Origin of the sequence: Brachybacterium tyrofermentans (genome assembly GCF_014897585.1) — a bacterium.
In the GTDB taxonomy this organism is placed as follows: Bacteria; Actinomycetota; Actinomycetes; order Actinomycetales; family Dermabacteraceae; genus Brachybacterium; species Brachybacterium tyrofermentans.
Genome location: NZ_JABUXW010000031.1, coordinates 1 through 40,568, shown reverse-complemented (window position 1 = coordinate 40,568; position 40,568 = coordinate 1). Strand labels below are relative to the sequence as shown.

The window sequence follows — 40,568 nt, the reverse complement described above, 5'->3', positions numbered from 1 at the left end:
TCGGCCGGGACTACCCCATCCTCGCGGGATCGGGTAGATAGAGACTGACAGTCATAGGAATCGCCGCGTGAGCCGACCGAGGCGACCGCTTCTTGCTCGGCCAGGACCTGCCCGTAGCGGATCGCCCGATACTGGACTCCTCGGTCGGAGTGATGCACGAGCCCACTGAGGTCTGCCCCCTCGCGTCTGCGCAGGTAGATCGCCATGTTCAAGGCATCTAGAGCGAGCTCGGTATGTAGCGAGCGAGACGCTCGCCAGCCCACGATCTCCCGGTTGAACACGTCGATCACGAACGCGACGTAGACCCATCCGGAGAACGTGTGGACGTAGGTGATGTCCGCGACCCACAGCTGGTTCGGCGCGAACGCGCTGAAATGGCGGTCCACCAGATCTGCCGGGCAATCCTCCCTCGGCGCGGATCTCGTCGTGTTCGGTGCCTTCTTCCGGCGGATCCCGTGGAGACCGAGGTCGCGCATCAGGCGCTCGGTCGTGCAGCGCGCGACGTGCCCGCGCCCGAGGCGATCTTCTTCACGGTTGAACACGATGTGCATCTTCCTCGCGCCGAACACGCGGAGGTTGTCGTGGTGAACCTGCGCGATCTCCTCCTTGAGGACCTCGTCCCGGCGTGCCCGGGCAGACGGCTCGCGCTGCTGGCGAGCGTAGTAGGTGCTCGGAGCGATCTGGACGCCTGCTTCTCGCAGGGTCGTGCAGATCGGCTCGACTCCGAACTCTTCCTTGTGCTCGTCGATGAACGAGCAGGTCACCTGGAGGGGCGGTCGAGCTCCGCCGCGAAGAAAGCCGACGCAGACCTCAAGATCGCGTTCGCGCGCCGAAGCTCGCGCACTTCCTTCTCGAGCTCGACGAGCTTCTGCGCATCGTCGGTGGTGGTGCCCGGGCGGGAGCCGGCATCGATCTGGGACTGACGGACCCAGCCGCGCAGGGTCTCGGGGTTCACGCCGAGCTGGTCACCGACCCGGCGAAACACTCCCCGCTGGGAGCCGGGATCCTCCTCGAGGAGGTCCAAGACCATCCGGATCGCTCGCTCTCGGAGCTCGTCGGGATACTTACGTGGTGCGGCCATGAGGGTGAAGTCCTTTCCGTGGCTTCAGTCCCTCCATCATCCCCGGGGTGAATCAATCATGCTGCCCAACCACGCCCCGCTGGTGATCGCCGAGCAGTTCGGCACCCTCGAGACGCTCCACCCGGGGCGGATCGACCTGGGGCTGGGCCGGGCGCCGGGCACCGACCAGAACACGATGCGCGCACTGCGCCGCAGCGGTGCCAAGGCCGACACCTTCCCCGAGGACGTAATGGAGCTGCAGGCCTACCTGCAAGGACAGTCCCGGATCCCGGGCGTGAACGCCTATCCCGGCAAGGGCACCGACGTCCCGCTGTACATCCTCGGCTCCTCGCTGTTCGGCGCCGGCCTGGCCGCCACCCTCGGCCTGCCCTACGCTTTCGCCTCGCACTTCTCCCCCGGCGCCCTGCACGAGGCGATCGCGCTGTACCGCCGCGAGTTCCAGCCGTCTGAGCAGCTGGAGGCGCCTCATGTGATCGCCGGTTTCAACGTCATCGCCGCTGACGACCAGGCCGATGCCGAACGCCAGCAGCACGAGATGATGCGCAGCCGGGTGGCGCTGCTGCTGCAACCGGGCACCGAATACACCGACGAGCAGGCCGATGAGCTGCTCGCCGCACCCCAGGCCTCGCACCTGCACCAGATGGCGACCTACAGCGCCGTCGGCACCCCCGGCGTGGTCCGGGACAAGGTCACCGAGTTCGCCGAGCAGACCGGCGCCGACGAACTCATCATCGCCCACCAGGGACCGCGCGTGGAGCAGCGGCTGCGGTCCGCCGAGCTGCTCGCCGAGGCGTACCTGAGCTGAGATTCGCTGCCTGCCGCAGTGCCCCTGCCCGCAACGGTCACTCCTCCGTGAACGGCACCAGACCCTGGTGCCGCCTGCTCGACAGGCAAGCCTCCGGTCGATTCCGACCTCATCATCCTGACCGCTCGGGCCACGAATAAGGGCCTCTGAGACAGAGCCTGTTTACAGGCGTCGACTCCCGTCATCCTGATGTCGTCGCGTCTCGCCGGAAGCCATTTCTCTCGTGTGATGCGCCAACGCTGCATCTGTTCTGGTTGCCCCCGGCGGGTGGCCCAGGTCGTGCCGTTGCGTTCATACCCGAGGGCCTGCGAGACGCAGTTCGACCCGACGTTGTCCAGGAAGGCTTCACTGCTCGCCTCGGCGGCTTCGAACCCCTCGAAGCAGAGGTGGAGCGCGGTATCTCGCATCTCCCTCCCCAAGCCCCGGCCACGGAGCTCTGCTGAACCGGCCCAGGTTTGATGCCGCTGCTGTTTAAGTCCAAGAGGAGGCCCAGCCGGGAGGAACCGACCCAATGGAGCAGTCCAATTCAGGACGCAGCTTCCCCCACAGCTCGTGCGTCAGGTGCGTCGACGATAAGGCCCCTGACGGTGTCCGCGATCGCGGCTGCAAGTTCAACTGGCACGGCATTGCCAACCTGTCGGCCCTGGATTGTCTTGGGCCCGCAAAAGAACCATGAGTCCGGAAAGGTCTGCAGCCGCGCGGCTTCACGGACGGTCAGCTGGCGCGGAAGGGTCGGATGAATTGGGGGATGGAAGCCACCCAAATGGTTGCCCTTCGGGCCATAGCCCCCGCCAGCACGAATTGTGACTGACGGCCTGTTGCCATCGAGCCTCCCTCGCCGATAATTGGGGTCCGTCTGGCCCGGCTCGAGTAGGGACCACCTCTTTACAACATGGTCAGCGTGCATATTGGCTACATGATTGAATGAAGGGGTGTCAGGCATTGAGGCGAGGTCGAGAATTGCATCATTAACATTCCTGAGTCGCTGGGCAGGCTTTGGGGTTGGAAGTTTTGCGAGCCCATCTCTAACGCCGACAACAATCAACCTCCGACGACTTTGGGGGACGCCGAATTCAGCAGCATTAAGGACACCCAGAGAGAAGTTGAATCCCTGCTCCTCAAGCGCTCTCATAATACCAGTTAGATGGTCACCATTGTGCTTGTGACTCAGTGCCGAGACATTTTCGAGAACGACGGCCTGCGGCTGCACCTCGTTAACGACGCGAAAGTACTCTTTCCAGAGGAAATTTCGAGGGTCATCAGGATTACCTTTACCGGCAGTAGAAAATCCCTGACATGGTGGCCCACCTACCACGAGCTCTGCCCCCGCGTACTTCGTCGCGTCAAATTCTCGGATGTCGGCGCACACTACGTTCCATCCGGGACGGTTGTGCCGCAGCGTTTCGCACGCGACAGGGTCGTTGTCGAGGCAGACTGCCGGCTCGAACCCCGCGCGTTCGAAGCCCAGGTCTAGGCCGCCACCGCCACTGAAGAGGCTCACGTATCGCATGCGCCCCATCGTACTGCGGCAGGCCGACAGTTCACGCGAGGACCGATGTGATGGCGCGCTCGTAGGATCCGGCTGGCGGTAGATTTCCCACCCCCGTAAAGTTGTGAGCCACCTGCGAAACAGTAGTGGTCAGTTCGTGCGTCAGCCGCAAGGGAGCGGGCTCGCCGACTGTCGCTCGCTCCCAGTCCGGATCGAACGAGGCGAATGAGATTGTATTACCGCCCGGCGGGTAGGGGGGTAGCGGCATCCCCTCCCCAATAAGCCGATCCATGATCCGCTCATACACCGGCTTCGGCGTGATGAAAAATAGTCCCGCCCGACACTTCGCCTCCTGCTCAAGCACGTTCCCCTTATAGATCAACTGGGGAAGGATTCTCTTGCTTACGTTTTCCCAATTAAATCCGGCAGATACTTTCGATCCAGTTTGCGGCTCGCCCCTGAGCTCTCGTACGCGGTTCTGATAATTGCCGGTAGTGTCAATACTCTGAACTTCGACTGCTACAAAACTTTCCAAATCTCCGCGCGGGGATATTCTGGCGAGAATGTAATCGACAAAATATGAGCCCTTTCCGCCGCGCTGGGGCAAGTGCAGCTCTCCTCCCCAGGACTTGCCGAAAACCCCTACGACCGAGTCCCCAATTTCTGCAGCCCGCAAGCGTGCCTGCCGGCCCGGTACGAGATCGTAATCATCATCGAACGCTTTGCTTGAAACGTAACGAAGGATCTCCCAGTCATCCCCGTAGAGTCGGTTGGGGCAGCAAACAACCGGGGACCGAGTGCTCTGCTTTAGTGTGCATACACCGCTTTTTCCGCCATCGACGAAGTCCTTCACACAAGGCGCATTTATGAAGGGACACCACTCGTCGCGCCTGGCCTGCGTGGCGGCTTCTGAAGTGTCACTAGCGAGGTATCCGAACCAGTCAACGATGGTAGTCATGATGTAATCAGTGTCGCACGGAATCGCCGGCGCCAAGCGCCTTGGCCGCAATCGGTGATACAGCCGGAGATCGGTGGCCTTCAAGTTGCTCTAGGGGCCACCCGCACCCCTCTCAACACCCACATCCCCAACACCGGCAGCAGTGGCCACCACCTGGTCACGCCACTCTTCCCCACCCCGCCGGCGTTCGCCATAACCCCAAGCCCGGCGATCACGGTAACGGCAGCAAGGATCGCGGTGGCACCCTTCGTTCGTCGCCCCGCAACCCCTCGTACCGCCATATAACCAGCACCCTCACCCCTGTGAGCGCGAGGAGCACCAGCGCCCACAGCGGCCTGGTCGCCCACCACGCCCCGCTCAGCGGCTCGGGAAACAGCGCCCGAGCGTCGGGCGCGAGCAGCAGGTGAGCGAGCCACCTTCACGGTGAGGTGCCACAGGAAACAGGTCATGATCCGCTGATAGACCAGCATGGTAACGAACCACGCACCGGGCTTGCGCAGCAGCGCCATGAGCGGCTTCTCGAGCAATAGCACCAGCCCGGACTGCAGTTTGCCGAGGAACGCCATTGTGATGCGGGGGGTCTTGATTCTGAGAGCTCGTCGGCAGCAGCGGTGACCATCGAGACCGGGCACGGACCCACCAACACGAGCAATAGCAGGCCCACTATTCCGATCGCAGCAAGCAGCAGGCGCCGCCAGGGCCCTGCGAGCCGGCCATCGAGCCAGGCGTCCCCGACTTGGTGGAACATCGCCCACACCAGCAGATAGTTCGGTTAGCCGAGCAGCGGCTGGTCGGTGACGATGCTGAGGGCGTCCACGACGTCGTCGAGAACGCCGTGGGGCAGGATGCCGCCATCGGAGCCGACCGCGATGATCGTCCAGTTCCCGAGCACCACTACGGTGATCAGGGCGGCGCGCAGGTGAGTGACGACCCTGTTGGAGGACTCTGGAGCCGCGGTGTCACCTTCTCAGGGCAGGTCAGAGGTGTGTTCCGCATCGCGGGTGTCCCTTCGGGGCGCCCAAAGCGGCGTCCCCGGCAAGATCGTCCGGCTCACGCGTGCGCAGTCGGCAAGAGCATCTCCGCTGCACCGCGGCATCTGCCAGGCTCGCCCCATGACAGCACCCCACCACCACGGCACGACTCACCATCACGACGACGCCCCCGCAGACCCCAACGCCCACCTCTCCCCCACCGAGTACTGGGAGAAGCGATATGGCGACACCGAGCGGGTCTGGTCCGGCCAGGTCAACGCCACGATGGCCGCAGTGGTCCGTGAGCTCACGCCCGGCTCCGTGATCGATCTGGGCTGCGGCGAGGGCGGGGACGTGCTATGGCTGGCAGGCGCACGGCCTGGACATCTCCTCCACTGCGGTGGGCCGCGCCCGCGCCGAGGCCGACGCGCGCGGGCTCGACGGTGCCACCTTCACCGCGACGGACCTCAGCACCTGGCTGCCCGAGCCGGAGTCGGTGGACCTGGTGACCGCGTCGTTCTTCCAGTCGAACGTCGCGCTCGACCGCGCAGCGATCCTCCGCGCAGCGGCGTCGGCCGTGCAGCCCGGAGGGCGCCTGGTGGTCATCTCCCATGCTCAGGGCCCGGCCGGGTCCTCCCACCGGCGACCGAACATTGTGACCGCCCGCGAGGATGCCGCCGAGCTCGACCTGGCTTCGGACCAGTGGACGGTCGTGACGGCGGACGAGCGCAGCCGCCCCGCGACCGGTCATGACGGGCAGTCTTCCGAGCTGGTCGACGCCGTGCTGGTGATGCTCCGGCGGTGAGGCCGACGGGACTGTCCGCCCCGGAAGGCGGTGGCCCGGTAGACCAGCGCAGCGCTCGCCTCCCCCGTTGGTACCAGGCGCGCATCCTCCAGGGAGAAGGTGCTCCCGCGCGAGCAGGTCATCGATCGTCAAGAGGCGGTCCGACCTGGTGTCTCCTCGCTCGCCATGTCGTGGCAGTCCATACATGGTGCCCTGGTTCCTCCCTCCGGAGGAAGTGCGGGGACCTGGGCGATCGGTAGGATCGTCAGCGTTTCTGCGGTGCTGGATCGGTCGCACCGCGGCGAGCCGCCCCACCAGAGCTCGTCACGATCGGAAGGTGACCGCTCCCGTGGAACAGATCCACGAGTCCAGCGCCCCGCGGCCCCGGGTGCTGGCCTCGGCCGCGTGGCGGATCACCCTCGCGCTGCTCCCCCTCGGCGCGGGACTGGCCGCCCTACCCGCACTGCTGCCCGAGGCACGCGACCTCTCGGACCCGACGACGCTCACGCTCCGGATCGCCGCCGGATTCGCTCTGAGCGCCCTGACGATCGCCGTGATCCTGTGCCTGGTCCGCGGCGCGGAGGGTCGGCGGATGCGTGATGCCGGGCTGACGAGTCCGCGCACCGGATGGCGGCTCGCCGTGTGGGGTGCGCTGCTGTGGACCGTCCCGGCTGCGGCGACGTTCAGCGTGCTCGGGCTGCTCGGCGCCCCGCTCACCGCCACCGGGCCGGGGCCCGATCTGGCTCGGACCGTGCTCCTGCTCCTCCTCGCGGTGCTGGTCGCCGAGGCCGTCCCTGAGGAAGCGGTGTTCCGCGGCTATGTCATGCACGCCCTCGGAACGGTCGCCCGTGGATGGTGTGTCATCATCGCCCAGGCGGTGCTGTTCACGCTGTTCGGGGCGATCCAGCGGCAGAGCTGGAACCCGGTCGATCTCTCCCTGTTCCTCGTGATGGGGATCTGGTTCGGCTGGCTCCGCCTGATCACGGGCTCGATCTGGATGTCCGTCGGCTTCCACGCCGCGTTCCAGACCGGAGCCCAGCTGGTCCTCACCCACGATGTGCTCTCATTTGACGGCGGGACCGGCACGGCCATGCTCGCGCTGGGCATGATCCCCTTCACCGTCGCGGCGGCCGTCACCTCCGCGCTGGGGATCCCGCGCGCGGTGCACGCGGGGCCGCGCGCACCGCAGGAGCAGACCGGCCTACGGGCCTGACCGAACCGGCTGAGCGGGCCTGCGGGTTTCCGTCGGCCGCGCCGTGCCGGGTTCTCAGGGCAGGATCGCGTCCGTGTACCCGCCGTCCACACGCAGCGCCCCGCCGGTGGTGGCCGACGCCAGCGGCGAGGACAGGTAGACCACCATGTTCGCGATCTCCTCGGGGCGTATCAGGCGCTGGATCAGGGACTGCGGGCGGTGCAGCCGCATGAACTCGGCCTCCGCCTCCTCCCACGGCAGCGCGGGATCCACCAGCTGATAGACGAAGTCCTGCACGCCCTCGGTGTAGGTGGGGCCAGCGATCACGGAGTTCACCGTCACCCCGGTTCCGGCGGCATCCTTCGCGAAGCCACGGGAGACGGCCAGCAGCGCCGTCTTGGAGACGCCGTAGTGGATCATCTCCGCCGGGGTGACGATCGCGGAGTCGCTGGCGATGTTCAGGATCCGGCCCCAGCCGGTCTCCTTCATGCGCGGCAGCACGGCGCGGATCAGCCGTACCGAGGCCATGACGTTCACGTCCCAGTAGCGCTGCCATTCTTCGTCGGTGATCTCCAGCGCCGAGGCGGCGCCGAAGATGCCGAGGTTGTTGACCAGGACGTCCACGTCGCCGGTCGCGTCGAGCGCGACGGCGAGGCCTTCATCGGTGGTGACGTCCCCGGGGGCGTCGATCAATCGGTCGCGCGGTATCCCGGCGCCGATGAGCGAGTCGATCCCCTCGGCGACGCGGTCGGCCGTGCGGCCGTTGACGGCCACGCGGGCACCCGCCTCCGCGAGCCGCTGGGCGATGGCGAGGCCGATGCCCTGCGTGGAGCCGCTGACGAATGCTGTTCGGCCGGTCAGATCGATACCGATCATGTGTGGGTTCCTCCCCTGGACGTGGCGTCGTGGGTAAAACGCGGGAGGGGGGCGAATCCTTCCCGGGGCCTCGTCATCGTGGGACAGCGCCGGTCAGGACAGTGCTCTACTCGCAGCCCACGCCATCCCCATCACGGTCCAGCTTCGAGCTGTAGCCGGGGTCCCCGGCGTGGATCGGGGCGGCGCCGGCGGCCCGGACCGCATCGCAGTTCTTGTAGTAGGTGGAGCCTCCGCCGGAGCTCGACCCCGAGTCCTTGCTGGAGGACGAGTCCCCGCTGGAGCTGGAGCCGCCAGTCGAGGGCTTCGTCGGAACCGGCTCGGGGGCCGGCTCAGGTGCGGGCTCGGGCTCGGGCTCGGGTTCCGGGGCGGGTGCCGGCTCCTCCTGGGTGGCGATCACGTCGCCCTCCCCGGCAGCCGGCACGGTCCCGTCGTCCTCGATCGCGGCGAAGCCGTCGCAGTTCGCCAGCACACCGCGCATGGCGTCGGCCTCGGCGGGCTTGACCCACAGCTCGTACTTGTCCTTCACCGCGATCTGGCGGGAGACGTACTCGCAGCGGTAGTCCTTCTTCGGCGGCAGCCAGGTGGCGGCGTCTCCGTCGCCCTTCTGACGGTTCAGGCCCGACTCAACGGCGAGCAGGTTCAGCGGGTCGTTGGCGAAGGCGACGCGAGTGTCCTCATCCCACTGGGCGGCGCCGGTCTGCCAGGCATCCGAGAGGGCCACGACGTGGTCGATGTCGATCATGCTGCTCGCGCGGTCGAAGTCCACGGTGTCGCCGCTGTACGGGGAGTCGAGAGTTCCCAGCTGCACGACGCAGCCCTGGGTGCCGCCCTTGAGGCTGATCTGATGCAGGTCGCGCCGCAGGATGTCGTTGCGGGTGTCGCAGCCGTTGCGATCCACGTCGTTACGCCAGCCGAAGGAGTCGCGGTCGTAGTCGGTCTTCGGGGCGCGGCCCTTCTCGTCGAGGCCGGCGAGCATCGCCAGCGCGGTGCCGTCAGCCGCCTCGACGGTCTCGGGCGTCGGGGACGGCTCCGGCGTGGTGGGCTCCGGGGCGGGGGTCGTCGTCGGAGCGGCCTCGGTGGTCGGCTCCTCGGAGGGTTCGGCCGACGCGGCGTCGTCGGCCTGCGTCGGCGTCTCCGTCGGCGCGTCCGGGGATGCCTGTTGTTCCTCCTCCGCGGCCGCCTCGGCGGCCACAGCCTCCGGAGCCGGCGGGGCGGGAGCATCGATCGAGCCGGCAATGCCCACCAGGGCCACGAAGCTCACCGCGACCACGCCGGAGATGACCCGGGAGGGCCACTTGACGGTGTCGTACTGCTGGAGAGGGCGCCCCTTGGCGTCCTTCACCGTGCCGGTCAGCAGGAGCACGAGGTCGATGAGGTACCAGAGGAACAGGCCGCCCATCGTGAGGAACTTCAGCAGCCCCGTCTTCCAGTACCCGAGGTAGAAGCGGTCCACGCCCCACACCCCGAGGAAGAGGGACAGCGCCCATGCGACCGCGTAGTTCTTGCCTGGTTCGGGGCGGGGGCGCTGCGGCTCACGGAATCCGTGCGGCCCGGGGATGCTGTTCGCGCCCGGGAGGACCGGCGGGGTTCCGGGCTCCTGGGGCTGCCCGAACTGCGGAGCGGAAGGCCAGCCCTGGCTGCCGGGCGGCGACTGCGGGGCACGGGGATCGAGAGGCATGAGCATCCTTCAGGGGAGATCGCCGACATGCACGAACTGCGGACCGCGGCGTCGGCACTGGCCACGGGTCTCTTCACCCTCAAGGGTTCACCCGTAGATTATCTTTCAATCACGCGGGTCGGCCCGAGTTCCCGTCGGACGTCGGCGACATCACACCACTGTCCAGAAACTGCGGGCAGGCCCGCCCGCAGGCCCTCCAGAGGCCGACGCCCGCCACCCCGTCCCCGCTCCAGCGCGGGGCATCGCCGACCGGTCGGATCTTCTCTGCACCCATCCAGGTCACAGTCGTCGCCGACGCGGGTAGGTTGAGCTGCAGGTGCGCGTCCGCCGTGCCCGCGGGCCCCTCCGGCCCTGCCGCGGAGCCGACAGTCGGCGTGGACGCCAGGAAGGACAACGGGTGACCTCATGGACTTTCTCGGTCTCGGCCTCTACGAGGCGATCATTCTGGCGGGGATGGGGATCGGCGCCCTCGCCCTCGCGGCCGTGGGTGCAGCCCTGGTGAAGCTCGCCTTCTGGGGCCCTGCCACGCGCCGGCGCGACGACGCGGGCTGACCCCGTCGTCACGACGGAGACCCGCTCCGACCGAAGCACACGTCGAAAGGATCAAGATGTCCGTCCTGAGCCCACAGATGGTCACCTCGCTGGAGGAGAACACGTCACGGTCCGAGGAGCTGTTCCTCGACTTCCACCGCCGCCCCGAGCTGTCGATGCTCGAGGAGCGCACCCGGGCGATCGTCGCCGAGCAGCTCACCGAGTACGGCTACGAGGTGCAGGAGATCGGCGGCGGCGTGGTGGGCGTCCTGAGCAACGGCGACGGTCGCACCGTGCTGTTCCGGGCCGACATGGACGGACTCCCGGTCCAGGAGGCCTCGGGCCTGGACTACGCCTCGACCGCCACGCAGACCGACGCCGACGGCGCCGAGCAGCCCACGATGCACGCTTGCGGCCACGACTTCCACATCACCGCAGGCCTCGGCGCCGCGAAGCTCCTCGCTGAGCATCGCGACGGCTGGTCGGGCACGTACGTCGCGCTGTTCCAGCCCGGCGAGGAGAAGGCCGCCGGTGCCCGGTCGATGGTGGCCGATGGTCTCGTCGACAAGGTGCCCACACCGGACGTGTGCCTGGGTCAGCATGTGCTGACCGCACCAGTGGCCGGGAAGGTCGCGGTCGCCTCCGGGCCCGTGCTCAGCACGGCCGCGTCGGCCCGGATCGTGGTCCACGGCGCCGGCTCCCACGGCTCGATGCCGCACCTCGGGGTGGATCCCGTGGTGCTGGCCTCGGCGATCGTCACCCGGCTGCAGACCCTCGTGTCCCGGGAGATCTCCCCGTCGGACTTCGGTGTGGTCACCGTCGGCTCCCTGCAGGCCGGCTCGAGCGCGAACATCATCCCGGACACCGCCACGATGCTGCTGAACTTCCGCGCGTACAGCGAGGAGATCCTGGATCAGCTGATCGACGGCGCCGAACGCATCGTGCGCGCCGAGTGCGAGGCTGCCCGCTCGCCGAAGGACCCGGAGATCGAGCTGTACGACCGCTACCCGCTGACGGACAACGACGCCGACGCCGCCGAGGTGGTGCGCCGCGGGTTCCTGGAGCAGTTCGGGGAGGACCGGGTGGAGGAGATGAGCCCGGCCACCGCCTCGGAGGACTTCTCGATCGTGCCCGACGCCTTCGGCTCCCCGTACTGCTACTGGGGTTGCGGTGCCTACGCCGAGGGCCGGGAGACGTACCCGAACCACAGCCCCCTGTGGTCCCCCGACCTGCAGCCCACCCTGCGCACGGGGACCGAGGCCGCCGCCACCGCGGTCCTCGCGCATCTCGCCCAGGAGGGCTGAGCCGGACGGCCAGTAGGCGGGATGACTGCCAGAACGCGGAATGGCGGCCAGAGCGCGAGATGACGGCCAGAAGGCGGGATCACGGCGCCTCACACCGGATCCCGCCTTCGCCGGGTGCGGGGCCCGGCGACCGCCGCCCCTCACGGCCGGTCGCCTGCCCTCCCCTTCCCCTGATGGAGGGCGGGCACGAGACCGGTGATGCTGCGCTCTGCGCCGACCCGACGGCCCCCACCGTCGGCCGACTCACGCGGCAAGTCGATCCCGTGCCCTGGCCTCGTATCCCTTGCGGGACCCGCACCCAGTACCTGAAATCTAGGTGGACCCCGGCGGGAGCGCGATGGGGCGGACTGCCCCGATCAGAGGTCCCCGGGGAGAACTCCCCATCATCCCGACGTCTCTTGCAACTTTTTTGTTGCGGGAGGATAGTGGTGCCATGAGCACCATCGACCATCCCGTACAGCCCGACCGCGAGCTGTTCACGCTCAAGGTCCGCTCCACCTCCCGGGCCCTCGGCAGCCAGGCGAAGCTCGCGGCATGGGCCGGCGTGAGCCGCTCCCAGACCACTCGATGGGTGGACGGAGAGACCCAGCCGTCCTCTGACGCCGCCCGCGCCGTCACCGACCTCGAGTTCATCGTCTCCCGTGCCCGCATGGTCTGGGACGAGGCCGTGATCCCCGACTGGCTGAGCGGCCACAACGCCTTCCTCGACGGCGCCACCCCACTGGAGATGGTCCGCCAGGGACGCACCTCCGAGGTCCTCGACGCCATCACCGGCGACGAGACGGGTGTCTACGCCTGATGCTGCTGTACCGCGTGCACCCCTGGGTCGACGGCGTCGACCCCGCTGCACCGTACGGCCCGCTCTACGTTCCGCCGGGACAGGGTGCCGGCCGGTGGGACAACCCCGACCTCTACTCCATGCGCTATTTCTCGACGACTCCAGACGGCGCAATAGCAGAGACCTTCGGGCACCTGTCGGCCTGGTCGTCGGAGATGCTGCTCGTGCCGAGCAACGACGAGGCCGTCCGTGCGCTGAGCTGCTACGAGATCCCAGACTCCGCGCGCCTCGCTGATCTCGCGGATCCAGAAACGCTTCGCACGCTGGGTGTCCGCCGGATCACGGACGTGATCGAGCGTCACAAGCGACGCACCCAACGGCTCGCGGCAACTCTCTTCGACGAGGGCTCTTTCGACGGAATCTCGTGGTGGTCCTCTTACCACCCCACGATCACCCTGGTCGCGACGTGGGGATCAGACGGCATCACGTGCAACCGCACCGATCCCCTGAGCATCGACGCCCCTGAGCTCCAGGACGCTGCGCGCCTCATCGTGCGCGAGGTGCGCTGACCGCGCCGCCCCCGCCGTCATTCGACCGTGGTCGCCGCGGCCGCGGTCCCCGCGTCGTTCTCGAAGGACGCCACCAGGTGCAGGGACGCCCCCTCCGCGGGCCCACCCGTCAGCGGCACGTCCGTGGTCGTCATGCCCTTGTCGACCTCCTGGGCATCGACCGTTCCGAGGATCGTCGAGCCGTCCCACAGGTACAGGCGCAGCGTTCCCGTCTCTCCGGTGCGAACCCGCGCGGAGACGCCGCCCGTCGTGCGGGTGACCTTCTCCAGGCGCAGGGTCCGTGACCGCAGGGCGGGCACGCCGCCGAGGCCGGTGCCGTCCCCGGCGGCCTGCAGGATCGAACCGGGGGACTCCACGGAGCGGGCCGCGGTGTCCGGGATCTGTGGCTCCACCGGGGCGGACGCTCCGGCGGGGAGGTCGGGCAGCTCGAGCACGCCCCAGCGTGAGGGATCGGCCTGGATGCCTGGGTAGGTCGACCAGCCGATCCGGGACTGGCCGGTGTTGTCCTGGGTGTCGGAGTCGTAGACGACGACGTTGAAGCCGATGCTGGTCGGGTCGATGCCGTCAGGCAGCTCGGCGAACGGGATCCTGGTCTCGAACAGGTAGCCGTCGTAGGGGTCGGAGATCGCCGCGGCGATCCGCACTCCGGGAGCGGTGTCCGCGATGGGGCCCTGGCGATTGTCGTGATCGCGCCCGGCCACAGGGCCGCCGATGCCGCCGTCGACAGCAGTGCCCGGCAGGGCGCCGAGGATGAACGTCGAGGCGGTGTTGTCGGAGGTGCCGCGCGGGTCGATCATGATCTCGATCGAGTCGGTGCGGAAGCGCTGCTTGTTGTCCTCCGGGGGCAGCAGAGTGCCGAGCACATCGTCGGTGACCTGCACGAACACGTACAGGTTCTCGTCGTCGTAGGTGACCCAGGTGGTGCCCGAAGCGTCGGCCGCTTCGACCGCCTGGCCCTCCCACAGGGTGCCCACATCGATGCTGTCCCCCGGATATTCGTCGGCCCCGCGGGCGGCATCGATCTCGACGCCCGCGGTGCGCGAGGCGACCAGCCGGGGGACCAGGCAGAGGCCCTGCGCGGTCGGGGCGGCGATCCCGCCGGCCGTCGCCGTGACGGTCACCGGGTACACCCCGCCGTCCGGGGCCCGGTTCGCCGTGGGCAGGGAGGCGTCGGTGTTCTCGAGGTGCACCTCGACGCGGGTCTCCCCCTGGGCGGGGACGGCGTCGACCACGAGCTCGGGGGGATCTGCGGTGAAGCCGTCCGGGAGCTCGAGCGTGATCTCGGCGTCCTGCGCGGAGGTGGAGTGGTTGCGCACCACGACCTCGACGGTGTCGGCGAGGCCGGAGCCCAGGGTGCGTCGCGTCGGGACCAGGGCGTCGAGGCGCTGCATGCCGAGCTCCGCGGTCCAGTCCAGGAATGCGGCGATCTCGGGGCGATCCGCGATCCCTGCTTCCACGGGCCCGGCGGTGCGCAGCGGGAGCACGTTCTCGCCGGTGCTTCCGCGGGAGCTGGCCCGCGCTCGCAACAGCACGTGCTCGCCGGGGGCGGTGCCGGCAGGGGCAGTCACGGTGAAGGTGGCGCTGCGCTGCTGCTTCGCGGGAACGGTGCCGAGCTGCGTGTCGCCCTCGACGCTCCAGCCATCAGGAGCCTCGAGCTCGACCTGGACGCCGGGCAGGGCCTTCCCGGGCGAGCCGACGGCGACGGTCACCTCGAGGCCCTCTCCGGGCAGCGCTACGAAGCGGTCCGAGGTGATCTCAAGCGTGGTGCCCAGCGGCAGGCCCCCGTCGATCGGGAGCGTGGCGCCGGCGAGCGCTGCGGTGTCTCCGCTGGTGGGGTCTGCGAATGGGGTGCGGGAGTCGATGAGGGTGAACCAGGTGACGGGGATCTTCGCGGGTTCGGTGGGTGAGGGCGGGTTCACGGCCCAGCCCTGGGTGCGGTAGCTGTGCACGGAGTCGTCGCGCACGGCGCTCCAGCGCTTGCCGTGGCGATCGGATGCGGTGCCGTTCCAGGCGCCGAAGACGACGTCGCTGGCGATGTCGGGCTCGTAGCCCGCGGCGACGGCGTCGGGTCCCGTGTCGGAGCTGCCGTTGGAGCCGGAGCGCAGGATGCGCCGCGGGGAGAAGGGCGTCAGGCCCTCGTCGAAGTGCTCGGGGAAGACATCGTCCCGCCCGGCGAGCAGGTAGGCCTCGACGGCGAACATCGCAGCCTGCTGGTGGTTGCCGTGGTTGCCCTCGACGGCGGAGGGGTTCATGGTGACGATGACGTCGGGCCGGGTCGCGCGCACCACGCGGATCACGCGGCTGAGGGCCTCGGCGCCGCCCCACACGTCGTAGGTCAGCGGCGCGGACAGGGTGTAGAAGAAGTCGACGGCGTCGAGGTTGAAGACATGCTCGATACCCGCGTAGCCGACCGCGGTGCGCTCCTCGGTCTCGCGGATGAGGCCCAGCGCGGGCCCCTCCTCGAGGCCCACGGCGTTGCCGCCGCCCTCCCCGCGGGTGAGGGTGATGACGCCGGCCCTCTGATCCTCGAACTCGTTCCACTGACCGAAGGCGGCGAGGGTCCACGCCTCGTCATCGGGGTGGGCGCCGATGTACAGGATGTCGAGATCCACTGAGCCGTCAGCGAGGGCCCGCTCCATGGGCGACAGGGCGTTGAGGTCCAGCGCGGTCGCGCCCACGGCGAGGCCCAGCACGGCGGAGCCCTGCAGGAGTCGTCGACGGCTGACGCTCCCCGGCGCCGTCTCCGGCTGCGGGGCGGGCTGGGACAGGGGGCGGGCGAGGTCGAACATCATTCCTCTTCTCTCCAGAGGCATGCCGCTGCGGTGCGGCTGCGCGTCGTCGTCGGTGAGCGAACGGGCTGTGAGGCGAAGTGCGGGGTGGGGTGGACGGGAGGACAGGGATGGGTGGGCGATGTCGGGCCGGCGGGGGTGGGCGGCCGACGGGTCGGGTCAGTGCTTGCCGGCGTCGGAGCGCAGAGCGAAGGTGCCCTGGGCGCGGCGCCTGCCCTGCACCTGGTGGTCCGGGACGACGTCGTCGAGGAAGCAGTACCCGTCGCGGGTGTAGGCAGCGCGCAGATCACCGCCGTCGGCCGCGTCGCTGAGGTGGCGCCACCAGTCGGTGATGTCGCCCCAGCCGGGCGCGGCGAGGGAGCCGCCGAACTGCTGGACGGCGAGCGCGGAGCACAGCGAGGCGAACTTGAGGCGTTCGGCGAGCGGCCAGTCCGCGAGGGTGCCCAGCACCAGCGCGGCCGCGAACACGTCCCCGGCGCCGGTGGTGTCCGTCGCGGTGACCGGGACCGCCGGGCAGAAGGCCTCCTCGCCGGTGGAGCCATCGATCGCGTAGGAGCCGGCGGCGCCGTCGGTCACCACCGCGAGCGGGACCCGCTCGGCGAGCGCCCGCACGGCCCGATCGGGGCTGTCGGTGCGCGTGTAGCTCATGGCCTCCAGCGCGTTGGGGGTGAACGCGTGGCAGTGCGCGAGCGGGGCGAGGTCGGAGAGGTCCCAGCGGCCGGTCTCGTCGAAGCCGATGTCGGCGAAGATCTTCGAACCGCGGCGGGCGAGATCCGCCCACCAGGAGGTCTCCCCCGCCAGATCCACCACGGCCGCCCGCGCCGCCGGGGCGTCGGCGATCAGCATCGACAGCGGCTCGGGCAGCTCGTGCCCGTGGGTGACCATCGCGCGGTCGCCCTGGGTCGCGACCGAAGCGGTCAGCGGGGAGTGGAAGTCGGGGAAGCGGCGCGAGGCCGAGAGGTCGATGCCCTCCTCATGCGCCATGGTGTGCCACATCCAGTCGGCGTAGGCGTCGTCCCCGAAGCCGGCGACGAGGCCGGTGCGCAGCCCCAGGCGGGCGGCGGCCACGGCGAGGTTCGCGATGCCGCCGGGGCTCGAGCCCATGCCCTTGCTCCACAGCTCCTCGCCGGGTCTCGGCTGCCTCTCCAGGCCGGTGAAGACGATGTCGAAGAACACGGTGCCGGACAGCAGCACGTCCAGCGGAGGATCCTCCGGGCTGCGCTGCGCGGCCAGGGGGTCCCAGTCGTCGGCCGCGTCCAGGGCGGCGGCCGCCTCTGGCGTGAGGGGCGACGACGTCGGCCCCTGCCTCGCGGCGCTCGGATCGAGGGGCGCCGCACCCGGGCCGGCCGACGGGGCGTGCGGGTCGGGCGGCGGGGCGTTCGGGGTGTGGGCGTCCGTCGGGTCCGGGCGGTCGGGGGTCATCATTTGACGGCTCCTTCGAGCATTCCGCGGATGAAGTGGCGCTGCAGGAACAGGAACATGATCACCATCGGCAGGGCGACGATCACGGCGCCGGCCGAGAGCAGGGCGAGCTCGGCGGTGTACTGGCCCTGGAAGTTCGCCAGGCCCAGCGGGGCGGTGCGCAGCGTGCCGCCCGGTGCCATCACCAGGGCGATGAGGAACTCGTTCCAGGTCCACATGAACACGAGCACCACGAGAGTGGTCAGAGCCGGCACCGAGGCCGGGGCCACGATCCGCAGCAGGGTGCGCATCGGGCCGGCACCGTCGATCGCGGCGGCCTCGAGCAGGCTCACCGGCATCGAGCGGAACTGGGCCCGCAGCCAGAAGGTGCCGAAGGCGACGGACTGCGCGATCTGCGGCAGGGCGATGGCGGCGTAGGTGTCGGTCAGCCCCACCGTGCGCAGGTCGAAGAACAGGGGGATGACGGTCGCCTCGGTGGGGATCATCAGCCCCAGCAGGAACACATAGAACAGGACCGTGGAGCCGGCGAAACGCATGGTCCCGAAGGCGTAGCCCGCGAGCACGGACAGTGCGACGGCGCTGGTCACGACGATCGCCGCGACGATCAGCGAGTTGCCCATCGAGCGCCCGAAGCCGCCCACCTGCCAGGCCTCGACGAAGTTCGCCAGGTGCAGGCCGGGAGCCTGCCCGTTCTGCGGGGAGACGGCGGTGGCGAGGATGGTGAGGATGGGGATCAGGGCGAAGAGGGCGAAGACCCCCAGCACCACGTAGTTCATCGTCCGCTCGGCGGAGGAGACCCTCATGAGGCACGCTCCCCGATCCGGGTGACGAGCACGTTGATCGCGAACACGAGCAGGGTCAGCACGATGGCGACCGCGCTCGCGGAGCCGACCTCACGCAGCTGGAACGCGCGGTAGTACACCTCGTAGCTCGGCACCGTGGTGGCGTTGCCGGGCCCGCCCGAGGTGGTCAGGTAGACCAGGTCGAAGGTCTTCAGCGCGGCGATGATCGTCAGCACGAGGGCCACCACGATCTCCCCTCGTACCGAGGGCAGGGTGATCGCGAAGAACTCCTGCACGGGGCCGGCCCCGTCGAGGCGGGCGGCCTCGAAGAGGTCGTCGGGGATCCGGCTCATCCCGGCCAGCAGGAGCAGCATCACCAGGCCCATCTCGAGCCAGGTCCCGATGAAGCCGACGGCGGGCAGCGCCGCTCCGGGGTCCCCGAGCCAGCCGCGGGCCAGCTCGTCCAGCCCCACGGCCCGCAGCGCCTGGTTCAGCGGTCCGTTCGGTGCGTAGATGTTGCGCCACGCGACCGCGACGACCACCAGGGCGATCACCTGGGGCAGGAAGATCACGGAGCGGAAGAAGCCCATTCCTCGCACCTGCCCGCGGCGGAAGATCGCCGCGAGCACCAGCCCGATCACGAGCGGCAGCGCCGCGTAGAACAGGATCAGCACCAGGGCGTTCCCGATCGCCGCCCGGAAGTCAGGGTCCGAGGCCAGGTCGATGTAGTTCTGCAGCCCCACGAAGGTGGACGGCCCGAAGCCGGGCCACTCGAAGAGGGAGAACTGCGCTGCCCTGACCAGCGGGTACAGCGAGAACGCGGCGTACACCAGGAACGCCGGGAGGATGAACAGGTAGGGCGTCGCGCGGGAGCGCACGACGGCCGAGGGGCGTTGTCGAGCCATACGTCGCTCAGGCCTCCGCGGTGAACTCGCCATAGTCCGCCTGCAGTGTCTCGGCGGCGGCCGCGGGCTCGGCCTGCCCCCCGATGACCTCCTGCAGGGCGGCGCCGGCGGTGTCAGCGAAGGACGGGGTCGCATAGTCGAGGTAGGGCAGCAGCACCCCGTCGTTCGAGACCGCGTCGAAGGCTTCGTAGATGTCCTTGTTGACCCCGGACGTCGGGGCCAGCTCGGCGGTGCGCAGCACGGGCATGCCGCCGTTGTCGGCGATCAGCTCCATCGCCGTGTCGCTGGTGATGTAGTCGATGTAGGCCGCGGCGGCGTCCGCGTTGGCAGCCTTGGCGGGGATCCCGAAGGGCAGCCCGGTGCCGCCGGTGGTGGCGACCTTCCCGTCGGCGCCGGCGGGCGGGGCCATGAACCGCAGATCGTCGCCCATGACGGCTTCCATGTCGGGGCCCAGCCAGGAGCCGCCGATCAGCAGCACCCCAGTGCCCTTGGTGTAGTCGGCCCAGGCGGTGTCGTAGGCGAGGCCGTTGGGCGAGTCGCCGAAGGCACCGCTGCTGCCCCAGTCCGCGAGCTGGGTGAGGGCCTGGATGTTCGGGTCATCGGTCCACTCGGCGCCGGCGTTGCCCATGGCGAGCGTGGTGATCTCGTCGGTGGGCACGAAGTTCGCCTGGAGCGGGCCGAACACGTGCAACGCGGGCCACTGCTCGAGGTTGCCGAGCACGAGGGGCTGCTCGCCCGCCTTCTGCGCCGCCTCCACCAGGGCGAACAGCTCGTCCCAGCTAGTCGGGGGCTCGACACCGAGCGTCTCGAGCTTTGTCGCGCTGTAGTAGATGCCGCACACCTCACCCGTCTGCGGCAGGCCCCACAGGGAGCCCTCGCCGAAGGTGACGCCGTCGGCCGAGTAGCGGGCCTTGGAGAGCACCGAGTCGGAGAAGCGATCCTCCCAGCCGTACGCCTCGGCGTACCCGGAGAGATCGGTGAGCTGGCCGGCCTTGACGAACTCGCCCATGTCGCCGCGGGCGTTGTTGACCTGCAGCACGTCGGGCACGTCGTTGCCGGACAGGGCGAGGCCCGTCTGCTGCTGGAGGTCGTCGAAGGACTGCGAGACCCGCTCCACCGTGATGTTGGGGTTGTCCTCCTGGAAGGCCTTGATCAGCGCTTCGATCGCGTCGTTCTGCGCGCCGCGCACCTCCTGGTCCCACACCTTCAGGGTCACGTCGCCCATCGCCGAGGGGTCCGTCTCGACGTCTCCCGCGGCGGGGCCGGAACCCCCACCATCACTGCCTCCGGAGCCGGAATCGGAGCCGGGAGCGCAGGCGGCGAGGAGCCCGAGGCCTCCGGCGACGGCGGTCGAGCCGAGGAAGGTACGTCGACGCATGGGGTCCTCCTGAGGATGCGAGGCGGCAACAGCCGCGATGCTGTGGCGCAGGGCACCATGATGACACATCATGTGCGGATGTGCAGGCTTCTGCTCGATGGTGTTCGAAGATGATCGGTCGGTGCTACGGTGTGCCCATGCTCAGCGAGGAACGCCACGAGGCCATCGCCGCCTTCGTGCGCCGTCACGGCTCGGCGACCGTCGGCACCCTGAGCTCGGACTTCGCCGTCTCCGAGGCCACGATCCGCCGCGACCTGGAGATGCTGTCCACCTCCGGCGTCGTGCGCCGGGTGCGCGGCGGGGCGTGCGACGTGCGCGGATCGGTGCGCCCCGAGGCCGACCCGCGCGCCTTCGCCGATGTCGCCACCTCCGCGTCCGCCGCCAAGCGCAGCATCGCCGAACGGGCCGTGGCCTGCATCGCCGACGGCGACGTGATCGCCCTGGACATCGGCACCACCGTCGCGGCGATGTGCCCCCTGCTCCAGAACCGGTCCCTGACCGTCGTCACCGCCTCCCTCGCCGTGGTCACCGCCCTCGCCGACGCGCCGAGCATCGACATCGTGGTGCTCGGGGGCCTGCTGCGACCCAACTACCAGTCGCTCGTGGGCACCCTCACCGAATCCGCCCTGCGCCAGGTGCGCGTCGACATCGCGTTCCTCGGCACCTCCGGGATCCGGCCCGACGGCACCGTCCTGGACTCGACCCCCAGCGAGGTGCCGATCAAACGCGGTCTGCTCGAGGTCTCGACCTCCGCCTTCCTGCTCGCCGACCACGAGAAGTTCCCCGGCTCGGGGTTCCTCGAGGTCTCCACCCTGGGGCAGTTCACCGCCCTGGTCACCGACCGCTCCCCCGACTCACTCACCCTCCCCGAGGGGGAGGACCTGGAGGTCCTGCTGCCATGAAGCTGACGATCCTGGGCGGGGGCGGCTTCCGCGTCCCCCTCGTGTACGAGGCCATGGCCACCGGCGCCACCGGCCTGCAGGTCGACGAGATCGCCCTGCAGGACGTGGACGCCGCCCGGCTGCGCACGATCACCGAGGTCATCGACGGGGTGCGCGCCCAGCTCGAGGCCGACGGACGCGCCGCGCATCCGCCGCGCGTCACCGCCACCACCGATCTGCGCGAGGCGGTCACCGGGGCGGACTTCGTGTTCAGCGCCGTGCGCGTGGGCGGCGCGGAGGCCCGCACGGTCGACGAGCGGGTGGCGCTGGGCCTGGGGCTGCTGGGCCAGGAGACCATCGGCCCCGGCGGCCTCGCCTACGCGCTGCGCACGATCCCCGTGGCCCTCGAGATCGCGCGCACCGTCGCCGAGGTCGCCCCCGCCGCCTGGGTCATCAACTTCACCAACCCGGCCGGCATCGTCACCGAGGCCATGCGCTCGATCCTCGGGGACCGCGTGGTGGGCATCTGCGACACCCCGATCGGCCTGGTGCGCCGCGTGGGCCGCCTGCTGGACGTCGATCTGGTGGCCGGCGAGCGCGGCGCCGAGGTCGACTACGTGGGCCTGAACCATCTGGGCTGGCTGCGCTCCGTCACGGTCGACGGGGTGGACCGCCTGCCGGGGCTGCTGGCCGACGACGCCGCCCTCGAGGAGATCGAGGAGGCCCGGCTGATCGGCAAGGACTGGGTGCGGGCCGACGGAGCGCTGCCCAACGAATACCTGTACTACTACCTGCACACCGCCTCCGCGATCGAGAGGATCACGGGCTCTGCCACCACCCGCGGGGAGTTCCTCGCGAAGCAGCAGGGCGACTTCTACCTCGCCGCCGCGGACGTCGCCGCGGACGTCGCCGCGCCCGGTGCGCCGACGGCCGGCTCCGCCCAGCACGACGACGCCGACCCGTCGGGCGAGTCCTGCTGCTCCTCACCGGTGGACCTCTGGCGCTCGACCCTGCACGAGCGCGAGGCCACGTACATGGCGGAGTCGCGCGATGAGGAGCGCCGCGAGGAGGACGTCGCCGGCGGCGGCTACCAGGAGGTGGCGCTGCGCCTGATGACGGCGCTGGCCACCGGTCGCCGCGAGCGGATGATCCTCGACGTGGGCAATATCAGCGCCGACCGGCAGGACGCCCCGGCCGCCGAGCGCATCGTGCCCGAGCTCCCGGCGGACGCCGTGCTCGAGGTGCTGTGCGAGGTCGACGGCGACGGGGTGCACCCGCTGCCGATCGCCCCGATCGAACTGGGACGGCTCGGCATGATGAGCACCCTGCGAGCGGCCGAGCGGAAGATCCTCGAGGCCGCGACGACCGGATCGCGGGAGGCGGCATGGTTGGGCTTCGCGACCCACCCGCTGGTCAGCTCCCCGGAGCTGGGGGCCAAGCTGCTCGAGGGCTACATCGCCGGTCACCCGCAGATCGCGGAGCTGCTCGGGCGGGACTGATTCCCTTCGGTCGCCGGCCTTCGACGAGGACCCCGACCACCTTGAGCACCGGCAATTCAGCGAAAGTTCTTCGCTGGGCCTACGTACGGGCGGCCTGCAGCTCGGAGCGAACGCACGAAGGCCAGCTTGTCGGCCTGAGTGATCAACGTGCTCGCTAGGCACGACTCGAGGACGTCGTCAGTCGTCACAGGGGTGAACTGCCGGCCATCTGCATACGACGAGGCCAACGAACCAGCTTCTCGAGTTCGCCAGCAGAACTCCACGAAGCTGATGTCCTCCGTAAGACAGATGACGGTGTCATTGAACCCCGCTCGGTCGCTCCAGATCGCAATGGTCTCCGCCTCGCCCGTATGCGATCTAAAGTCGTCTCCGATCCGTCGAAATGCCCGCTCACGCACGATCCGGGTCGCCGTCTGCTGCGTGGGGGTCGGCTTCACTGATTCGCCGAAAATCTGCTGCAGCTCGTCGTGCGCATCAACGACCAGGCGGAGAACCTCCCGCTCAACTTCCAGACCCCACTCTGCAGTACACGGCTGTAACGCGGCACGACCCACGAACCCACCGATGAGGTCGATCCTGCCCAGCTCGTGGAAGTTCCAAGCGAGCGACGTGTCCGGTATCAGGAACCTCACGCGGGTATACCGAGCTGCTCGAGGAGGGCACGGGTGTCCTCATCGAGAGGCGTCGGCTCGCGCTTCACGACCAGCTCCTCGGCGGGCACTCCAAGCATCCAGGCAAGAACGTCCGGCCCAGCATCCCCGGAGCGGACGAGCTCCTCATGTCGATCGACGAGTCGGCGGGGGTAGGACGGCGCGCCCCACCTATTCATGCGTTCATCGCCGTGCGCGTCTCGCCACTGGAGCGTGATGTCGCCCTGCGCGATATCAGCCGAAGGCCCGTCGACCCGGTTGATCGCGCACCTGATGCGGGCAGTCTCAAGGCCGACCGCGTGCGCCCACAGGAAGTCAGCAAGTTCCTCCAGGGGCATTTCGGCGATGCGGCGCGTGGAGGTCAGGTCGTCGCGACTGAGGAGGACATCCCCGGCAAAACCGTTGGCGAATGGCTCGAAGGCGGAGTCATCCGAGTCGGCTCCTTCGCCTCGCCAACCGAGCGCGCCGAAGATCAAGTGGGCGAGCTCGTGAAAGATCCCGAACAGCGTCGAGTACCAGGTGCCAGAACGTTCAACAACGATCACGCTTGCCCCTGCGACCTGAACGACCTGCGTATTGACGCGGTGCTGACCGGCGACGTCGGCGACTACGAGCTCGACACCGAAGTGCTCCCACAGGAAGCTCTCGATATCACGAACGGGGTCCTTGCCCCTGCTCAACCATTCCTTCCATTTCATCTGCACGGCACGAGCAGCGGGCCGGACGTCCTGGAAGCCGGTCGGAAGATTGCCCAGGTTGAAGCGGTCACCGCCGACGAGGGCACGGAACTGTTCGAGCCTGTCGTCCCGTTCGAGACCTGCCTGGGTGTATGCCAGTACAGTGCGCTCGATCTGCTGCTCAAGAGCGTCGCAGGGCTTCGAGTGGGCGCCAGCGTATTCGTCGAACGTGTGCCGGTATGCGTATCGGGGCGAGAGGTCGCTGGGCTCACCGTTGATCAACCAATAGATGTCCACCTTGAGCGCATCGCTGATCGCCGCAAGCTCTCCGGTGGAGAAGGCGCGCGATCCGTTCCGCGCCTTCGACATCTTGGTGGCGTCCAGTCCGATCAGGTCACCCAGCGCCTTCTGCGAGAGGCTGGAGGATCCGAGGCGTTGGAAGACGCGCTGCGCAATCGTGGTGTTCATGCGACCACCCTACGAGCAAGTTGCGATAATCGCAACGATCGAGCGGTGCATGACTCACGACGCCGTAGAGAGCACGCCATGCACGGTCCTTACACGCCCGGGGAGGTCGCGCCTTCGAGTCCATTCTCAGCAGTCCCGGCGGTTGGCATATAGCGCACCGTGAGCGCCTCCACGGCGACCGCACTCTGCATTTCGCTCGGGGTGACGACCAGTCTCCCGCTCTCGAGCCGGATTGCTGGTCCGGCACCGCTCGCAGGCAGGTCGACCAGATCTCGGACCGCCGCCGACACCTCCGCGCCCAACGTCACCGACCCGGCAGCCGGGTCCAGAAGGAGAACGTTCAGCGTCTGCCGGCCGTCGGCGTCGGCCCCGAGCGTGAAGCGCACGCCATCCGGCGGGGTGCGCACCGCCTCGTGGAGCCACGGCCTCGTCCCATAAATCGCCGCGCCGTGCCGGCCCAGCCACTCCCCCAGCTCCGTCAGTGCGCGGGCCTGGAGGTCGGCGATGCTGCCGTCGGCGCGGGGGCCCACGTTGATCAGCAGGTTCCCGTTCTTGGAGACCACGTCGGCCAGCAGACGGATCAGCGCGGTCCCGTCCAGGGCGTGCTCGGCGGATTCGTCGGCGTTGAACCCGAAGGAGAGGCCCAGGCCACGGGTGGATTCGAAGGCCTCGTCCTGCACCTCGGCGATGTCCTGGTACTCGCGGGTGAGCACGCCGTGCACGGGCACGCCCCAGCGGTCGTCGACCAGACCGTCCGGCACCGCGGCGAGATGGGCGCGGAAGAGCTCCTGCAAGGAATCGGGGCCGCCGTACTTGCCGGCGTCGGGCCAGTCGATGTCGTTCCACAGCACGTCCGGGGCGAAGCGCTCGATGAGCTCGCGCAGCTGCGCGGCGGCGAAGGCCGCGAACTCCGGGTCGTTGCGGCGCAGGGCGAACAGCTCGTCGGTCGAGGTCAGCGGCGGGAACTCGCTCGCGTGCCAGTCGTGGGCGCCCGAGTAGTACAGGCCCAGTCGCAGCCCGGCCTCGCGCACCGCGTCGGCGAACTCGGCGATGAGGTCACGGCCCGGGCCGCGCCGGGCGGCGGTGAAGGGCGTGGTCGCGGAGTCCCACAGGCAGAACCCGTCGTGGTGCTTCGTCGTCGGCACCACGTAGCGGGCGCCGGCGCGGCGGGCGAGATCCACGATCCCGGCGGCGGCGTCCGGGGCCGGGTGCCAGTCGTCGGCGAAGTCCTCGTAGGAATGGCCCACGCCGTACAGGCGCTCGTGCCGCTCGCGGGTGGGGCTGCCCTCGATGCGCACGGTGTTGGCGTACCACTCGGCGTACTGGTGGCGGGCGTAGGCGTTCTGCGCGGTGACGTCGCTGCGGTCCAGGACGTCCGCCCAGGCGGGGACGGAGTACAGGCCCCAGTGCACGAACATGCCGAGCTTCGCGTCGCGATACCAGTCGGGCACGGCGAGCTCGGGGTAGGCGGCGACCGGGGCCGCATCTGCGGGCCCATGGCGGTCATCGAAACTGATCAACGCACTGCTCCTTCGAGCGCCTCGGCGCGCTCATGGCGGGGTGGGCGGCCGGGATGGAAGGATGTCCGCACCCCCCCCATCAACCGCTCAAGCCCCTGGAGCATCGCATGTCCGCGACGTCGCAGTCCACGCAGTCCGCCGAAGCCGCCGATCCGTCGGCCGGGATCCCGGCCCGTCCCCGGATCGGCATCGCCGGGATCGCGATCGAGTCCTCGACGTTCACGCCCTACCGCTCCGGCACCGCCGATTTCGAGGTGCGGCGCGGCACGGAGCCGATCCTGGACCGCTATCCCTTCTTCAGCGGCGCCGAGGACCGGGGCTCGGCGCCCGGTCCCGCCGCAGCCAGAGGCATCGGCGGCGGACCCTCGACCTCGGGGCGTGCGCTGCGAGAAGCGGCCGAGTACGTGGGCGTGCTGCACGCCCGCGCCCTGCCGGGCGGCCAGCTCGCGCGCGACGTGTACGAGGGGTGGAAGCAGGAGATCACGGAGGGTCTCGCCGCCGCGCATGCCGAGTCCCCGCTGGACGGCTTCTTCTTCGACATCCACGGGGCGATGAGCGTGGAGGGCCTCGAGGACGCCGAGGGCGACCTCCTCACGGCGATCCGTGGAGCGATCGGCCCGGACGTGGTGGTCGGCACCGCGATGGACCTGCACGGGAACGTCTCGCACACCCTCTTCGAGGGCTGTGACCTGCTGACCTGCTACCGGCACGCTCCCCACATCGACGCCTGGGAGACCCGCGAGCGGGGCCTACGCGACCTCGTGGAGGCCGCCGCCCGGGTGCGCGACGGCGGGGCGCTCCCCCACAAGGCGCTCGTGCATGTGCCGATCCTGCTGCCCGGCGAGAAGACCTCCACCCGGATCGAACCGGCCCGGACGATCTACGGCGGCATCCCCGCGATCACCCAGCGCGGGGGTATCACCGACATCTCCTACTGGATCGGGTTCGCCTGGGCCGACCAGCCCCGCTGCCAGGCCGCGATCGTCGCCTTCGGGGACGACGAGGCCGCCGTGCAGGAGGCGGCGCTCGAGCTCGCCGGGACCGTGTGGCAGGCCCGCCACGACTTCGAGTTCGTGGCCCCCACCGGCACCTTCGAGGAGTGCCTGGACCAGGCGATCGCCTCAGAGGCTCGGCCGTTCTGGATCTCCGATTCCGGGGACAACCCCGGGGCCGGCGGCGCCGACGACACCACCTACTGCCTGGCCCGCCTCGCCGCACGCGAGGAGATCCGTTCCGGTGCGGTGAGCGCGCTCATGGTCGCGCTGGTGGATCCGGACACGACCGACGCCGCCTGGCAGGCGGGCGTCGGCGGCCGCCTCGAGGTGCAGGTCGGCGCGCGGATCGACGCCCGCGATCCCGGCCCGGTGCCGCTGCGGGTGGAGGTGGCAGCGCTCGATGAATCCGGGCCGACGGGCCGCGCCGCCGCACTGCGCGTGCTCGACGGGGAGTCTCCCACCGGCCTGACGGTCGTGGTCACGGGGCGTCGTTCGCAGTGGGCGCGCCACGAGATGTTCGAGCGCCTCGGCCTGTCGATGACGGGCTTCGACGTGGTCACCGTGAAGATGGGCTACCTCGAGCCGGACCAGTACGACGCCGCCGCCGACTGGCTGCTCGCCCTCACCCCGGGCGGCGTGGACCAGGACCTGGTGCGCCTGGGCCACTCGCGCATCCAGCGGCCGATGATCCCCTTCGACGCCGAGATCCCCGCGCCGAGCGCCGCCGACGTGCTCGCAGGAGGCGGCCGCGCCCGCCGTTGACACCCGATTCGAGGCGCGCTCCGGGGATTCGCCGCGGAGACCCGGCCCGGAGCGCGGGCCCAACGGTCACCTCCGGGGCGTTCTCGCGCGAGGGAATCGGCGGTCAGCGGATGCCGACGATGATGTCGTCGACCACGCGCTCGGCAACCTCTCGCACCAGCCCCGGGGCCGCCCCCCTCAAGGGGCCGTGCACGATCAGCTCCGCACATCCGTGCACCGCTGACCAGCAGGAGAACTCTGCTCCGGGGCGCCGAAGGGCGGGCAGCGCCCCGGACGCCACGCACTCGTCCAGTGCTGCGAGCAGCTCGGCGAACGGTGGCACGCGCGCGAGGTCCGGCCCGATGCCCTCGACGTCGGCGATCCCGAAGAAGGCCATCTCGAACCAGCCCGGCTCCTCGCAAGCGAAGTCGATGTAACCGAGACCCACGCCGCGAAGCCGGCGCAGGGATTCCTCCGCTGGATCGGCCACTCCGGGTTCCGCCGTCCGCGCGCGCATCCGCTCCACCACGCGGCTCTGGATCTCCAGACCGAGAGCGCCGAGGAGCGCGGAACGATCACGGAAATGGCGATACGCCGCCGCCGGGGAGACACCGGCGCGGCGGGTCACCTCCCGCAGCGACAGGGCGCCGGGGCCGTCGCTGCGCGTGAGCTCGAGCCCCTCGGCCACCAGTGCGGCCCGCAGGTCGCCGTGGTGGTACGGACGATTCCCCTCCGACACTCTTGACGCCCTTCCGCTCAAAGTTTACGGTGTTCACACCAATGTGGATGGTGTTCACATGCACCATATCCCGCCCACCGCAGGGGAGCACCATGACCACGAACCCGACTGCCCTTCCTCCCGTCGTCGATGCCGAGACCTGGCGCCGAGAGCTCGATGACCTGCGCCTGCGCGAGAAGGCCGCGACCCGGGAGCTCGATGCCATCGCCGCCCAGCGCCGCCGCCTTCCCATGGTGGAGCTCCCTGACTACACCCTGGAGTCGAAGGATGGCCCGGTCCGTCTCGTCGACCTGTTCGACGGCCGCTCCCAGCTGATCACCTACCACCACATGTGGTCACCGGGGGCCGAATGGCAGTGCGGCGGTTGCACGAGCTACACGCATCAGCTCACCCGGCTCGACTTCCTGCGCCCCTACGACGCCCGCTTCGTCGTGGTCACTCAGGGACCGATCCAGGAAGCCCTCGCCTACCGCGAGAAGGTGGGCAACGAGATGGAGTGGTACTCGACGGCGGGCAGCTCCTTCGGCGCCGATGTCGACTCCCCGCCCGGTGGCGGCTTCGGCCTGAACGTGTTCCTCCGTGACGGCGACACCGTCTACCGGACCTGGCACACCACGGGCCGCGGCATCGAGCAGCTCTCCTACTCCTTCGCCCTGATGGACGTGCTCCCCTGGGGTCGCCAGGAGGAGTGGCAGGACGTCCCGGCGGGATGGCCGCAGTCCGCCACCTATTCGCGCTGGCTCGATTCCCCCGACGTCGCCGCCCTGTACGGGAGGACCTCATCATGACCACCGATCAGCACGCGCCCGCCGAGGCGGACCGCCTCGTCGTCCATCGCATCGTCCGCGCCGCCCCCGAGGTCGTCTTCGACCTGCTGGCCGACCCGGCGCGTCACCACCTCACGGAGCCGACGGACTGGGTGCGGGGGTCGCTCGAGGCAGCGCCCGCAAGGATCACGGAGATCGGCCAGGTGTTCGGCATCGAGATGTTCCACGCCGATGCCGGCGGGCGCTACGAGATGCACAATCTCGTGATCGCCTTCGAGCCGGGCCGCTCCATCGCCTGGGAGCCCTCGCAGTACACCCCCGACGGCACCCTGGCCGGCGGCGGATGGACCTGGCGCTACGACCTCGACCCGACCCCGGAGGGCACCCGAGTGACCCTCGCCTACGACTGGAGCGCGACCCCGCCGGAGGTTGCCGCGGAGATCGGTGGGCTGCCATCCGTCGGCCCGGACTTCCTCGAGCAGTCCCTCGCGTCGCTCGCCGCCGCGGTCGAGGGCGTCCCGGCCTGAGCGCACCGCGCGCTCCGGCTCCCACGGCGCCGTCCGGGCCGGCCGCAGCCGCAGCATCCTCCTCCTTCCCCGCAACCCCGCATCCCCTGGAGCCATCCAGCCGCCCGCGATAGCCTTCGAGCACGCCCAGGAACGAGACGCTCGCTCGGCGCAGGCCCTCCGGGGCCGACGCCGCCGCCGGCCCTCGTCTCCGCCTTCCGGAGAGACAGCGGGTACACGTGAACGATGGGAACGAACCGTCGGCCCAGCGGCCGACCCCCGGGGACGCCACGTCCCCTGGTCCCGTCGCGCCCGGTGACGTGGACCTGCCGTGGAAGGCCACCGCGGAGCGCCGCAGCCTCTGGGGTCCCGTCGAGAAGCCGCTCGAGGGCACGGTGCATGGGCCCGCGTCGAGCGCCGTGGGACGCCCCCGTCGGCCGTTCCTCGTCTCCGTCGGCCTGCCCGTGCTGGCCGGCGGCCTGGTCGGCGCGGCCTGCTTGGTGCTGGGCCTGGGCACCGCGCTCGTGGGCCCGCTGGCCGCGCTCGGCATCGCCGTCGGCGCCGGGGTGATTGTCGCCGGGGGCAGCGGAGCCGCGCTACGTGCTCTCCGCCCGTCCGGCCCTCAGCCGCCCACGATCGAGGGCGGCGCCTCCGGGACCACGGTGCGGATGCTCGAGGAGACCTCCAGTGCCACGTCCGCTCTGCGCCGACGCACCACCGAGCTGCGTCGCGGCGCGAGTGATCCGAAGGTCGGCCTCGTGCTCGAGCATGTCGAGTCCCTGCTGCGCCGCATCGACGCCGTCACCGGCTCCGAGACGATCCGCGCACAGCGCCCCTATGAGGGCGAGGTGACGATGCTCGAGGGCATGGCCACCCGCTACCTGCCCGAGCTGGTCGACGCTGCGGAGGACTTGGGCGGCTTCCTCGCCACCTTCCGCGGCGCGGCGCGGCAGGAGGCGCTGGACAACCTCGAGGACGTCGACCAGCAGCTCACCGTGCTCGGCGAGGGCCTCGAGCAGATCGAGAGCGGCATCGTCGCCGGGGTGTCCCGCTCCCTCGACGTGCACGCCGAGTTCCTCCGCACCCGCTTCGCCGACCAGCACCTGAACCCGATCATCGACGTCTGACCCGGCCGCCGGCGCCCGATGCCCGGCGCCCCATCATCGACCAGCCACTGTCCAGCCACTGACCCGCACAGCTCTTCCCCGACCTGCACTGACCCGACATCGATCCGCCCATCGCCCGAGGAGGCCCCCATGGACAAGCTCCAGCCGCCCACCCCCGAACCGGAGATCACCCCGGCCGAGCCCATCGCCGAGGTCCCCGAGGACCAGGCCGTCTCGATGCTCCCCGACCTGCCCGCCGAGACCCAGCAGGATCTCGAGGGCCGCGCCGATCAGTGGGTCGAGCAGATCGCCGCCCTCAACCCGCACTCCCAGGAGTTCACCGCCCAGGTCGACGCGCTGGGCGCGGTCGCCAGGCGCACCTTCGAGCGCACCACCGGGACCTCCTCGCGATTCATGCAGCAGTCGCTCCGCGACGCGAAGGAGAGCGGCGGCTCCCAGGAGAACGTCTCGAAATCCCTCTCCCAGCTGCGCACCACCATGGAGGACCTCGCCCCGAAGGACGACACCTTCGCCTCGAAGGCCCTCGCGTTCCTGCCGGGGAAGAAGTCCGCCAAGCGCTATTTCCGCAGCTACGAGTCCAACCAGAAGCAGCTCGACGAGGTGCTCGGCGCGCTCAGCCGCGGCCAGGAGATGCTGCAGCGCGACAACGCCGAGCTGTCGGTGGAGCGCCGCTCCCTCTGGGAGGACCTCGAAGCCCTGCAGAAGGCCTCCCAGCTGCTGCGGCTGCTGGATGAGCGCACCGTGCGCCGCGCCGATCAGACCCGCTCCGCGGGCAAGACCGCGGAGGCCGACGCCATGGAGCGGGACGTGCTGTTCGCCGTGCGCCAGCGGCGCCAGGACGTGGCCACGCAGATCGCCGTCACCGTGCAGGCCTACCTCGCGATGGGCCTCATCGAGGACAACAACACCAAGCTTCAGCAGGGTGTGGAGCGTGCGCGCACCACCACGGTCACCGCGCTGCGCACCGCCGTGATCACGGCCCAGGCGCTCGAGAACCAGCGCCTCGTGCTCGACCAGATCGACGCGGTCAACCGCACGACGGACTCGCTCATCGACCGCACCTCGCAGATGCTCGCGGACAACACCCTGAAGATCCAGGAGCAGGCAGCCAGCTCCGGGGTCTCCCCCGAGACGCTGAAGAAGGCCTTCGACAACCTGTTCACCACCATGGACGGGATCGACGCCTTCCGCACCCAGGCCAACCAGAACTTCCTGACCACGGTGAACTCCCTGGAGCAGCAGGTGGAGCGCTCGCAGCCCTACCTGGAGCGGATGAACCAGGACTCCACCGAGCACACGGACCTCGAGAGCGCGGCGGACCTCCTCGAGATCGAGGACCGCTGACCCAGCCCGCAGAGGCGACCTGACCCCGGCGTCCGGTGCCGGCCCCACCGGCACCGGGGTCAGGAGTCGACGAGGGTGACCTCGAAGGAGTACCGCGAGGCGCGGTACACGTGGTACCCGAACTCGACCACGCGGCCATCATTGGCGAAGGACTTGCGCTCCATGGTGAGCAGGGCGGCGCCGATCTCCTCGTCGAGCAGCTCGGCGTGCTCCTCGTCGGCCACGGTGGCGCCGATGCGCTCGTGGGCGAGCACGGAGACCACGCCCTCCTCCCGCAGGGAGGCGTACAGGCCGTTGCTCGCGAGGCTCTCGCGGCTGGGGGCGATGCGCTCGGGCAGGGTGTTGCGCATGACGGCGAGCGGCTCGTCGTCGGCGTAGCGCACGCGCAGCAGCTCGAGCACCTGCTCGCCGGCGCGCAGCTGCAGGCGGTCCACGGCCTCCGGGGACGGCCGACCGATGCGGTACTCGACGACCTCGGTGCGCGGGGCCTTCCCGGCGCTGCGCAGGTCGTCGTACAGGGAGGTCAGCGCGACCTGGCGGTTCACGGGCGCCTGCACCACCTGGGTGCCCACGCCGCGCTTGCGCACCAGCATGCCCTTGTCCACGAGCTCCTGGATGCCCTGGCGCACCGTCGGCCGCGACAGCCCGAGGCGGCCGGCGAGATCGAGCTCGTTCTCCAGCCGGCTGCCCGGAGGGAGCTCGCCGGCCTGGATGGCCCTCTCGATCTGGGTGGCGAGCTGCAGGTACAGCGGCATCGAGAGCTCGCGGTCCACGACCAGATCGACCGTCTTAGCCCGATTCGGCTCGGATCCTTCCACTGCACTCTCCTCGGTTGACGCCTGCGTCCGCGCCAGGATACGGCGCGGACAGCAGATGATCAGTCAGTCGCCGCCCTGGCGGTCAGCTCAGCTGCCGCCTTCGTGACTCAGCTCGGCCGTGCCTCGAGCGCGACCGGCACCTCCCCGTCGGCCGTGAGCGAGCGTTCGGTGGCCTCGCAGATCGCGGCGCCCACGTAGCCGTCCCAGGCGGTGGCGGAGCGGGGCGCGACGTTGCTGCCGTCGGCCACGGCGTTGATCCAGGCCTGCACCTCGGCGTCATAGGCGGCGACGAAGCGCGGCCGGAAGTCCAGCGGGACATCGCCGCCCCAGCGGCCGCCCTCGAGCTGCGTGGTGACCCGGCCGCTGGCCTGGCCGATGGTCGAGGCACCCTTGGAGCCGACGAGCTCGGTGCGCACCTCATACCCGGCGTTGGTGCTCACCCACAGCTCGTCGGTGACGATCACGCCGGATTCGGTGCGGAAGAGGAACAGCAGCGGATCGTGCAGGCCCTCGGGCGCGAGCTCGGTGGTGCGAGGCACGACGGTCTGCACCGAGACCACGGGCTCCTCGAGGAAGTACGAGATCGCGTCGATCTCGTGGACGGCCGAGTCGTAGACCATCATCGTGTCGTTGAAGCCGGGCAGCACGGTGGCGTTGCGGTGCTTGCAGTTCAGCAGCAGGGGTGTGCCCAGCTCGCCGGCGTCCAGAGCGTCCTTGAGCTCGGCGTACTCGGCGTCGAAGCGGCGCATGAAGCCCAGCGAGACGTACGACGCGCCCGATGCGGCCTCGGCGCGCACCACGTCGTAGGCGTCCTGCGGGTTCATGGCCAGCGGCTTCTCGCACAGCACGGGCTTGCCGGCGGCGATCGCGGCGAGGGTCTGGTCGCGGTGGAAGGCACCGGGGCTCGCGATGAGGATCGCGTCGACGTCCTCCGCGGCGATGACCTCCTCGGGAGTGTCGACCACGCGGGATCCCGGGGTCTCCGCGGAGACCTTCTCGGCGGTCTCGCGCAGATAGTCGCTGATCACGCTCACACGGGCGCCCTTGATGCGGCCGCGGATGCGCTCGACATGGTCGGCGCCCATGCGGCCCACGCCGATGATGCCGACGCGCACGTCCTGGGGAAGGCTGGTCTGCGGGGTCGCGGCCTGCGCGGCTGCTGTCGTCGGGTTCTCGCTCATCGGGTCTCTCCTTCGAGGCGGGGGTCGATGCCGGCGTCGGCCCAGGTGCCGCGCACCCAGGTCTGCTCGGGATGATCGGTGATGTTCCAGGCGCGCACCGGATCCGGCCCGGCCATGACGTTGAGGTAGTACATGTCGTGCCCGGGGGCGGCCGCGCAGGGACCGTGCCATCCGTGCGGGACCAGCACGGTGTCGCCGGTGCGCACCTCGGACAGCACGTCGATCGGCGTCGACTCGCCGCTCGAGGTGGTCTGGTGGAAGCCGAAGCCGGGACCGCCGTCGGGGGCGTCCTGGATCTCGTAGTAGTAGATCTCCTCGAGCTCGGATTCGAGGTGCTCGCCATCGTCCACGGTCTCGTCGTGCTTGTGCGCGGGATAGCTGGACCAGTTCCCACCAGGGGTGATGACCTCGCAGGCGATGAGGCTGTCCATCGCGTCGAAGGCGCCGACGGTGCCGAAGTTGCGCACCTTCCGCGTCATGTTCCCCCCGCCGCGGATCTCCACGGAGATGTCCTCGGCCCGGATCAGCGCGACCGGGTGGACGCCGGTGGCCACTGCGGTGGCGACCGCGAAGCGACCGCCGTCGGCCGAGGAGATCGTGGGCTGGGAGCCGACGGGCACGTAGAGCACGTCGGTCGCGGAGGCGAAGACGTCGGTGCGGCCGCGCAGCATGTGCTGCTCGCCGCCGACGGAGACCTCGCAGCCGCCGTTCAGGGGCACGATCATCGCCTCGACGCTGTTCGCGGTGAAGATCTCGCTCTCCCCTGGGCCGAGCGCGAGCACGCGCAGCCCGGTGTGGACCCAGCCGTCGCGGGCGCCGGGATCGATGATCGTCTCGTAGTTGCCGCGGCCGGTGGAGCCGGCGGGCAGGTGCAGATCGGAGGTGCCGGGCGTGCTGGAGGGGCCGGGCGTGCTGGGGGTGCTGGTGGTGGAGGACATCGATGGTCTCCCTTCGAGAGGGCCGGTCAGCTCGTGAAGCTGCTCAGCGGAGCATGTCGACGGAGGCGGCCACCGCGGCGGTGACGTCGTCGTCGGCCGGATACAGCAGGGTGCGACCCACGACCAGGCCGCGCACGTTGGGCCGGGCAAGAGCCTGCTTCCACGTGGCGCGCAGGGTGTCGGGATCATCGTTCGCGGGGTCTCCGCCGAGGATCAGCGTGGGCAGCGTGGTCGCGTCCATGACCCGCTCCATGTCATCCACCGCCGGCAGCTTCAGCCAGGTGTAGGCGCTCGTGGCGCCGAGACCCTGAGCGATGTGGATGGATTTGATGACGGCCTCGGGGCTGAGGTCGTTGACGATCTTCCCCCCGCCGGGGCGGCTGGACATGAACGGCTCGACCATGGCGATCAGCTCGTGCCGCGCCAGGTCGGTGACGGCGTTCGCGCTGGCCTCGAGGATGAACGAGGTGCGGTCGTCGTCCAGATCGATGCGGGTGAGCATCTTGCCGCCGTCGAAGCCGGACTGCTTGATCGAGGCCGCGTCGTAGGCGGTGAAGCGATCCTCGATCTCCCAGGAGCTGCCCTGCAAGCCGCCGCGGTTCATCGAGGCGAAGACGATCTTGTCCTCGAGCGCGCCGAGCAGCAGCAGGTCCTCGAGGATGTCCGCGGTGCCGAGCACACCGTCCACGCCGGGCACGGCGAGCGCCTCGCGCATGCGGTCCAGCAGCTCGCGCCGGCTGGCCATGGCCTGCGGGCGGCTGCCCACGCCGAGAGCGCCACGGGCAGGATGATCCGCGGCGATCACCATCATGGTGCCGTCGGTGTCCGCGACGGTGCGCCGGCGGCGGGTGGCCGCGAGGCGTGCGATCCGCGAGGGGTCCTCGAGGCGGACTTTCGTGACCTCGTCGTAAGTGCTCACGAACCCGGAGCCGGCCGGTCCGGGGGTGCTGGTCGGGGTGCCGCTCGCGCTGCTCATGCGGTCTTCTCCGTGGCGGGGGCCGTCTCCGTGGCCGGGGCGGCGATGCCGCGGTTGCGCAGCGCGCCGAGCATCTGCTCGACGGTCTGCCCGTGGTTGGGGTCGCCGCCGGCGAGCAGCAGGTCGATCTCCTCGCCGGTGGGCATCGCGGTGGAGCACTCCAGGCGGCTGGTGACGATCGCGCCGGCCGCATTGCAGCGGGTCAGGATGGTCTCGAGGTCCTGGCCGGCCAGCAGGCCGTGCGCCAGGGAGCCGCCGAAGCTGTCCCCCGCGCCGAGGCCGTTGATGACCTCGATGAGGTTCGGGGCGACCTCCACACGGTCGTCGCGGGTCTTGCCGAGCACGCCCTTGGGGCCCTGCTTGACGATCGCGATCTCGACGCCGGCCTCGAGCAGGGCGTCGGCCGCGCGCTCGGGCTCGGTCTCGCCGACGGCGACCTCGCACTCCTCCTTGTTGCCGACGGCGACCGTGGTGTGCTTGAGCGCTTCGCGGTACAGCTCGCGAGCCTCATCGGGCGAGGACCAGAACATCGGTCGGTAGTCGAGGTCGAAGACGGTGTGCGCGGTGCGACCGCGGGCCTCGAGGGCCGCGAAGTGCGCGGAGCGGCTGGGCTCCTCGGACAGCCCGGTGCCGGAGAACCAGAACAGCGGCACGGACTTGATCGCCTCGAGGTCGAGGTGCTCGGGCGTGACCTGCAGGTCCGGGGCGCTGGGCTTGCGGTAGAAGTACAGCGGGAAGTCATCCGGCGGGAAGATCTCACACAGGGTGATGGGGGTGTTCAGCTCGTCGTTGCGCACGACGAACTCGCCCGAGACGCCCAGGCGCTCCATCTCCTTGACCACGTAGCGGCCGAAGGGATCGTTTCCCACGCCGGTGATCACGGCCGGGGTGTGCCCGAGCCGGGCCGCCGCGACGGCCACGTTCGTGGGGCTGCCGCCGAGGAACTTGCCGAAGCTGTAGATGTCCTCGAGTCCCGTGGCGATCTCCAGCGGGTAGATGTCGACACCGCTGCGACCGAAGGTGATGATGTCAAGGTCGGGTGCTGCCATGATCTCAGAGCCTCTCTGCGTTGAAATCTGGGCGGTGACCAGGGGCGATCTGCCCGGCCGTACCGCTCGATGGATCTATCGTGCCATGCCTGCAGGCTCATGTCCAGACAAATGAGTGAACATGTTCGGAAGGCCGCCGATCTGCCCGTCGATCCGCCCGTCGGGCCGCCCGACGGCCTGCCCGTGGGCCCGTCGGCCCGCCCGACGGCCTGCCCGTGGGTCCGTGGGCCCGTCGGCCTGCCCGTGGGTCCGTGGGCCCGTCGGCCTGCCCGTCGGCCCTTCGGCCCGTGCCCTCAGAGCTCTCCGGTGAGGAACTGCGCCCTGCCGTGCCCGAAGGACCAGTCCTCGCGGTCGTTGTGCACCACCGAGACGATGAGGTCCTCCGGGCGCACGAGCTCCTCCGCGGCGAGCCGCTCGGCGAGCGCGGCGTAGACCGCCTGCTTCTGCTCGGTGCTGCGGCCCTGCTGGGTGACGTGGATGATCACCACCCCCTCGCTGCGCTCGATCCCCAACCCGGTGTCCTCGGCGAGGATCGAGCCGACGGGCAGCGTCTCCACGATCTGGTAGCGATCCCGGGCCGGCGCGGCGAACAGCTCGAGCATGACCTCCTGGACGATGTCCGCCATCCGGCGCGACTGCTCGGGAGTGCGGACGTCCTGCTGGGTGATGCGTACGAGAGGCATGTTCTGTTCCTTGTCAGGGGCGGAGGGGTTCTGGAGGTGCCGAGCAGGACTCCGGCGGCTTGCATGCTGGCGCGGCGGTGCCTGTGCTGTATGCGCTGGACGCGACGGCGCCGGCGACCCACGTGCCGAGCACGGCGGCGCCAGCGGCCCGTGCGCCGAGAGCATCTGCACGGTGGCGCCAGCAGCCCACACGGTCTGATGCGTCGAATAGACCAGTGGATACCGACGCACCAGGCAGTGTGGACCCCGCCACGGAGCGCGAACTCCGCAACTGGGGCGGGCGACGACGCAGCTCCACGTGCGGGTACCGGTGACACAGCTCGACGCGCGGGTACCGGTGACGCAGCTCCACGTGCGGGTACCGGTGACGCAGCTCCGCGTGCGAGCTCCGTGCGCCGATGCCAGGACGCGCGGGCACCCGTCCGCTCAGGCGCCGGCGCGCTCGGCGGCGGCCAGGAGCACCTCGGCGCCGCGGGCGATGCCCTCGACGCGGTCGAAGGCGGCGTCCTCGTGCTCGATGTTGACGTGGAGCTGCGGGTCCACCGCGGCCAGCGCCGCCAGGAACCGGGTCCAGTAGTCCACGTCATGGCCCTCGCCGATCGCGACGAACCTCCAGGCCGGATCGTCCGGCCAGGTCGAGCAGTAGTGGCCCATCCCCGTCGGCGTGCGCTGCGCCGGGTCCTCCGGAACCGGGCCGTAGTCGGTGTCGAGCACGCCGCGGGTCGCCGCGCCGGGCAGCACGGCGGTGTCCTTGGCGTGCACGTGCGTGATGTGCGAGCCCAGCCGCTCGATGCAGTCGATGGGCTCCATCTGCTGCCAGAACAGGTGGCTCGGGTCGAGGTTCACGCCGAGGTGAGTCGGCTCGACCAGCTCGACGAAGCGCTCGAAGCTGGGCGGGGAGAACACCAGGTTCCGCGGATGCATCTCGAGCGCGACCTTCACGTCCCGCTCCCGAGCGAGCGCATCGATCTCCTTCCAGAACGGCACGGCGACGGACCACTGATACTCGAGGATCTCCAGGTCGATGCCGTTCCAGGGGTTCACGATCCACGCCGGGTAGCGGGCACCCGGGTCGGTGCCGGGGGTTCCGGACATCGCGACCACGTCGCGCACGCCGAGCAGGCCGGCGAGCTCGATCGTGCGACGCAGGTCGTGGGCATGACCGAGGCCCTCGGTGGGCAGGGGCGAGAGCGGATTTCCGGACGCTGTCAGGCCCGTGAGCTGCATGCCGGCGTCGGCGAAGACCTGCAGGTAGTCGCGTCGGACGCGCTCGCTCGCCAGCAGGGCGTCGACCGGGGCGTGGGGCGAGGGGATGAAGCCGCCGGTGTTGACCTCGGCTCCGGTCAGGCCCATCCCGCGGAGCACGTCGAGGGCCTCGGGAAGGGTGCGGTCCTGCAGGCAGGCGGTGTAGGCGCCATAGGTGAACGTCATGGGGTCTCCTCTCGGAAACGGTCGTGGGGAACAGGCCGACGGGTCGGCCGGGTCAGGAGATCTCGATCGCCGCGCCACCGGACGCCGCCGAGCGGGCCACGGCGTCCAGCACCCGCATCTGGCGGTAGCCGTCGGCGAAGCTCGCGCACGGCGGCAGGGCGCCCTCGGTGATGCCGGCGACCTGCTGCAGGAAGGCGTGCGCCTGGTAGGTGAACTGCTCGATCTGGTTCAGGCCGACGCCGCCGAAGGCCATCGAGGAGCCGTTGCCGAAGTAGGGGAACTCGGGGTTCACGAGCACCTGGCGCAGACCGCCGAGGCCCTGCGGCGAGGTGGCGTCGGCGATCTGGATCTCGCCGGTGCGGTCCAGGGACCAGCTCGCGGTGCCGTCGGTTCCGAGCACCGTGAGCGCCTTGTAGTTGGGCAGGCCGTGAGCGACACGGGACACCGAGAAGGTCCCCGCGGCGCCGGAGGCGAAGCGCGCAGTGAAGGTGGCGACGTCGTCGTTCTCGACGACCTCCTTCGGAGCGTCGGCGGAGGCGGCGACCCCGCGCCCGCCCGCGACCGCACCGCCGGCCACCGGCCGCTCGGAGATGGTCTGCACGAGCTGCGCGCCGGAGACCTCGACCACCGGGCCCAGGATCAGCTCGGCGGAGTCCACGAGGTGGGAGCCGACGTCGCCGAGCGCGCCGGAACCCATCGGGCCCTTGTACCGCCAGGCCATGGGGACGTTCTCGTCAGCCCCGTAGTCGCACCAGTACCGGCCGTCGAGGTGGGCGATCCTCCCCAGGGCGCCGTCCTCGGCGAGCTTGGCGAGCATGGCGATGCCGGCGTTGCGACGGAAGGTGTAGCCGGTCGCGAGCACCAGGTCGGGGTGCTTCTGCTCGAGGGCTGCCATCGCCTCGGCGTCCTCGAGGGTGCCGGCCAGGGGCTTCTCGCACAGCACGTGCTTCCCCGCCGCGGCCATGGCCTCGGCGATCTCGCGGTGCAGGGCGTTGCCCACCACGATCGAGACGATGTCGATCGAGTCGTCCTCGGCGACGTCGCGCCAGTCCCCCACGGCCTTCTCGTAGCCATAGCGGGCGGCGGCGTCCTCGGCGAAGGGCAGGTGGGCGTCGGCGATGGCGGCGAGCCGCACGGGCGGCAGGCCCAGGTCATAGACGGTTCCGGCCTGGCTCCAGGCGTTGGCGTGGGTCCTGCCGGCCATGCCGGTGCCGATGACGGCGACGGAAAGTGAGCTGCTGCGGTGATTTCGGACAGCGGATTCGGTTGATTTCTTATGCTGTCGT

The 40,568-nt window shown here is 69.9% G+C and carries 36 protein-coding genes, 1 pseudogene and 1 other annotated feature; of the genes and pseudogenes, 14 read left to right on the top strand and 23 right to left on the bottom strand.

What is annotated here, in order from left to right; all coding sequences use genetic code 11:
* Both INT49_RS17945 and INT49_RS17940 read right to left on the bottom strand, forming a co-directional pair.
* Positions 1–764 (bottom strand): IS3 family transposase (locus INT49_RS17945; RefSeq protein ID WP_193119114.1); only part of this gene is annotated, 764 nt, incomplete at its 3' end.
* Positions 672–800 (bottom strand) — a sequence feature (AL1L pseudoknot). Its footprint overlaps the gene before it by 93 nt.
* Positions 761–1,081, bottom strand: coding sequence for a transposase (locus INT49_RS17940; protein ID WP_193119113.1), 321 nt, complete (start codon positions 1,079–1,081; stop codon positions 761–763). Its footprint overlaps the feature before it by 40 nt. The genes INT49_RS17940 and INT49_RS17945, both read right to left, overlap by 4 nt.
* Positions 1,082–1,136: 55 nt before the next feature.
* Between INT49_RS17940 and INT49_RS17935 the strand changes: the two are divergent.
* Positions 1,137–1,886 (top strand): annotated as a pseudogene (locus tag INT49_RS17935) (MsnO8 family LLM class oxidoreductase); the annotation flags it as partial.
* Positions 1,887–2,412: 526 nt separating this feature from the next.
* Here INT49_RS17935 and INT49_RS17930 read toward each other — a convergent pair.
* A complete protein-coding gene (locus INT49_RS17930) occupies positions 2,413–3,396 on the bottom strand; it encodes a DNA cytosine methyltransferase (RefSeq protein WP_193119112.1) in 984 nt (327 codons plus the stop codon).
* 31 nt (positions 3,397–3,427) lie between these two features.
* The gene (locus tag INT49_RS17925) at positions 3,428–4,333 is read right to left on the bottom strand and encodes a NotI family restriction endonuclease (RefSeq protein WP_193119111.1); all 906 of its coding nucleotides are present in this window, start codon (positions 4,331–4,333) and stop codon (positions 3,428–3,430) included.
* Positions 4,334–5,704: 1,371 nt separating this feature from the next.
* Here INT49_RS17925 and INT49_RS21305 point away from each other — a divergent pair.
* Together INT49_RS21305 and INT49_RS17910 are read left to right on the top strand one after the other, a co-directional pair.
* Positions 5,705–6,109 (top strand): hypothetical protein, encoded by a 405-nt coding sequence (locus tag INT49_RS21305; protein WP_319021691.1) that lies wholly within the window; start codon positions 5,705–5,707, stop codon positions 6,107–6,109.
* 316 nt (positions 6,110–6,425) lie between these two features.
* Complete coding sequence (locus INT49_RS17910) at positions 6,426–7,301, top strand: CPBP family intramembrane glutamic endopeptidase (RefSeq protein ID WP_193119110.1); 876 nt, start codon at positions 6,426–6,428, stop codon at positions 7,299–7,301.
* Positions 7,302–7,355: 54 nt separating this feature from the next.
* Here INT49_RS17910 and INT49_RS17905 read toward each other — a convergent pair whose 3' ends face one another.
* Both INT49_RS17905 and INT49_RS17900 read right to left on the bottom strand, forming a co-directional pair.
* Positions 7,356–8,153: an SDR family NAD(P)-dependent oxidoreductase gene (locus INT49_RS17905; protein ID WP_193119118.1), complete on the bottom strand. Its 798-nt coding sequence runs from the start codon at positions 8,151–8,153 to the stop codon at positions 7,356–7,358.
* 109 nt (positions 8,154–8,262) lie between these two features.
* Positions 8,263–9,834 carry a GmrSD restriction endonuclease domain-containing protein gene (locus INT49_RS17900; RefSeq protein WP_193119109.1) on the bottom strand — a complete coding sequence of 524 codons (1,572 nt, stop codon included), beginning with the start codon at positions 9,832–9,834 and terminating at the stop codon, positions 8,263–8,265.
* A 405-nt stretch (positions 9,835–10,239) separates the two neighbouring features.
* Between INT49_RS17900 and INT49_RS17895 the strand changes: the two genes are divergently transcribed.
* The 4 genes from INT49_RS17895 to INT49_RS17880 all read left to right on the top strand — a co-directional run bounded on the left by INT49_RS17895 (position 10,240) and on the right by INT49_RS17880 (position 13,016).
* Entirely contained in the window at positions 10,240–10,386 is a 147-nt protein-coding gene (locus INT49_RS17895) for a hypothetical protein (protein ID WP_193119108.1), read from the top strand.
* 56 nt (positions 10,387–10,442) lie between these two features.
* Complete coding sequence (locus INT49_RS17890; RefSeq protein ID WP_193119107.1) at positions 10,443–11,669, top strand: amidohydrolase; 1,227 nt, start codon at positions 10,443–10,445, stop codon at positions 11,667–11,669.
* Between the two features lie 433 nt (positions 11,670–12,102).
* A complete protein-coding gene (locus INT49_RS17885) occupies positions 12,103–12,468 on the top strand; it encodes a hypothetical protein (RefSeq protein WP_193119106.1) in 366 nt (121 codons plus the stop codon).
* On the top strand, positions 12,468–13,016 hold the full coding sequence (locus INT49_RS17880) for an RES family NAD+ phosphorylase (protein WP_193119105.1): 549 nt from the start codon (positions 12,468–12,470) through the stop codon (positions 13,014–13,016). Before INT49_RS17885 ends, INT49_RS17880 begins: the two co-directional genes overlap by 1 nt.
* Before the next feature lie 17 nt (positions 13,017–13,033).
* Here the strand turns inward: INT49_RS17880 and INT49_RS17875 are convergent, their stop codons facing one another.
* The 5 genes from INT49_RS17875 to INT49_RS17855 form a co-directional block, all read right to left on the bottom strand.
* Entirely contained in the window at positions 13,034–15,808 is a 2,775-nt protein-coding gene (locus INT49_RS17875; RefSeq protein WP_193119104.1) for a sugar-binding protein, read from the bottom strand.
* 156 nt (positions 15,809–15,964) lie between these two features.
* Positions 15,965–17,230 carry a PfkB family carbohydrate kinase gene (locus INT49_RS17870; RefSeq protein ID WP_404801958.1) on the bottom strand — a complete coding sequence of 422 codons (1,266 nt, stop codon included), beginning with the start codon at positions 17,228–17,230 and terminating at the stop codon, positions 15,965–15,967.
* Positions 17,227–18,030 carry a carbohydrate ABC transporter permease gene (locus INT49_RS17865; RefSeq protein ID WP_193119103.1) on the bottom strand — a complete coding sequence of 268 codons (804 nt, stop codon included), beginning with the start codon at positions 18,028–18,030 and terminating at the stop codon, positions 17,227–17,229. Before INT49_RS17865 ends, INT49_RS17870 begins: the two co-directional genes overlap by 4 nt.
* A complete protein-coding gene (locus INT49_RS17860) occupies positions 18,027–18,914 on the bottom strand; it encodes a carbohydrate ABC transporter permease (protein WP_193119102.1) in 888 nt (295 codons plus the stop codon). Before INT49_RS17860 ends, INT49_RS17865 begins: the two co-directional genes overlap by 4 nt.
* A gap of 7 nt (positions 18,915–18,921) precedes the next feature.
* Positions 18,922–20,292: an ABC transporter substrate-binding protein gene (locus INT49_RS17855; protein WP_193119101.1), complete on the bottom strand. Its 1,371-nt coding sequence runs from the start codon at positions 20,290–20,292 to the stop codon at positions 18,922–18,924.
* Between the two features lie 137 nt (positions 20,293–20,429).
* On the opposite strand from INT49_RS17855, the gene INT49_RS17850 reads away from it, so the two are divergent.
* A complete protein-coding gene (locus INT49_RS17850) occupies positions 20,430–21,194 on the top strand; it encodes a DeoR/GlpR family DNA-binding transcription regulator (protein ID WP_193119100.1) in 765 nt (254 codons plus the stop codon).
* Entirely contained in the window at positions 21,191–22,672 is a 1,482-nt protein-coding gene (locus INT49_RS17845; RefSeq protein WP_193119099.1) for a family 4 glycosyl hydrolase, read from the top strand. The genes INT49_RS17850 and INT49_RS17845 overlap by 4 nt, the downstream gene beginning before the upstream one ends.
* A gap of 56 nt (positions 22,673–22,728) precedes the next feature.
* Here INT49_RS17845 and INT49_RS17840 read toward each other — a convergent pair whose 3' ends face one another.
* The 3 genes from INT49_RS17840 to INT49_RS17830 form a co-directional block, all read right to left on the bottom strand.
* On the bottom strand, positions 22,729–23,304 hold the full coding sequence (locus INT49_RS17840) for a hypothetical protein (RefSeq protein ID WP_193119098.1): 576 nt from the start codon (positions 23,302–23,304) through the stop codon (positions 22,729–22,731).
* Complete coding sequence (locus tag INT49_RS17835) at positions 23,301–24,467, bottom strand: ImmA/IrrE family metallo-endopeptidase (RefSeq protein WP_193119097.1); 1,167 nt, start codon at positions 24,465–24,467, stop codon at positions 23,301–23,303. Before INT49_RS17835 ends, INT49_RS17840 begins: the two co-directional genes overlap by 4 nt.
* Positions 24,468–24,556: 89 nt before the next feature.
* Positions 24,557–25,987, bottom strand: a complete 1,431-nt coding sequence (locus INT49_RS17830; RefSeq protein WP_193119096.1) for an alpha-L-fucosidase — start codon at positions 25,985–25,987, stop codon at positions 24,557–24,559.
* Positions 25,988–26,094: 107 nt separating this feature from the next.
* Here INT49_RS17830 and INT49_RS17825 point away from each other — a divergent pair, with 107 nt between their 5' ends.
* Entirely contained in the window at positions 26,095–27,744 is a 1,650-nt protein-coding gene (locus INT49_RS17825; protein WP_226850891.1) for a M81 family metallopeptidase, read from the top strand.
* Positions 27,745–27,847: 103 nt separating this feature from the next.
* Here the strand turns inward: INT49_RS17825 and INT49_RS17820 are convergent, their stop codons facing one another.
* Positions 27,848–28,462, bottom strand: coding sequence for a TetR/AcrR family transcriptional regulator (locus tag INT49_RS17820; RefSeq protein ID WP_193119095.1), 615 nt, complete (start codon positions 28,460–28,462; stop codon positions 27,848–27,850).
* A gap of 92 nt (positions 28,463–28,554) precedes the next feature.
* Between INT49_RS17820 and INT49_RS17815 the strand changes: the two genes are divergently transcribed.
* From INT49_RS17815 to INT49_RS17800, 4 genes are all read left to right on the top strand, one after another.
* Complete coding sequence (locus INT49_RS17815) at positions 28,555–29,250, top strand: DUF899 domain-containing protein (protein WP_193119094.1); 696 nt, start codon at positions 28,555–28,557, stop codon at positions 29,248–29,250.
* The gene (locus INT49_RS17810) at positions 29,247–29,756 is read left to right on the top strand and encodes an SRPBCC family protein (protein ID WP_193119093.1); all 510 of its coding nucleotides are present in this window, start codon (positions 29,247–29,249) and stop codon (positions 29,754–29,756) included. The genes INT49_RS17815 and INT49_RS17810 overlap by 4 nt, the downstream gene beginning before the upstream one ends.
* 218 nt (positions 29,757–29,974) lie before the next feature.
* Positions 29,975–30,862 carry a hypothetical protein gene (locus INT49_RS17805; protein ID WP_193119092.1) on the top strand — a complete coding sequence of 296 codons (888 nt, stop codon included), beginning with the start codon at positions 29,975–29,977 and terminating at the stop codon, positions 30,860–30,862.
* Between the two features lie 129 nt (positions 30,863–30,991).
* Complete coding sequence (locus INT49_RS17800; RefSeq protein ID WP_193119091.1) at positions 30,992–32,206, top strand: toxic anion resistance protein; 1,215 nt, start codon at positions 30,992–30,994, stop codon at positions 32,204–32,206.
* 59 nt (positions 32,207–32,265) lie between these two features.
* Here the strand turns inward: INT49_RS17800 and INT49_RS17795 are convergent, their stop codons facing one another.
* The 8 genes from INT49_RS17795 to INT49_RS17760 form a co-directional block, all read right to left on the bottom strand.
* Entirely contained in the window at positions 32,266–32,961 is a 696-nt protein-coding gene (locus INT49_RS17795) for a GntR family transcriptional regulator (RefSeq protein WP_193119115.1), read from the bottom strand.
* 170 nt (positions 32,962–33,131) lie between these two features.
* Positions 33,132–34,205, bottom strand: a complete 1,074-nt coding sequence (locus INT49_RS17790) for a Gfo/Idh/MocA family protein (protein WP_193119090.1) — start codon at positions 34,203–34,205, stop codon at positions 33,132–33,134.
* A complete protein-coding gene (iolB, locus tag INT49_RS17785; RefSeq protein WP_193119089.1) occupies positions 34,202–35,143 on the bottom strand; it encodes a 5-deoxy-glucuronate isomerase in 942 nt (313 codons plus the stop codon). The genes INT49_RS17790 and iolB overlap by 4 nt, the downstream gene beginning before the upstream one ends.
* A gap of 43 nt (positions 35,144–35,186) precedes the next feature.
* Positions 35,187–36,119, bottom strand: coding sequence for a Cgl0159 family (beta/alpha)8-fold protein (locus INT49_RS17780; protein ID WP_193119088.1), 933 nt, complete (start codon positions 36,117–36,119; stop codon positions 35,187–35,189).
* Positions 36,116–37,168: a 5-dehydro-2-deoxygluconokinase gene (gene iolC, locus INT49_RS17775; RefSeq protein WP_193119087.1), complete on the bottom strand. Its 1,053-nt coding sequence runs from the start codon at positions 37,166–37,168 to the stop codon at positions 36,116–36,118. The genes INT49_RS17780 and iolC overlap by 4 nt, the downstream gene beginning before the upstream one ends.
* A 293-nt stretch (positions 37,169–37,461) precedes the next feature.
* Positions 37,462–37,851 (bottom strand): tautomerase family protein, encoded by a 390-nt coding sequence (locus INT49_RS17770; RefSeq protein WP_193119086.1) that lies wholly within the window; start codon positions 37,849–37,851, stop codon positions 37,462–37,464.
* Between the two features lie 426 nt (positions 37,852–38,277).
* On the bottom strand, positions 38,278–39,282 hold the full coding sequence (locus tag INT49_RS17765; protein ID WP_193119085.1) for a sugar phosphate isomerase/epimerase family protein: 1,005 nt from the start codon (positions 39,280–39,282) through the stop codon (positions 38,278–38,280).
* A gap of 52 nt (positions 39,283–39,334) precedes the next feature.
* Positions 39,335–40,498: a Gfo/Idh/MocA family protein gene (locus INT49_RS17760; RefSeq protein WP_319021692.1), complete on the bottom strand. Its 1,164-nt coding sequence runs from the start codon at positions 40,496–40,498 to the stop codon at positions 39,335–39,337.
* Between the last annotated feature and the right edge of the window lie 70 nt (positions 40,499–40,568).

Excerpts from the sequence above, each read along its gene's own strand:
- INT49_RS17940 (WP_193119113.1), bottom strand. The coding sequence starts at position 1,081 with ATGGCCGCACCACGTAAGTATCCCGACGAGCTCCGAGAGCGAGCGATC.
- INT49_RS17930 (WP_193119112.1), bottom strand. The coding sequence starts at position 3,396 with ATGCGATACGTGAGCCTCTTCAGTGGCGGTGGCGGCCTAGACCTGGGC.
- INT49_RS17925 (WP_193119111.1), bottom strand. The coding sequence starts at position 4,333 with ATGACTACCATCGTTGACTGGTTCGGATACCTCGCTAGTGACACTTCA.
- INT49_RS17900 (WP_193119109.1), bottom strand. The coding sequence starts at position 9,834 with ATGCCTCTCGATCCCCGTGCCCCGCAGTCGCCGCCCGGCAGCCAGGGC.
- INT49_RS17895 (WP_193119108.1), top strand. The coding sequence starts at position 10,240 with ATGGACTTTCTCGGTCTCGGCCTCTACGAGGCGATCATTCTGGCGGGG.
- INT49_RS17890 (WP_193119107.1), top strand. The coding sequence starts at position 10,443 with ATGTCCGTCCTGAGCCCACAGATGGTCACCTCGCTGGAGGAGAACACG.
- INT49_RS17885 (WP_193119106.1), top strand. The coding sequence starts at position 12,103 with ATGAGCACCATCGACCATCCCGTACAGCCCGACCGCGAGCTGTTCACG.
- INT49_RS17880 (WP_193119105.1), top strand. The coding sequence starts at position 12,468 with ATGCTGCTGTACCGCGTGCACCCCTGGGTCGACGGCGTCGACCCCGCT.
- INT49_RS17875 (WP_193119104.1), bottom strand. The coding sequence starts at position 15,808 with ATGATGTTCGACCTCGCCCGCCCCCTGTCCCAGCCCGCCCCGCAGCCG.
- INT49_RS17870 (WP_404801958.1), bottom strand. The coding sequence starts at position 17,230 with ATGATGACCCCCGACCGCCCGGACCCGACGGACGCCCACACCCCGAAC.
- INT49_RS17865 (WP_193119103.1), bottom strand. The coding sequence starts at position 18,030 with ATGAGGGTCTCCTCCGCCGAGCGGACGATGAACTACGTGGTGCTGGGG.
- INT49_RS17860 (WP_193119102.1), bottom strand. The coding sequence starts at position 18,914 with ATGGCTCGACAACGCCCCTCGGCCGTCGTGCGCTCCCGCGCGACGCCC.
- INT49_RS17855 (WP_193119101.1), bottom strand. The coding sequence starts at position 20,292 with ATGCGTCGACGTACCTTCCTCGGCTCGACCGCCGTCGCCGGAGGCCTC.
- INT49_RS17850 (WP_193119100.1), top strand. The coding sequence starts at position 20,430 with ATGCTCAGCGAGGAACGCCACGAGGCCATCGCCGCCTTCGTGCGCCGT.
- INT49_RS17845 (WP_193119099.1), top strand. The coding sequence starts at position 21,191 with ATGAAGCTGACGATCCTGGGCGGGGGCGGCTTCCGCGTCCCCCTCGTG.
- INT49_RS17835 (WP_193119097.1), bottom strand. The coding sequence starts at position 24,467 with ATGAACACCACGATTGCGCAGCGCGTCTTCCAACGCCTCGGATCCTCC.
- INT49_RS17825 (WP_226850891.1), top strand. The coding sequence starts at position 26,095 with ATGTCCGCGACGTCGCAGTCCACGCAGTCCGCCGAAGCCGCCGATCCG.
- INT49_RS17815 (WP_193119094.1), top strand. The coding sequence starts at position 28,555 with ATGACCACGAACCCGACTGCCCTTCCTCCCGTCGTCGATGCCGAGACC.
- INT49_RS17810 (WP_193119093.1), top strand. The coding sequence starts at position 29,247 with ATGACCACCGATCAGCACGCGCCCGCCGAGGCGGACCGCCTCGTCGTC.
- INT49_RS17800 (WP_193119091.1), top strand. The coding sequence starts at position 30,992 with ATGGACAAGCTCCAGCCGCCCACCCCCGAACCGGAGATCACCCCGGCC.
- INT49_RS17795 (WP_193119115.1), bottom strand. The coding sequence starts at position 32,961 with ATGCCGCTGTACCTGCAGCTCGCCACCCAGATCGAGAGGGCCATCCAG.
- INT49_RS17790 (WP_193119090.1), bottom strand. The coding sequence starts at position 34,205 with ATGAGCGAGAACCCGACGACAGCAGCCGCGCAGGCCGCGACCCCGCAG.
- iolB (WP_193119089.1), bottom strand. The coding sequence starts at position 35,143 with ATGTCCTCCACCACCAGCACCCCCAGCACGCCCGGCCCCTCCAGCACG.
- INT49_RS17780 (WP_193119088.1), bottom strand. The coding sequence starts at position 36,119 with ATGAGCAGCGCGAGCGGCACCCCGACCAGCACCCCCGGACCGGCCGGC.
- iolC (WP_193119087.1), bottom strand. The coding sequence starts at position 37,168 with ATGGCAGCACCCGACCTTGACATCATCACCTTCGGTCGCAGCGGTGTC.
- INT49_RS17770 (WP_193119086.1), bottom strand. The coding sequence starts at position 37,851 with ATGCCTCTCGTACGCATCACCCAGCAGGACGTCCGCACTCCCGAGCAG.
- INT49_RS17765 (WP_193119085.1), bottom strand. The coding sequence starts at position 39,282 with ATGACGTTCACCTATGGCGCCTACACCGCCTGCCTGCAGGACCGCACC.